This window comes from Ekhidna sp., assembly GCF_039960695.1.
GTDB lineage: Bacteria > Bacteroidota > Bacteroidia > Cytophagales > Cyclobacteriaceae > Ekhidna.
In genome coordinates, this window is the sequence record NZ_JBDVKP010000018.1 from 634025 (window position 1) to 691695 (window position 57671).

A 57671-nucleotide genomic window follows, 5' to 3' on the forward strand; every position below is an offset into this window, starting at 1 on the left:
CTTATTAACAATGCAGGAATTACAAGAGATGCCACACTGAAAAAAATGACTCCAGAGCAGTGGCAGCAGGTCATTGACGTAAACCTTACGGGGGTTTTCAATTGTGGCCAACACATTCAAGCACACATGACTGAAGCAGGATATGGCCGAATAATAAATACGTCATCTGTTGTTGGTATTTATGGAAATTTTGGTCAATCCAACTATGTGGCCACCAAGGCTGGCGTTATTGGGTTGACAAAGGTGTGGGCCAGAGAGCTTGGCAGAAAAGGGATAACTGCGAATGCCGTAGCGCCAGGGTTTATTGCCACCGATATGGTCATGGCTATGCCGGACAATGTCATTGACATGATGAAATCAAAAGTACCAACCGGAACCTTGGGCAAGCCGGAAGACATAGCCAATGCTTACTGCTTTTTATCGTCGGAAGAAGCCGGTTACATCAATGGAGCAACTATTAGTGTGGACGGCGGAATGACTGTATAATATGAGAAACGCCAGGATCATTTCAACTGGGATGTATGTTCCCAAAAACATTATCCCCAATACCTATTTTGATGAAATTTTAGGAGAAAATGTTTCAGAATGGCTGGAAGCCAATGTGCATATTCGAAACCGCCGATGGTGCGATGAGAATGAGTCAACAGCCGATCTCTGTATCGAGGCTGCTAAAGTGAATTTGGAGCGTGCAGGATTAAAACCAGAAGATATTGATTTATTGATCGTATGCACGGACACCCCTGAATACATTTCTCCTTCTACCGCTTCTAAGGTTCAGTACAAAATGGGCATGACCAATGCCGGAACTTTTGACCTTAACTCTGCCTGCGCAGGGTTTGTCATTGGACTGGATACAGCGGTCAAGTATATTAAAGCAGACGACAACTACAATAAAGTAATGGTCATCGGAGCATACGCGATGAGCAAGTATCTGAATAAGCTCGATAAGAAAACATGCAATCTGTTTGCTGATGGAGCAGGAGCGATAATATTGTCATCAACAGAAGATTCAGAAGCCGGCTATCTGGCAAGCGAACTGAGAACCAAAGGAGAATACTGTGACTGGATGGGCATTTATGCAGGAGGTACTTTTCAACCTGTGACTCGAGAGGTGGTCGAAAATAATGATCACCTTCTAAAATTTGTCAAACGATTTCCAAGTGAATTGAATCCTGAAGTATGGTCTGATATGGCTCTTGAGCTAGCAAAAAGATCCGGAACAAAAGTGGAGGCCGTGGATCAATTCATGTTCACCCAGATCAATATTAATAGTATTTGGGCCACTCTTGATAAACTGGGACTGAAGAAAGATAAGGCACACACGGTAATGCACGAATATGGCTATACCGGATCAGCTTGTATTCCGATGGCGTTGGATGAAGCTGTCCAACTTGAGAAAGTGAAAAAAGGAGATTTGATCTATTTCATTGGTTCCGGTGGTGGATTAGCATTTGCCAGTGCGGCATTTAGATTTTAAGTGTAATGAGTGTTCGAAAAGATTGGATAGAGCGATGGGCAGAATATGCTCCCATAAAAGTGGCTGTTTCGGATGCTGAAACAGGAGATAGTCTTACGTATCGACAACTCAATAATCTGTCTAATTACCTGGCAAAACGATTGCAGGCTGAAGGTATCCAGCCTGGTGATCGGGTGGCGGTATTGTCCGAGTTTAGATTGGAATACATTGTACTTTTAGGAGCCGCAATGAAGCTGGGATTTATCATTGTTCCTTTGAACTATCGCCTTTCATCAAGAGAGATTTGCTACATGGCGAACAATTGCAATCCAAAATTGGTGATCTCAGAAGAAAAATTTAGCGCATTATTGGATTCAGATGGATTGGTAAGCAAGCCTTCCATTTACTGGGGAATGGATAATCTTTTATCTGAATTCTCCAAAGTTCTGGGAGAAGAGAAGTTCAATCCGAATGATATTAACGATGACGATCCGATTTTCATTATTTATACTTCTGGTACAACCGGTTTCCCAAAAGGAGCTATCTATTCATACAAAATGGCTTTTTGGAATGCGATAAACACACAAACACGATTGGATATAACCTCTCGGGATCACACTGTTATTTGCATGCCCCCATTTCATACCGGAGGATGGAACGTATTGCTAATGCCATTTCTTCTACAGGGTGGATCATTCACATTACTAAGAAAATTTGAATCTACTACAGTCCTGAATCTATTGGAAGATGAAGAAGCAACCTTATTTATGGGTGTTCCCACCATGCTCAAGATGATGGCTGATGATGAGTCGTTTGGTAAGGTTGGACTTGAATCTGTTCGTTATTTTATTGTTGGAGGAGAGGCTATGCCTCTATACCTGATCGAGTTGTGGGAATCGAAAGGTGTACCTATCAGACAGGGTTTTGGACTCACGGAAGCGGGTCCGAATATTTATTCCCTCCATCACGATGATGCTATGAGGAAAATTGGATCCATTGGCACACCCAATTTTTTTGTGGATGTTAAACTAATGAAACAAGACGGTACAGAAGCGAAAGATGAAGAAGAAGGTGAACTTTGGCTCAATGGCCCAGTGGTTACTCCTGGATACTGGAACAATGAAGAGGCCACTAAAGGAGCTTTTACAGATGGGTGGTTTAGAACAGGAGATATACTGGTTCGGGACGAGGAAGGCTATTACTATGTAAAAGATCGGATCAAAAACATGTTCATTTCAGGCGGAGAAAACGTGTATCCTGCGGAGGTAGAGAAGTTGCTTCAAACTCACCCATCGATCCATGAAGTAGCGGTAATTGGTGTTCCAGATGACCGATGGGGAGAAGTGGGAAAAGCCATTGTAGTGGGGCGGTCAGATACGTTATCTCAGGACGATATACTTGATTTTTGTGCTGGCAAAATAGCTAAATTTAAGGTCCCCAAATACATTGAGTTTGTGGCTGAAATCCACAAAACAGAAAGTGGAAAGATTGACAGAAAGAAGTTGAAATTATTTGTAAACACTTAGCTTATGTCAACATCTTCCCTAAGGTATAATAAGAGTCACTGCAAAATCTATCATGAACAGAATCCAAATTGTATAAGACTGGTCTGGAATGGGTTTTCTAAACCTGAAGAGTTTATGGAGGCCTGTAATTTCGCACTTGATTTATTGGTTGAGAATAAAACCAGAATGGTGATTGCTGATAATCGTAATGCATCAGTGGTAAGCAAAGAAAACCAGGCCTGGCTAGCCCAGGAATGGTATCCAATGGCTTATGCAAAGGGCTTCCGAACATCTGCTGTGATTGTTGGGGACAATGCACTGAACAAAATATCTATAAAAAAAATCGAAGACTCTCGAAGAGGAGGTGAATTTACTACTCAACACTTTGAAAGCCTGGAAGAAGCCAAAGAATGGCTCAAATCTTTATAAACTAGTACGGTCCAATTAACCTAGTTCTGAGTAAAGCGTATATCATCTAAATTTGTAGAAAAAACAGACATCTTTTTCCCGCGAATTAGAAACCTTTGATAAAAGGCGCTGTCTTTACAATGAACGTGAGCACCACACACACCATCCACAAGCACCTGATTGTGCAAAGTCAGCAGGGAGACCAGGCGGCAATGTCGTCTCTATACGGTCTGTATGCCAAGGCTATGTACAATATTTGTCGTAGGATGATGGGTGATGAAGAAGAGGCGAAAGACATACTCCAGGAGTCTTTCATTGATGCTTTTCAGAAACTACCAACGCTGAGAGAGGTCAATACATTTAGTTCCTGGATTAAACGTATAGTAGTGAATAACTGCATCAATGCAATTAGGAAAAAGAAGCTAGATACCTCGCAGTTGGAGGAAGGTTCTGATTTTATTGAAGAAGAGGAAGATGATTTTGAGTACACACAATTTCAGGCTTCTCAGATCATGCAGACGATTGATTTATTGCCTGAAGGATGTAAAGCAGTATTGAATTTGTATTTATTTGAAGGTTATGATCATAAGGAAATTGGTACGATTTTGGGTGTGACAGAATCCGCATCTAAAGCACAATACTGTAAGGCAAAAGCACGAATAAGAAAGATACTAGAAGAAGAAAGGAGTCAGTATGTTGGATAATTTAAAAGACCACATCGATACTAAGCGGGACGAATTTGAGATTTATCCTTTCAATACAGATTCTGGTTGGGAAGAGATTAAGAATAACACAGTCCAGAAGCATCAGAAAAGAGACCCATTGAAGATAACCGGGATAGCGGCATGTTTTGCTTTTATTATTGCTGGATCCATCTTTTTCCTAAATCCTATATCTCAGGCAACTAATGAAATCGCAGAATTAGAGAGATATTATAATGGAGAGATAAGTCAAAAAATAACGTTGGTGAAGAGCCAGCTTAAAGACGATCGTATATTGCAGGATTTGAACACAATGGATCACGCATTTGCTGAGCTAAAGGCTGACTTAAAAGACAATGTGGATAATCAAGAAGTGATAACTGCGATGATGGAAAATTATCAACTTAAGTTGCAGATTTTGGAAGAGATAATAAAAGAGTTAGAAAAGGAGAAGAGTGAAGAAGTGCTTTAACATATTGATTGCCATATTGATTGCGAGCCCACTGATAGCACAGGTTAGGCAGGAACGTGATTTCGAACGTTCATTTGCGGTACCTGAAAACGCAAAAGTTGAAGTTGTTAGTAAATACGGAGAAGTAATAGTTAGAACGTGGAACCTGGATTCAGTTCGATTTGAAGTTGTGGTACGCGCAGAAGGCAAAAACTCATCCGCAGTTTCAAAATCCATGTCTCGTGTGGATGTAAAATTCAGAAAGGTAGGAAGTGTAATATCTGCTGTAACAGAGATCGGTACCAGTGGAGGGATTTTCGGTAATGTTATCAATGAGGTAGGAGGTGCTTTAGGAAGCAACAAACTGAAGGTAGATTATCAAGTGTGGATGCCAAAGGGAGTGATGCTTAGTGTTGAAAACAAATATGGTGATCTATACATGGCCAATCTGGATGGTAGAGTTGATATCGACATTTCTCATGGAGATATAAAAGCAAGTAATCTTACTTCTACATTAAACCTGAAACATAGCTTTGGGAAAGCCTCCTTTGGAAAGTTGAATGACGGCATATTCACTTTGAGAGGTTCTGATATTGCCATTGATGCAGCAAATAATTTGAATATTGAAAGTGGTAGCTCAGAGATTCGTGTTGACAAAATCGGGAGAATTCAACTGAATTCACGAAACGATAAAATTCATCTTTTAGACGCCAATGAGATCATGTGCGAGGGCTCTTTCACCAATCTCACATCAGAGCTTTTGCGAGGATCTGCCAGACTAGATTTTAGCTATGGAGATATCTACCTCAGCCGAATTGTCAAAGACTTTAACAGCATCGACATCACTGGGAAATCTACTGATATTAACCTGATACTAAATCAAGCATCTTATATAAAGACTTACATCAAAGGACCAGTAGATCAAATGATACTTCCAAACAGCATGCTCACCATGCAAAAAGAAATATTTTCGGATGAGGGTAAAATATCCCTTTCTGGTTTTGTTGGAAACACCAACACTCGTCACAGTCAGCTAATAGTAGAAGCTGATGGTGGTGAGCTAATTGTCGCAATAAAAGATACTCCGATTTTCGTAGACAAAGATTAATGCACCGTCACCACCGGAAGCCCATGAAAATATTTATTCCCTTCTTATTTGTGCTGATTTCTTTTACATCAGCAGGCCAGCAATTGTACGAAAAATCCGGAGGTATCCGGCTTGGTCATACGTCAGGGTTGACCTTCAAAAAGTTTATCACAGATGATGAAGCTGTAGAACTAATTCTAAGCGGTAGAAATGACGGCATGCAGTTTACTGCGCAGTATCTTTTTCATCAACCGATGGAATTTTCTTTCAATGATCGTTTTTACTTGCACTATGGTATTGGTGGACATGTTGGCTACGAAAAATTTAATGATTTAGCAAAAACACTTTCCAATGCGGCAGGTGATGCCTTTATCTATGAAGAAAAGAGCTTCTTCACAATGGGAGTAGATGCGAGTCTGGGAATAGAATATCGTTGGTTGGAAGTTCCCGCTACATTCGGTTTTGATATCAAGCCATATTTCAACTTTATAGGCATGAGGCATACCAAAGCCAGATTTTGGGATGCCGCCATTTCATTTAAATATGTTTTCTGATACCATGAAGAAGCTACTTTACTCAATATGTATTCTTTGTTCCATGGTTTCATTTAGTCAGAAATATATAGACACCAATGACCCAAAAGATGAAGAAGTGAAGTCACTGTTGAGCAAAAACAATGATTTAAATGCCTTTGGCGCCTTAGATATTAAGGTGAGTGATCTTATGTCTGAGCGAGGGTTGCTTGTTGGCGCGTATGGCGGTTTCATTATAAATCGAAGGTATTTATTTGGCGTAGCAGGATATGGCCTTGTCACAAACGTCGAATTTGAGGGCCTTGTTCCTGGCCAAACAACTCCAAAGCAACTAAATCTGCAAGGTGGATATGGGGGAATCATGATTGGGGGAACCATTGCTCCCCGCGAACTGATTCATATTAGTATTCCGATAATACTTGGAGCGGGCTCACTTGAAGTTGTCGATAAAGACTTCTTCACGAATAATCCTGCAGACTCAGAATTTACAGTCGAAAATACAGTCTTCTTTATTGCCGAACCTGGATTAGAGGTAGAGTTTAATATCACTAAGTATTTCCGCCTCGGAGCTGGAATGACCTATAGATATATTTCGGGAACGGAACTGGAAAATGTTAAGGATGAAGATATTTCGGGAACAACTGCGATGATTAGCTTCCGGTTCGGAAGGTTTTGATTTGTGATATCTTTGGTGGGTAAACTATCTTAACGAAGTGAAACTCACCAAACTCACCTTTATCATTGTTATTTGTGGTCTATTGCCGGAAACTGTAGCCCAACAAAACGATCTGCAACGAATTTCGGTACTGATTCGAAGTTGTGATTCTCTCTTATATGATCAGCCGCAAAAGAGTTTGGATCTCGCACTAGAAGCCAACGATTTAGCAAACTCTCTTAAAGATGACTCACTCAAAGCATTAAGCTTAAATCGAATCGGGTCGGCACATTGGTCATTGGGGAATCAAATGCAGGCGCTTGAGAAGATTCAGGAATCTCTTCAAATTTCCGAATCAAACAATTTTGTAGGAATCATGGCCAAAAATCTTGGCAATATAGGTAACGTCTATGGTGCTTCGGGACTTGATTTGGATGCCATTGGCTATTACAGGTCGGAGCTGGCGATTCAAAAAACTGAAAAAGACACATTCCGTCTTTTTGCAATTAATAATAACATTGGAAAGGCATTCTTGGATCTCAATTATTTTGATTCTGCTCATCATTACTTGAGATCAGCGTCGCTTTTTCTGGATCCAAAATTTGAACATTTACATTCGATTTATTTTTTCAACCTTGCTGAACTTTCATTCAAAGAAGGGAAAAGCCTATCGGCAGATTCTTTGATAAATCTCACTATGAATAGTGCGCGGCAATTCAATAGTATAAGAGGAATTATTCGAGCAAATCAACTTCGAGCAGAATGGGATCTCTCTATGGAAAATACTGAGAAAGCACTCAAACACGCAGAGCTAGCTTTTAATCTTGCGATGCAAAGTGGTGTGAAGGAATTGATTTATATAACAAGTAAAACGCTTTCTAAATGTTATGGTAAACTAAATAGGTATCAAGAGGCCTTTGAAAAGCAGATTTTGCATGAAAAATATCTTGATAGTGTTCAAAGTATAACTACAGTAAATGAGTTAGAGCTACTTTCCTACTATCAGCGACTTTTTCAAATGCGTGTTTTGGAATCAAAGAACACCGTAAATAAAGAGCTGGCTGAGCAACGCCAATTAATTATTCAGGGATTGGTCGTAGCCCTTTTGATTGCAGCCATTTTAATTGCCATTATCATTATGGTGGTGAGAGAACTTGGAATGCGAAAACGACAACTAGAAAAACTAAATGCTTTTCGATCCAAGATTTTTGCTATCATATCGCATGATCTAAAATCACCCATACAGTCGGTTTCTTCAGTGATAGAGATGTTCAATCAAAAACTAATTAGCAAAGAAGAAATAGAACCCGTTTTACCAGAGGTAAGAGATAAAACTTCCAATCTTATGAACCTTCTTAATAATATTTTCCTCTGGGCAGAAGGCCAAATGGAAGGTGAGCATTTGAGAAAAGAATCGTTTAACCTACACGACGTGATAGTCGATTTGCAAACTGAGTTAGCAGAACGTTTGAAAGACAAAAAAATCACATTGACTTTTGATTCTACAGCGAACTTTAATGTGCATTCAGATCCTGGCATCATACGAATCCTGCTGCGAAATTTAATAGTCAACGCAATTAAATTTTCCAATGAAAACTCTACAGTTGAAGTTAATACTGTAGAAAGTGAAAAACTGAAAGTAATAGAGGTGATTGACGATGGAATAGGCATGACATCTGAGGTAAAGGAGAATATTATAAAAGGAGGTTTGGTGAGTACCGACGGAACCGACGGTGAGAAAGGAAATGGATTAGGACTTGCCTTATGCTTTGATTTTGTCAGAAGTTTAGGCGGAGAAATGGAAGTAGAAAGTGTACTAGGAAAGGGCTCAGTCTTTAGAATTATATTAAAGGATCAAAGCGATCTGCAATAACCATTCTTGGCTTTTCATCTTTATCTCTAAAAGCGATCAAAAAGAATTTCCCGCCATCGCGGAGTTTCCATTTTTTCTTAAGTTCAGAAGCTGAGATGGGATAATTACGTGTAATCACATTAATCACTCCGTCTCGAGCATATTGTTTAATGTTCTTCTTATCTGCCTCGTCTACTACTCTAAAGGTTCGCCCCGGAAATCCTTTTACCGGAACATGCTTGGTATAAAGATGGGTATGTTCTGCAAGTTTATCGATCTCAAAATCGTTAGCGATTTTCTTAAATGAGCCAGCTTTCATAATAGAGCTGTTCGGCTCAAAAAGGTATTTGTCTAAATATTTTAGTTCTATTTTCAACACCTTCTCATCGTCTAAGTAAAATGAATACGGATTGTGACCGCTTCCCAGATTCATACAACGGATTTCGGCGTCTCCCTCAAAATCAAAATCGATTAAAATCAAAAGCTCTTTGCATTCATTTTTGACAGAAACGATATGAATTTCTCTAATAGCTGGGAGAGCTTTGACAATTGATTGAATATCAAGAAGCGGAGAATACTTGACCAAAACTTTAATTGCCTTCCCTTGCAGCAAGGGAAGAAGCTCAACTATGTTGGGTGAGCACTCTTCAATTTTGAAAACTTTGCTTTTGTTTTGATCTCTTCGCGCCGGATCAACAAAAAAAATATGTTTTTCGGATGAGTCCAATTTTGCTAAAAAATCAGACGCTTCCTCTGTTAGAATTTTGGCATTTCTTCCAAGTACTTCAGCATTGTGCGTGAAGATGCTGCAGAGCTTCGGGTCTTTCTCAACATAAGTTGACTGTGCGAAAGAATCACTAAGCGCAAGGAAGTCAACTCCCATGCCGCCTGTTAGGTCAACAAGATGATTTCCAGAAACTAGCAGTTTTTTATATTCACAAGTGACTTTTGAAGAAGCTTGCTCTATGGAAAGGGGGGGAGGCATGATAAGGTCAAAGTTATTTGCCCAATCTTCCAGTTTACCCTTAGCTTTTTGTCTGGATAGAATCTGAGATGCAATGTCTTTTATTCGCTCCTTAAAATTTGTTGGAGGATTTAAAATGAGTCGATTGACATCAGTTTCTACATTTTCTGCTATGAATTGCTTTACGTCTTCTCTCTTTAGAAAATCTATAAGCTCATCCATGCCGATTAATAAACAAGGCTATGCTCGAGCATGTATTCAGCAATCTGAATTGTGTTTGTAGCCGCTCCCTTTCTCAAATTGTCTGAAACCACCCACATATTCAGTGTTTTAGGTTGGGTTTCATCTCTTCTGATTCTACCAACAAATACATCGTCCTTATCATGAGCGTTGAGGGGCATTGGGTATTCATTCTTGGCTGGGTTGTCCACGACAGATACGCCTGAAGCCTTTTCAAGAATGGCATACACTTGCTCTAAAGTATACTCAGTTTCAAATTCTACATTTATTGCTTCAGAATGCCCACCTACTGTAGGGATTCGAACACACGTTGATGTCACCTTTATGGAATCATCACCCATAATTTTTATGGTTTCGTTTACCATCTTCATCTCTTCTTTAGTGTACCCGTTTTCTTGGAACACATCAATATGAGGAAGTGCGTTCATGTCAATTTTGTGTGGATAGACTTTTTTAATGTCCTTCCCATTCCGTTCCCCTTCTAGCTGGTCAACCGCACCTTTACCTGAGCCAGTCACTGACTGGTAAGTTGAGACTACAACTCGCTTGATTTTGAATGCATCGTGAAGTGGTTTTAATGCCACCACCATTTGAATCGTTGAACAGTTTGGATTGGCAATGATTCGATCGTCAATACGCAGGATATTTCCATTTACTTCCGGTACAATTAGTTTTTTACTTGCGTCCATGCGCCACGCAGAAGAGTTATCAATTACAACTGTGCCAGCTTCTGCAAACTTTGGTGCGAACTCAAGTGAAACAGAGCCACCTGCCGAAAACAATGCAATGTCCGGTTTGGCCGCAATAGCATCTTCCATGGAAATGATTGTATAATCTTTCCCGTTATAAGAGATCATTTTTCCTACAGATCGCTCCGAAGCGACTGGTAAAAGTTCATGTATAGGGAAATTTCTCTCAGACATGATTTGGAGCATCTTTTGGCCAACCAGCCCACTAGCTCCTACTACTGCAACCTTCATATTGTACTTAAGTAAGATTCTAATTTATCTAACACAAAACTACTAATTTTATATAGCGTCGAAGGTAAGTAATGGGCTAATTGAAAGCTATTTTAGATCATCGAATAATGACATCACTGCAAACGCTAAATGTGCTAAAACTTTAGTAAGGCATGTTTCAATTCCGCTTAATAGTATCAGAAAGATTAATCGAATCAGAATGGGTAGAGTAAATATTCGCCAAATAAAAGCCTCAATTTTTTACATGTGTTTGTTGGCTAGCATGTCAATCATGGCACAAACTGGAGACTTCATTCTTACTCACCACTCACCAAAGCATTCTGAAATTGATAACATCAATTTTGAGATTAAAGCCGATAAAAATGGGCTTATATGTATTGCGAATCGGTTTGGTGTGTTGAAGTATGATGGTATTGAATGGGATTTTTATCGCACCAACTCCTCCGCACTCTCATTGGCAATCTCGGAGGAGAATATCGTATACGTTGGGTGTTTAGGTGGTTTTGGAAAATTGGATTATATCAATAACTCTTATGAGTATATCTCTATTTTATCCGGCGATACCTTATCTGAACACTTTTTACAAACGTTTTCAACTAAAGATTATGTCTATTTCCTAAGTGATAATAGCATCTATCAACATTCACCTAAGTCTGAAGAGACAATACAGTTGGCTAAAGGTGATTTTTTGAATGGATATCTATATTCCGATACGCTTTATATCAATACCTATGATGACTTGGTACTTACAGCGATCAATGGAAAAATTGATACACTTAGAACCTATACCAATCAGTGGGGATTAGTAAGTGCATCACCAAATGGGAACAATGAATTTGCGGTAGATCTGGAAGGTGGATTGTATCAGAGAAAGCAAGGAGAAATGAAACCACATCATCATTACAATCGCTTGCAGGAAGCGGATGTTGTGATTACTGATTTGGAATGGGTAAACGATTCGCTCGTTGCCTGCTCGACTATTGAATCTGGTGTTTTCTTTTTGCATGTAAATGACTCATCGTATTTTGAAGTAACAGATTATCATTCTGGTCTGCCTGACAATGAAATCCATGATTTGTACGCTGATAATAATCAGGGGGTTTGGGTTGCACACGAGTTTGGACTGACACGAATCGCTCCACTCTTCCCAGCATATAGCTACACCAATTTTCCAGGCTTGGAAGGTAATTTGATTGAGGTTCAGCGCATAAGGGATGATCTATGGATTAATACAAGTCTGGGTGTCTACTACTTTTCACAAGACACCTCGTATCGAAGTAGAGTAATCATTCAAAAGGTTGATAAGAAACAACCAAGTAAATCCACTACTAAGCAGTCAAATGTTCAAGCTAAAGCTCCTGAACCTGAAGAAGAAGAGATACAAGAAGAAGAGGAGGAAACAAAGAAGAAGAAGAGAAAGAAGAAAGGGTTTTTAAATGGACTCTTTAAGAAAAAAGATCGCGCTAATGATACTGGAAAGTCAGGAGAAAAAGAGGGCTCGTTTAAGAAGAAATTCGATTCAAATTCGATTCAAAGTACTTCCGTAGTGAAAGGTAAAACGGATAGATCTCAATATATCAGAAGAGTAGAAAAGGTAGTGACTGGTGTGAGTTATCAATTCCATCACGTGCCAGGAACTGATGGTAAGTTCCGGCAGCTGCTTGAAGCAAAGGATCGAATTCTAGCTACTAGTCATACTGGCATCTATGAGATTACAAGAAATTCAGCTCAATTGGTGATAAATGAGGCTATTCGATATGCATACCTGGTACCAGAGAGCAACCAACTAATTATTAGTACTGAGCGTGGAATTCTAAAGTATTACGAGCTCATAACTGATATATGGACTGAAATATCGGGGCAAGCTTTTGAAGACATAATTCTCAATGTTTATATGGATCATGCCGGTGATATATGGCTTGCAGGCACATCACATATTTATCAAGGGAGTATAACAGATGAAGGCTTTGAAATTGCACACAGCTATGAGATCAATAATAAGTTTTATGACGAATTGAGCATCTGGGAACATTCCAATGTACTTTATTTCATTAATTCTCAAGGATATTTTAAGCTCGACCGTGAGAAGGATCGCATTGTAAAAGACCGGGAGCTGGAGAAAGAACTTGGTAGTCCACATCACCATTTACATAATGAGAAAAGTAGAGTGTGGTTATATAATGGTAAAATTTGGCATCTATTGCTTCCAGATGGCAGTATCAACGCATTTCAATACTTAGGTGTTTTTCCTAATCTTAAATACATCAATTATGATGAGAAACTTGATAGGTATTGGCTGATTACGGATGATAACCAATTGTTGGCCTATTCTGCTCGTCAGATTCCCGAATTGCACAAGTCCTATTCCATTTTCGTAAAAAGATTACTCAGCGTGAATGGCGAAATGAGAGTGAGTAAGAAAATTCAGCTGTCTCATGATCAAAATACACTAAGCGTTGAATTGTTGAAGCCAGATTATGTAGGTCTTTTAAATCCTGAATACCAATATAAACTTGAAGGGTTAAATCCGGAATGGTCTAAATGGACACATGCCAATTTGATTGACTATAGTTATTTACCTCCGGGAGATTACAAGCTTAAAGTCCGCGTACGAGATGCCTTGGATCAAATAGATGAAGCAACTTTGCTGGAATTTACCGTAGAAACACCCTACTGGCAGAAGCCATGGTTCTATGCGGTACAGGCCTTGATTCTTGCCATAATGATAGCTATTTCCTCAAGGTTGAGTGAATCAAACCCCGTCAACCGTTTTGTTAAGCACGGTTTGAGTATTTTAACTTTGGTTATAATCATCCAATTTATGCAGGCACTTATAAGCACCTTTTTAACTTTCGAAAGTACGCCCGTTATGGAGTTCGCATTTGATGTGGGTATAGCAGTGATGGTTTTTCCAATGGAATGGGTGTTAAGAAAGTTGATATTGGATGGTGGACTGAAAGTATCAGGAACAAGAGCTACGACCGAGCTCTAGGAAGTTATCATTATCAAACTCTACCTTTACGATAGACTATAAAGTTGAAATTATGAGAGAGATCTTATGCATGATTTCTTTAGTACTTAGTTTGTCACTAATAGGGCAAATTACTGACGATTTTAGTGATGGAGATTTTACCACAAATCCTGCGTGGAGTGGAACCAGTACTTTTGGAACGGATGATGCGTTTGACATAGTCGAAGCTGACAATCAATTGAGAAGCCAAGATCTTAATTCTGGCTCTGGAACTAGAAGATCGTACCTAAGTACACCCAATTCATTAGATCTTTCTTCTTCATCTGCTGAATGGGCATTTAGAATGAGGATAGCTTTCTCTCAACCCGGGTCAGCATCAACAAACTCCAATAATACTTCCAGGGTTTACTTAATGAGTAATTCTTCTGATCTTAATGGAGATGTTAACGGATACTATGTTGAGCTTCGGTATCCAGATTCTGATGTCAATGAAGTGCGGTTATATCGGCAAGATGCAGGAACCTCCACTGAGCTGACATTATCAGGAACAATTCAACAGTTAACTTCTCAAGCTTTCGTCGATGTAGCAGTAAGCAGATCCGAACTAGGCATTTGGGAAGTTGAGGTAAACTCAACGAGTCAAGGAAATTCCACTGATAATACCTACAATTCGGCCACTCATTTTGGGTTACAAATCAGATATACTGCTAATACACGAGATAATGGATTTTATTTTGATGATTTTGGTGGAACTGTTACCCCAGTTGCTGACACCGATCCCCCCATCATCCAATCAGTAACGGCCATTTCTGAAACAGCAGTAGAAGTTCAGTTTGATGAAGATGTAGACCTTACCACCGCCCAAAACATAGGAAATTATGCATTAGACGGGTCTGTGTCAATAAGTAATGCAGTCCTTGATGGTGCTGATAATTCACTTGTGCATCTCACGACTTCTGCATTAACAAATGGGAGTACATACAATATCACCATAAATAATGTTGAAGATCTAAGTGGAAATATAATTGTTTCGGATAGTCAAGATAGCTTCCAATACCTGGTTTTTGAGGAAGCTGTAGCGTTTGATGTAGTGATCAACGAGTTTATGCCAGACCCTAATCCAGTTGTCACCACACTTCCAGACGCAGAATATATAGAGCTTTACAATCGGTCAAACAAATATTTCAATTTACAAAATTGGACGCTTGATGGGCAATCATTGCCGACGTTCACACTGGCACCGGATGCATATGTGATAGTAGTTGAAGATGATGATGTAGGTTTATTCGGAGCTTTTACAGACGTTATTGTAATAACAACTTTAAGCCTAAACAATACGTCCCTGGATAACATAGTTCTGGTAGACGATAATGCTACAGAGATACATTCCAAATCGTTTGAAGGTTCTACAGGTGGTATCTCAGCGGAGCTTATCAACCCGAATGGACCTGACTACTCAGATAATAATTACGGATTGAGCATAGATCCAGATGGTGGTACACCAGGTGAACCAAATTCCATTTTCGATGATACACCTGATACGACTCCACCCACGATAGGATCAGTTGCTGTTGTTTCTAACACAGAGCTAGCTATTACATTTAGCGAAGTATTAGATCAAACTTCTGCAGAGAATATTGCCAATTATTCCATCGATGGCAGCATCTCGGTTATCTCGGCTACTTTGGATATTTTAGTTAATCAACTGGTCCATTTAGTTGTAGAGCCATTGGTTTCTGGAGAAAATAGAACTTTATCCGTTAATGGAGTGCAGGATTTGTCCGGAAATGTGTCTTCCGACGCTGAACAATTTGAATATATAGAGACAGAAGAGGCACTGATAGGAGATGTTTTAATCAATGAATTTCTGTCCAATCCAGTGAATAACAACGATGACTTCATAGAGCTTTACAACAATTCGAATAAGTTTATCGATATGGTTGGTTGGAACATCAGTGACGAATCGTCGACTTCTGAAGATTTACCGTCATTTATTCTTCGACCGGAAGAGTATTTGATCATTTATGATGAAGATGCTTCCATAGATTATTCCGCATTCGGAAACACTTTATCAATAGCCAGTCTCACTCTCAACAACTCAGATGATCAGATAGAAATTACGAGTGCCTCAGATGTTCAAATCGCTTTTTTAGCGTACGAAGAAGGACAAGATGATGGGATTTCAATGGAATTGATTAATCCAAATGATCCATGCTTGGCTCTAGACAGTTACTTACCTTCAGTTGATATTTCTGGGAGCACACCCGGACGAGTAAATTCTGTATTTAATGACTCACCTGACACCGAGTCCCCAATAGTGCAGTCATATAATTTTAGCACTAACCTCATCATTAACTTTTCAGAAGTCATGGATGCGGTCAGCTTGGCGAGTGGGACTTATTCAATTTCCAATGGAGTTACCATAAATCAAGTGAACGTTGTGGGAGAATTTCCAACTGCTATTGAAATTTCATTTAATCAAACTATCGAAGCTGGTGTACTCTATGACTTTACTCTTTCAAATGTGACCGATTGTGCTGGAAATGAAATACTAGAAACAACTATTCCCTTTGGTGTGGGAAGAGCACCTTCATTTAATGAGTTGATTATCACAGAAATAATGTTTGACCCGGATCCTCAGGTAGAATTACCAAACCGGGAGTTTGTAGAGATTTATAATGCAACAACCGACATTTTATCCATTGCTGGGATCAGTTTTACGGATGCTAGCTCAACTGTGAGCCTTCCAGCTAGCATGTTGAATCCTGGTGAATATTATGTCTTAACTACTACTTCTGCAGCTTCAGAATTTTCGGGCAATGTAATAGGCGTCTCAGGTTTTCCATCGCTAAACAACAGCGGAGAGCAACTCATAATTTCAATGAACGATGAGTTGATATTTTCATTGAAATATGATCCAAGCTGGCATAGTGAGGATAAAGCAAGTGGAGGCTACTCATTAGAAATGCGTGACATTACAAACCCATGCCTGGAAGATGGGAACAATTGGGTAAGCTCTCAGAATATTGGAGGTGGTACACCTGGTATGATTAACTCAGTTTCTGAAGTTATCCCAGACAATTTCGGACCTGAAATCGTTTCTGCAATTGCGATTTCATCGGACTCGATCCTGGTTCTCTTTGATGAGAAGATAGACCCAGAAAGTGTTAACTCAGTGGTCGCAACACTTGATCCATCTGTTGATGTTGAGCAGATATTATTCAATGTGAATAATCCGACGGCAATCTCTATTTCCCTGAGTTCTGATTTGGAGCAAAGTATAGCTTACTCTTTAATCATTACAAATGTGATTGACTGTGTTTCTAACCAAATTCAACCAGGAGAAGCAGTTTTTGCGCTACCTGTTCAAGCTGATGTTGAGGATATTAAATTGAGTGAAGTACTGTTTAATCCACGATCCAATGGCGTGGATTTCGTTGAAGTCTATAATGATTCTGAAAAGTATATAAGTCTAAAAAACTGGAAGTTGGGAAATTTAGATGAAGAGGGAAACGTTGATGATATTGATGTCATTACTACTAATGAGCTAGTAATTGCCCCTAACGAATACCTTGTGTTCACAACTGATAAAAATATCTTGCTGTCCAATTATCCAAAAGGAAGCTCAGTCAATTTTTTTGAAGTGACAACCATTCCTTCTTATCCTAATGATCAAGGCACTGTACTTTTGATTGATCAGTCTGAAACAGTGGTAGAAACCTTTACCTATACAGATGATTACCACTACAATCTGCTAGAAAGTGTAGATGGTGTTTCACTAGAGCGTGTTTCCTTTGAGGAATCGACCAATAATGGGAACAATTGGCGATCTGCAAGTAGTACAGAAGGATTTGCAACACCCGGCTATGCTAATTCTCAATCATTCAAGAATGATACTCCAGTTGGAAGGGTTACTGCTAGTCCAGAGGTCTTCATTCCAGGTAATACAGGTTCAGGACGTGATTTTACGACAATCAATTACCAATTTGATCAACCAGGACAGTTTGCAAACGTTAACATCTACGATCAGACAGGAAGGTTGGTAAAGCATCTTGCACAAGGAGTTTTGCTATCCACAAGTGGATTTTTGCGATGGGACGGGGATACCAACGATGGAAAAACAGCTCGTATGGGTTACCATTTGATCATATTTGAAATATATGATAGTAGCGGAAATTCTGAAATAATTAAGGAAACAGTTGTAGTTGGTAGAGATTTCTAGCTCAGACAAAGCCATTAGGATTTATCCAATTATTTTTTGTGCTTCTTCCTGAGTATTTTCGCTTGATTTTTACGTTGTTAGATTATAAACTTCACCTACTATGAGCGAAAAGACTAGATACTCTGATGAAGAACTCAAAGAATTTGAAGATCTGATTCTTCAAAAGCTTGAAAAAGCAAGAGAAGAGCTCAGCACACTTAAAGGCTCACTTACTCGAGAGTCTGATGATAGCGGCGATAGTTTTTCTTCCGTAAAAACACTTGAAGATGGTGCTGATACTGCAGAAAAAGAACACCTAAGCCAGCTTGCTGGTCGTCAGCAAAAGTTTATCAACAATCTTGAAAATGCTCTTGTACGAATCAAAAACGGAACATATGGCATATGTGTGGATAGCGGAAAGCTAATTTCGAAGGAAAGACTAAGAGCAGTTCCTCATACAACTCAAAGTATTGATGCGAAGCTGAACAGACAATCATAGTGGATTATCTGGCTAATCATATACAAGCCTTAGTTTTTTGTTCGCCAAAACCAATCACTGAGGAAGAAATACAGGATTGCCTGAAGGAGATGTTTGATGCAGATGTTCCCGTTGATGACATAGCCACAGGAATAAATACAATCGAAGAAAAGTTCAGAAGCGATGATTTTGCAATGGAATTGGTAAAATCTGGAGGAGGTTATCAATTCTTAACCAAACCTGTATATCAGGCCAGTATTGGCATTTTGCTGAAGCAACAATCCAAAAAAAGACTTTCAAATTCTGCTTTGGAGACGCTTTCCATTATTGCGTACAAGCAACCTATTACAAAGAGTGAAGCAGAACAAATAAGAGGTGTAAGTTGTGATTACTCGATTCAAAAGTTGTTGGAAAAGGAGCTCGTTGAAATCAAAGGCAAATCTGAAGGTGTAGGTAGGCCAATCTTGTATGGCACAAGCCAAAAATTCATGGATTACTTTGGGATAAACGATTTGAAAGAGCTACCTACACCAAAAGACTTCAATACCGAGGAAAATGCAATTGGTGAGGAGAAAGAATAACGTTAGATGAACTAACCACCTTCATGAAACGACCCAACAAAAAGGAAACGCACAAGCCTGCAGAGGTTCGATTGAATCGCTTCATTGCTAATGCAGGGATTTGCTCTCGAAGGGAGGCAGATAACCTAATCTCTGCTGGTCAAGTTAAGGTCAATGGTAAGGTGATTACCGAGATGGGCTACAAGGTAATAATGACCGACACAGTTGAGTATAAGGGGAAAAAGCTGAAATCTGAAACTCATCAGTATGTATTATTAAATAAGCCAAGAGGCTTTGTTACCACCACTAAAGATCCGCATGCGAAGCGTACTGTGATGGAACTCGTTTCCAAAGCATGTGATGAAAGAATTTATCCTGTAGGAAGATTAGACAAAGAGACCACTGGATTGCTGCTATTTACCAATGATGGTGACACTGCTAAGAAGCTAACACATCCATCACATAAAGTAAAAAAGATCTATCAGGTAGAGTTAGATAAATCAATTACAAAAGATCATTTCGAATCTATTTTGAACGGTGTCACTTTGGAAGACGGACCTGCTACTGTTAATGAGCTTGCGCTTTTAGGCGATGATGGTAAGGTCTTAGGAATAGAAATTCACATTGGCCGCAATAGAATTGTTCGCCGAATATTTGAACACTTAGGTTATACTGTTAAGAAGCTGGACAGAGTCATGTTTGCTTCCTTAACCAAAAAGAACCTGCCGCGGGGCAAATTCCGACACTTAAGTCCAAAAGAAGTAATGGGCATTAAAGGAGTTAAATAGCGGATTTTAGTAGTTAAAAATTTTTCAACAATCAGACCTTTAAAATAGTAAAAATTTATTTTAAGGGTCTTTTTTTATACCTATAATTAATGAAATGTAAACTTTCATCTATTATGATATAAAAACAAAGCCTGCTAAGCATATTTTTTTACAAGTGGTTAATTTAGAAGATGGATTTTAAGCCGCTATTATGAAAGAATTTAGATTTAAGAGAGTTTTGCTTTTTATTTCTGTCATACAACTACCTATTTTGTCTTTTGCTGAAGATGGGGGCGCGATAGATACAGGAAATACGGCATGGATGCTCATGTCCACGGCATTAGTGATGCTGATGACTCCCGCAGGCCTTGCATTATTTTACGGAGGACTCACGCAGAGCAAGAGCGTGTTGAATACAGTAGGAATGAGTTATGTGGCCTATTTAATAGGATCGCTAGTTTGGGTAATCATTGGATACTCATTGGCTTTTTCACCAGGAAACGAATTTATTGGAGGTCTTAATTATTTACTGCTTAATGGTATATCTGTCACAGATATCGTTGATGGCGCCAACATCCCTAAGCTACTTGATGTTGCTTTTCAAGGAACTTTTGCTGCCATAGCTCTGGCTATCGTAAGTGGTTCCGTAATTGAAAGGATAAGATTCTCTACTTGGATGTGGTTTTCGATGCTTTGGATTATTGTTGTCTATGCACCCATTTGTCATTGGGTATGGGGATCAGAAGGATTCCTTCACGGCGATTTAGACTTTGCCGGTGGTACAGTCATTCATATCAATGCGGGCGTCTCCGGACTTATTCTTGCTTTACTTGTAGGAAGACGTGTCAATTTGCATGAGGAGAGAAGGCCTTCATCAATTAAGTTTATGATTTTAGGTTCAGCTCTCTTATGGTTTGGGTGGTTCGGATTCAATGGTGGCAGTGCTTATGGAGCAAACGCATCAGCAGCGAATGCCTTGTTAGTTACAAATGTTGCGGCCTGTGCAGGAGGTATTGTTTGGCTTTTAATTGAAATGTTAATAATTAAAAAGCCAACATTAATTGGGGTTGCTTCGGGAGCAATATCCGGACTTGTGTGTATCACACCTGCAGCAGGATTTGTTGGAGTGCCTGGCGCATTAATTCTTGGTGCTGTTGGGAGTGTGATTGGATACCTCGGAGTTGTGAAACTAAAAGAATACTTTGGGCACGATGATACATTAGATGCTTTTGGAATGCACGGTCTGGTTGGAATTGCCGGAGCATTGCTTACAGGATTACTTGCTAATCCAGCGATTGATCCATTATCAGCAGGGGTATTCTATGGAAATCCTGGGCAGTTTTTTATTCAACTTAAGTCAGTAACTGCGACGATATTATATTCAGGTGTAGGGACTTTCATTGTGTACAAAGTGGCAGCATACTTTACCAAAGGGGGAAGGATTACTGAAGATATGGAACTTGAGGGGATGGACATTGGATATCATGGAGAACAGCATATGGCTATAGAGAAAGAGATGCTATCAGGCTAATTTTGGGACGAAAGAAACTCATGTACAGCTGAAGCTGCTTGACGGCCTTCAGCAATGGCCCAAACTACAAGAGACTGACCCCTTCTCATGTCTCCGGCAGCAAATATTTTTTCTTTGCTGGATTGAAAATTAGACGTTTGTACATTGCCACGTTCATCTAAACCTACATTTAATTGTTCTAGCAATCCTTCTTTCTGTGGGTGAATAAATCCGGCGGCTATAAGCGCCAAGTCAGCAGGGATGATGCGTTCAGAGTTTTCCTTCTCTTTCAGTTTTCCATCTGTAAATATCACATCAACTACTTTTAATCCAGTTAGATTTTTTTTAGTGCCGACAAACTCTTTGGTAAGGATAGCCCAATCACGTTCACAACCTTCCTCATGAGAAGAAGAAGTTCGTAAAATCATCGGCCATTCGGGCCAGGGATTAATTTCAGATCGTTTCAATGGTGGTTTATCCATTATTTCGATTTGAAGTACATTTTTAGCCCCTTGTCTAATGCTGGTACCTACGCAATCTGAGCCTGTATCCCCACCGCCAATTACCACAACCTCTTTGCTATGAGCAGATATTTTATGATCTACCGTCGTTCCTGATACTTCTCTATTTTGCTGAGTGAGAAATTCCATCGCAAAGTGTACACCCTTTAGTTCTCTTCCGGGAATAGTCAAGTCACGAGGAATTGTACTGCCACCACTAAGTAAAACTGCATCATAGTTTTTCAAAAGGTCTTCCCCCGATACATCTACGCCTACATTGGTTCCCGTCTTAAAAATGATTCCTTCTTTTTCAAGAATATCAATACGTCTATCAACTAGCTCTTTGTCTAGTTTGAAATCCGGTATACCAAATCGCAGCAATCCGCCGGCTTTTTCATCACGTTCAAAGACTGTCACTATGTGTCCCTTTTGATTTAATTGATCTGCTGCTGCCAGTCCAGCAGGTCCAGAACCAATGATGGCTACTTTTCTCCCTGTTTCAGCTTCTGGTTTGCGGATAACTTCCCACCCCATTTCAAATGCTTTTTCTGAAATGCTTTTTTCAATATGCTCGATAGTTACAGGAGGGTGATTGATTCCTAGTACGCAAGAACCCTCACAAGGCGCAGGACAAATTCGTCCAGTGAACTCTGGGAAATTATTGGTTGACTTGAGGATTCGATAGGCTTCTTCCCATTCATTTCTATACACTGCATCATTAAAATCCGGAATTTTATTGCCCAATGGGCAAGCTGAGTGACAAAACGGAACACCACAATCCATGCACCTGGAAGCTTGTTGAGAAGTTTTCTCTTCGGAGAATTCCAATTCAAATTCTGCATACTTCTTTATTCGCTCAGTTGTTGACTCATTCATCGGCAACTCTCTTTCGAATTCAATAAATCCTGTTGGCTTTCCCATTTTAATTTTTTTAATAGACCGGTGTCATTGGAATATTAGATTTGGCTTCTTCTCGTACCCCTTTATACTGAATTGGAATTACTTTGACCAAGTGATTGAGATACCGATCCCAATCAAGTAGAATTTCTTGTGCCAGACTACTTGAAGTATGCCTCAAATGATTTACCAATAATGTTTTGATATCTGTTAGGTCATCTCTGTCTAATCGATCAAAAATGATCATTTCCATGTTGCAATTATTAGCTAGTTCTCCAGCTTCATCAAGTACATATGCAATGCCACCACTCATTCCTGCAGCAAAGTTTTTCCCTGTTTTCCCTAGAACTAACACTGTACCTCCGGTCATATACTCACAGCCATGATCACCTACACCTTCTACTACGGCTTTAGCTCCGGAATTACGAACCGCAAAACGCTCACCTGCAATGCCATTAATGTAACATTCGCCGCTTGTTGCTCCATACAATGTCACATTGCCAACTATGGTATTTTCCCTTGCCCTAAACCGTACATTTCTTTGTGGGTGAATAATGATCCTGCCTCCAGAAAGTCCTTTGCCTACATAATCATTGGCGGCTCCTTCCAATATAAATTTTGAACCTTTTGCTAAGAATGCACCAAAACTTTGTCCTGCCGGACCTTTAAATTTGATCTTGAGCAAATCTTTTGAAAGTCCATTTGCTCCATATTTTTTCGAAATATGACTGGAAATAATTGCTCCAACTGATCTATCAGTATTCTTGATCTCATATTCATAGGCAGCTACGAACCCTTGCTTAATTTCCGACTCAACATCTGACCAAATTTTACGATCTAATACATAATCTATTTGAGATTGCTGTCTTCTAGATCTGTAGAAGGTATCATTGGTGCTTTCATGGTGAAGGACTGCGGCAAGATCTATTCCCTTGCTGTCAATCGATTGGTCCTGTTCAAGCAAGTGGCTTTGTCCGACCATTTCATTGATAGTCTTGAAACCTAGTTCAGCCATAATTTCTCTCAATTCTTCTGCAATGAATTTGAACAAATTGATTACATGTTCTGGGTCTCCAGTGAAAAGTTTTCTCAGTTTCTCATCTTGGGTAGCTATGCCAACCGGACATGTATTGAGATGACATTTACGCATCATTATACATCCTTCAGCGATCAGCGCTGCTGTTGAAATACCCCATTCTTCCGCACCTAAAAGTGTAGCAATAGCGATATCTCTTCCCGACAGCATCTTGCCATCTGCTTGCAAAACCACTCGACTTCTTAGTCGATTTTTCACAAGTGTTTGGTGAGCTTCAGAAAGCCCCATTTCCCAGGGTAATCCTGCATGCCTGATTGAACTTAGTGGTGAGGCACCGGTTCCACCGTCAGCGCCTGAAATCAAAATCGCATCGGCAAAACCTTTAGCTACACCTGCCGCGATCGTACCTACTCCAGCTTGTGCTACCAATTTTACATTTATTCTAGCAGCAGGATTAGCATTTTTTAAGTCATAGATAAGTTGTGCGAGATCTTCAATAGAATATATATCGTGATGAGGAGGTGGTGAAATTAGATCAACACCAGGTGTAGACATTCGTACTTTGGCTATCCATTTGTTTACTTTATGTCCAGGCAGTTGCCCTCCTTCTCCAGGCTTTGCACCTTGTGCAATTTTTATCTGTATTTCATCTGCATTGTTGAGGTAATTGGATGTAACACCAAATCGTCCCGAGGCCACTTGTTTGATCCTTGATTTTTCAGAATCACCGTTTTCCTTCGATTCAAATCGAATACTGTCTTCACCCCCTTCACCGCTATTACTTTTACCGCCGATTCGATTCATTGCAATGGCAAGTGTAGTGTGAGCTTCGTGAGAAATAGAACCAAAAGACATAGCTCCGGTAGCAAATCGCTTGAGAATATTTGCTATAGGCTCTACTGATTTGAGCGGAATTGAGCTCCTTTTCTTGAATTTGAGAAGATGCCTGATGTTGAAATATCCTTCTTCTGGTTTACTAATTCGAGAGGCGTACTTCTTGTAAAGGTTATAGTCCTTAAGCTTAGTTGCTTTCTGTAGAAGATGAATAGTTTCCGGATCAATTAGGTGTTTTTCCTGGCCCTTTCTCCAACTATAAATGCCACCATGATCAATTGAGAGGTCTTTATAAGCTTTCTTATTATTAACACGTATACCCTCTTCAAATTGGTTGAAATCATTTCCAGCTATTCTGGAGATTGTCCCTTTAAAGCAAGTGTTAATTACATTATTCGCGAGCCCAATTGCTTCGAAAATTTGAGCACCTTGATAGGACTGAAGCGTCGAAATGCCCATTTTAGACATTGTCTTTAGAAGACCTTTCCCAATGGCTTTCGCATAATTATCAGAGAGTTCATTAAAATCTAACTCATGCTCAGAAGCATATTGCTTGATCTGATTAAAGGAGAGGTAGGGCATAACAGCACTCGCACCATATCCTATCACAGTAGCGAAATGATGAACCTCAACAACGTCAGCGGCATGAACAATTAAGCTTGTTTGCGCACGTACCTTCTTTTCAGTTAGGTAGTGTTGCACTGCACCTATTGAAAATAGTGAAGGAATTGGGCAGTGATCTTGGTCCTGTGCGGCATCACTTAGGATAAGAATCTTAGCTCCATACACAACTGCCTCTTCAGATTCTCTGCAAATTCTTTTTATTCCATCTTCTAAGGATTCATTATCCTTGAAAACACAATTAATGATTTGATGCGAGAAACCTTGATTTTCGAGTTCTAGTACTTTGAGGAATGTATTTGGTCTTAGTATTGGTCGCGTGATGTGAATTTGATGACAATGCTGTGGGTCTTCGGATAGTATATTGGCACCTTCTCCCAATCTTGTGAAAAGTGACATTACCATTCGCTCCCTAATAGGATCGATTGGAGGATTACTTACCTGTGCGAAAAACTGTTTAAGAAAATTTGCCGGATGTTGGGGCTTATTACTGAGTGCTGCAAGCGGAATTTCCAATCCCATACTACCTATGGGCTCTTTGCCTCGCAGGCTCATAGGGAGTAGTATTTGATCAATGGACTCTTGTGTCCATCCATTAGCTTTTTGAAGTTCAGCTATTTTTTTTGCGTCGAGGAATTTAGGGTCAGCAAAAGGACCCGGTAAGGATCGTAATTTGATTCGATGTTTCCTGATCCACTCAAGGTATGGCTTGGATTTAGCAATTTCATTTTTGATTTCTGAGTCAAATTTGACAATTCCATTTGCTAGATCAGCAACGATCATTTTTCCAGGCTGCAGTCTGCCTTTTTCCTTGATCATTTTTTGATCTATTGGAAGTGCACCGGTTTCACTTGAAACAATTAGTCTGCCGTCAAAAGTGATCGAATATCTACACGGCCTCAGCCCGTTTCTATCCAATGTAGCACCAATTACGTCTCCATCAGTGAAGCACAATGCGGCAGGCCCATCCCAAGGTTCCATGATGGATGCGTTGTATTTGTAGAATGCTTTTGTATGTTCATCCATGCTCTTATTATACTGCCATGTTTCTGGAACTAACATCATAAGTGCGTGAGGCAATGATCTACCCCCCATTACCAAGAGTTCTACTAACTCATCAAGATTGGCAGAGTCTGAGAAATGGGGATTACACACCGGAAGTAGCATGCCTATCTCCTCATCGGTGAAAACATCAGACTTGAGCAAAGCAGATTTTCCATTCATTTTATTCACATTGCCTCGAATGGTGTTTATTTCCCCATTATGAGCAATGAACCTGAATGGTTGTGCGAGACTCCATCTTGGGAACGTATTGGTTGAGAATCTAGAATGGATTATTGCAAAGGCAGATTTAAATGCTGGATTTTGTAAATCCAGGTAGTAACTTTTAAGTTGATCAGTTCTTAATTGGCCTTTGTATATAATCTTGTAGCAAGACAATGAGGAGATGTAAAAATCGGAAAACTCAGAGGACAATCGTTTGGTTGCTACTTTATTTAGAATGTAGAGTTTTCTTTCCAATTCACGCTCTGCAAGCTCCTCATGTTTAAGAAAAATCTGTACGATGTTAGGCTCATTATCACGGGCAGTTGGTCCAACGTGTAGGTTGTCTACAGGCACTTGACGTACGTGTATCAATTCGAATCCTTGCTCATCAAGAATAGATTTTAGCTTATCCAGACATTCTTCCCATTTAGGTTTAGGGAGGAAGAGCATACCAACGCCATAAGATTTGGGAGTAAGTCGGGGTGTATAATCTCCTATTTCTTGATCAAAAAGGTCATAAGGAATTTCAGTCATTATACCCGCTCCATCACCTGTTTCTGGTTCAGACCCAACTCCGCCTCTGTGCTCCATGTTTTCCAACATAAGAATTGCATCAGAAACTATTTGGTGGGATCGATCGCAATTGATGTTTGCAACAAAACCAATTCCACAGGCATCGTGTTCTAGTTCTGGCAAATACATCGAATGACTCAGATTTTTCATTATTTCTCAACAATACAAGCTGATGAAATTAATGATATATAATCATATTATTATTGATTTAATAAAAATATTAAATCAATAATAATAATATCATAATTTATATAATCATTATTGAAAATATCATAATTTAAATATCGGAATGCTTGTTGAATTATGAAATTTTCAAAATGACAGTAAAGGGATTGCGATATCTTTTGTTTCTGTCATGAAATTAGTGACATTGATGTCTACTATTTTATTGCATTGGTGATATAGCTAATAATTGAATCATTAGCTATTATTTTATAATGTCCAAGTCCTTTTACATGTATAAATGAAGCATGAGGCCAAGCTGTTTCCAGTTCTTCACCTTTAGAAAATGGTACGAGCTGGTCATCTTCACAATAGAATAGATGTGTATTGATAGATTTTAAGTGGTTAGTCTTTATTCTAAGGTCAAAATAGTCAATCGGCTGATGATACTTTTCCTTAACCAATCCACACATTGCATTGTACACAGCTTCATTGCACCCAACCTCGTTCACCATATCAGCGAAAAAGTACCTAACATATGGAGGAGCAGAAATTACAAATAGGTTTTTTGGATGAAGAGCTTCACCAAGTTCACTTAACACAATGCTAACTGCAAGACCACCAATCGAATGAGCTACAATTGCCTCGTAAGGTCCATTCTTAGCAATGTGTTGTTTGATAATATCTCTGAATTCAGGTAGCGCTGTTTGTTTCCCATGAGACAGCCCATGTGCACGCATATCTATTGCTTCGACTTGATATCCTTGCATTACAAGTGAGGTGATCATTCTTCTAAAATCAGCAGCTTTGGATCTCCAACCATGGCAGAGTAATACTTTTGGACCCGATTCTCCCCAACGATGCCACTTGATTATATCCCCTCGGTAACTAGTCTGGAAGGTCTCTGATTGTTTTAAGATTTGTTTCTGGGGTTCGGAAAAACGTACGCGACCTGGTATAGTAAAGTAATGCCAGATGATTTCGGCTGATTTTTTTGGAGAAGCATGTTGAAGAACACCTAAACCTTTTTTTATTAATTCAACTTTCCAGTTTGATTTTGCAGGTCGCTCTTTAGGTCTGCTTATGTCTTCTCCTTTAACTTCAATTAGTGTCGCCATAATAATAATATACCGATTGGTATTTTAGTGATTAAATTTTTTTATGTTGAAATCCCATCAATTTGTCTATTGACAAATCTTTTAACAAAAAAGAAGGATCTACTATCACCTTCTATTCTTGACAGTGATATGACTCCTTCTATTGTTGAATAAAAAAAATTAGCAAATTCTTCAGCATCCACGTCCCGCTTAATTTGACCCTCTAGAATACCTCTGTTAACCATTTTCATAATGGAATCTTTTAGAAGTGCAATTGATCGAATCACTCTAGATCTCAAAAAAGGCAAGCTATCATCAGCTTCGATAGATGAATTTAATACAGGACAGCCACCAGGAATCGGTGGCTTTTTGATATATTCTTGGTAAAATTCGACAATCGCTTTTAATTTTTCTGGTGCAGTATGAACTTTCTTTACACGTTTTCTAATTTCTGAAGTGACAATTTCAACACCAAGTTCAAATGCAGCCGTAGCTACTTCATCTTTATTTTTAAAATTTCCATAAATAGCTCCTTTAGTAATACCCGTAGCTGCAGTAATATCCGAGATAGATGCCGCAGCATACCCTTTCGTATTGAATATTGGTAATGCTTTATCTATGATTAGTTGTTTAGTAAGTTCCGGGTTTCGAGCCATAATACAAATATACCGATTGGTATATTAAAACGGAAACTAATTTATAAGGTTCGAAAATTAGTATGCATGCATACTAAAAAGCTGGAATTGATTTAACTTAGAGATTCAAGAATTACTTAGTTGAATCGAATCTATTTTGCAATTATTTTAAAATCTAAAAAGAGTTCTACCAGTTGAGTGATAGTTTTATCTTTAATTCATCGTGCTGAGAGGATCGATCGGGGAGCTGCAGGAGCAACGTCCCGCTCACACACTCTTGGATTTAGTATTTGGAGATATAAAAAAAGCCACTCTAGAAAGAGTGGCTTGCAAAAAAGTGGTGCTGAGTGGGTTCGAACCACCGACTCACGGATTTTCAGTCCGATGCTCTACCAACTGAGCTACAGCACCAAATTTTGGGTTGGCAAAAGTAGGTATTTCTTTGAAAAGGCAAAATTTAAATTGAAGTTCGTGTCAGGAATTTTTTAAAGTATTATGGAATATATCCCTCAAATCGTTTTCGTACTCATCGCTGGATTCTTCGGATTCCTCATTTATCAAAGAATTTCGCAGATTTCTAAGAATATCAATCTAGGAAAAGACATTGATCTTTCAGGTAATAAAAGTGAACGCCTGAAGACCATGATTTTAGTTGCGTTTGGACAAAAGAAGATGTTTAAACGCCCGATACCTGCATTGCTTCACCTGCTTATTTATGTTGGGTTTGTGCTCATCAATATTGAAGTTCTGGAAATTGTGATTGACGGGATATTCGGAACACATCGAGTGGCTGCACCAATTTTGGAAGGCCTGTATGCGATAATGATAAATTTTTTCGAATTCCTCGCAGTTGGTGTCATTTTTTCCTGCGTAGTATTTATGATTAGAAGGAATGTGCTCAGAATAAATAGATTCAAAAAAATTGAAATGGTAGGATGGCCATCACTTGACGCAAATCTTATTCTAATTATAGAAACTTTGCTTATGATAGCGATCCTTGCCATGAATGGTGCTGATCAAATTCTGCAGCAACGTGGTGTTGACCATTACACTATCACAAACTCATTCTTTTTTAGTTCTGCGATGTTTAGTTGGATGGATCAGTTTGGAGATGGAACACTTATAATGATTGAACGAATAGCTTGGTGGTTTCATATTATTGGAATCTTCGCATTTGCACTCTATGTGACCTATTCTAAGCACCTTCATATTTTTCTAGCCTTCCCTAATACTTACTACAGCAGACTTGAGCCAAAAGGTAAAATGAACAACATGAATGAAATCACCAACGAGGTGAAGATCATGCTTGGCATGCCTTTAGAAGGAGAAGCAACACCTCCACCGGAAGGAATGCGATTTGGTGCAAAGGATGTGAATGATCTTACTTGGAAGAACCTCATGGATGCGTATTCATGTACAGAGTGTGGTCGCTGTACATCTGAATGTCCCGCCAATCTCACGGGTAAGAAACTGTCCCCACGGAAAATAATGATGGATACTCGGGATCGCCTTGAAGATGTAGGAAAGAATGGTTTAGATGATGGCAAATCCTTACTTGGTGATTATATCACAAAAGAAGAAATTAATGCTTGCACCAATTGCAACGCCTGTGTCGAGGCATGCCCGGTAAATATCAATCCTTTGGATATAATCTTACAAACCCGTAGATATGTAGCAATGGAGGAGTCTGCTGCACCCGACTCGTGGAATGCCATGTTTCAGAATGTAGAAACAAATTTTGCGCCATGGAAATTCGGTGTACAAGACAGATTCAATTGGTCAAATGAATTAAAAGAAGGAAAATGAGCGAAATACAAATACCAACCGTAGCAGATTTAATAGCCAAAGGAGAAAAACCTGATGTCCTTTTTTGGGTAGGATGCGCAGGATCATATGACGATCGATACAAAAATGTAACAAAGGCATTTGTAAAGATTTTGAATAAAGTTGGGGTAAAGTTTGCAGTATTAGGACCTGAAGAGACGTGTACGGGTGATCCAGCGCGAAGAGCAGGGAATGAATTTCTTTTTCAGATGCAGGCGATGGCTAACATTCAAGTGTTAAATGGTTACGAAATCCAAAAGATTGTAACGGCGTGTCCACACTGCTTCAATACACTGAGAAATGAATATCCGGAACTTGGAGGAAATTACGATGTTGTTCATCATTCCCAGTTTTTACAGGAATTAATAAATGAGGGAAAAGTTGAACTAAAAGGAGGAGGAGAATTTAAAGGACGCAAAATCACTTATCATGATTCCTGTTTCTTAGGAAGAGCCAACAATGTTTATTCTGCGCCTAGAGCAGTTCTAGAAGCGTTGGATGTAGAATTAGTCGAGATGAAACGATGTAAAACGAAGGGATTATGTTGTGGGGCTGGAGGTGCTCAGATGTTTAAAGATGCTGAGCCAGGCAATAAAGAAATTAACATTGAACGTACGGAAGAAGCTTTGGAAACGAAAGCAGATACCATAGCGGTAGCATGTCCATTTTGCATGACCATGATGACTGATGGTGTGAAGAGCAAGGAAAAAGAAGATTCTGTAGCAGTGAAAGACTTGGCGGAACTCATTGCCGAATCAGAAGGTTTGGATTGATATGCTTATTCCATTTGAAGAAATGCCGAACAATGCTCGCTTGTGGATATACCAAGCAGAGCGAAAATTATCTAAAGAGCAAGTTCAGATTGTTGAAACGAAAACTGAAGAGTTTTTAACTCAATGGAGAGCACATGGTCAAGATTTGAAATCTTCATTTCAAGTTGAGTATGATCAATTTTTGGTTATCACAGTCGATGAATCTTTTAGTCAGGCAAGCGGGTGCAGCATAGACGCTTCAGTCCATCTCATAAAAGCACTAGAATCAGCTCTCAATATTTCATTTATGACCACAAGTCAGGTTGCATTTCTTCAAAATGATAAGATAAATCTTTATCCATTTAACCAGCTAAAGGCTCAGGCAAGGGAAAAAGTGATTACACCTGATACGCTGGTTTTTGACAATACAGTTCAGAATATTGCTGAATTTAAGTCCAGGTGGTTACAAGAAAGCAGCGCCACATGGTTAAATCGATATTTCCAATAGGGCTTTTAGTTCGCTTCTTGTTTCAGGTTTAACTAATTTCGGACAAATCATCCGAGCAAAATTTTCGTTATTTCTGTATGCGAGTTACTCAATATCTGTTTTTAGTCCTTTTCCTTTTTAGTTGTTCACTAGAAAAAAGCATGAATAATGCTGAATTTGACGCAGTAATATCCAAGCTGGGCGATTCTCCCGTAAAAAATTCGCCGGAAGAAAATATGATGGTGGGAGACGCTTATCGAAAGTCCAACCGATTGATTGAATCCATTCCATTTTACGAAGCTGCCATCAAAGAAGGAGCACCTGATGAAGCTGCAAATCTTTATCTGGCCCAAGGCTTGAAAGTAGAACAGCGATACGAAGAAGCTCAAAAAGTTTTAGATAATTACGTCCCACGTGCACGTGATCAGAAGATTAAGGCACTTGCAGAAAAAGAAATTCATAACCTCCGAAAGATTGACGATTTGAAAGAAAATCAGAGTTATTATCGTGTCAAAAACTTGGATGATATAAACACCGAAAGAGCTGAATACTCACCAGTATTTAGCGGTAATTTCCTGTACTTTACGTCTAATCGCGATGTGGCTAAGATTTACAGAGCCACAGGGACACCTTTTACAGATATTTACCGAGTAGCCTCAAAAGGAGCAAATGTTAACTTAAGCACATTGAGTGCACTCGATCCAATGATAAATCATATAGATACCAACGAAGGTTCCGTGGCTATTTCACCAGATGGCACATCAATGATTTTTGCGAAAGGAAATGACGGAAAAGCAAAAGGATACAGTGAGGTAAATCTATTTTTTACAAGATATAGGAACGGTAAGTGGTCTGAACCTGTACCTCTTTCCATAAATGTAGCAGATGCTTGGGATTCAACACCAGCTTTTTCCCCTGATGGTACCACGCTCTATTTTTCCTCAACCAGACCAGGAGGGCACGGTGGAGCAGACCTTTATCAAGCCAAAGTAAATCGTAGAGGCAGATGGGTGGATGTGAGAAATCTGGGTCCAGAAATAAATAGTGCCGGAGACGATGTATTTCCATACGTAAGTGAGGACGGCAGCTTGTACTTTTCTTCAGATGGACATGCAGGATTTGGGAAGCTCGATATTTTTAGAGCTGTCAGAGAAGGTGGGCATGTTAGGATTGAAAATCTAGGCAAACCAATGAATTCTTCTGCGGATGATTTTGGACTTTACCAATTCAATCTCACCAAAGGTTTTTTCACATCTAACAGAAAAGGAGGAAAGGGAGACGATGATATCTACACATTCGTCAATGATGATCCAGATCTGAAAGTAGTTAATTACTTTCTGACAGGCACTACTGTTACTACCGATGATGCTGATGAAGAAATTGTTTTACCAAACACTAAAGTTTCTTTGACAACCGATAATGGAGAAGTGCTGGATGAAGCCTTTACCAATGCAGACGGCAAATTCAATTTTAGAGTTTATCCGGAAGAGCATTATGATTTGATTGGAGAGAAAACAGACTACTTCACGGTTCGAAAAGATTTTACCACTATAGGCAAGACAGTGGATAAAACCACACTAAAGGAGTTTATCACAAATGTGACTTTTGAAACCAAAATCATGATGGATCCTATCGTGTTGGAGAAAGCTGTTGTATTAGAGAATATATATTATGATTTAGACAAATTCGATATTCGTCCAGACGCCGCATTAGTTCTAGATAGTCTGGTGCAAATAATGAATGACAATCCGGAGATTTACATTGAACTTGGTTCTCATACAGATGATCGTGCCGACGATAATTACAACTTAAGACTCTCCTTGCAAAGAGCTCAGTCGGCAGTTAGCTACATCATTAACAAAGGAGTCGAAGCTAAACGAATCACAGCGAAAGGCTACGGCGAAACTCAGCTGATTATCAAGAAGGCTAAAACGGAGGAGGAGCATCAAAGAAACAGGAGAACAGAATTTAAAGTACTCAGGTACAATCCGCGTGATCGAAACGATGATCTTCCGCCAGACGAACCAGTTGATGAATACGACCGATTCTTTAAGGATTCGGGCGATGGAAACGGATAAAACCTTTTCTTTGCAAAAAAAAATATCGCATGACAGATAGGTATGCCCAGCGAGGAGTTTCAGCTGATAAAGAGGATGTACATTCAGCCATCAAGAACATTGACAAAGGCTTATTTCCAAAAGCATTTTGCAAGATAGTTGAGGACATATCTGGAGATCCTGAATATTGCACCATTATGCATGCAGATGGTGCTGGAACAAAATCATCGCTGGCTTATCTATATTGGAAAGAGACTGGTGATATCAGTGTTTGGAAGGGCATTGCGCAAGATGCTATCATCATGAATGTAGATGATTTATTGTGTGTTGGATCCACTGACAACATCTTACTTTCATCAACTATTGGGAGAAATAAGAACCTTATTCCTGGAGAGGTGATTTCTGAAATCATTAATGGGACAGAGGAAATACTCCAAATGCTACGCGACAATGGTATTAATATAAAGTCTACCGGTGGGGAAACAGCTGACGTTGGTGATTTGGTAAAAACCATCATTGTAGATAGTACTGTTACGGCAAGAATGAAGCAAGCTGATGTTATCAATAATGAAAATATAAGAGCGGGAGATCTTATTGTTGGAATTGCATCATATGGTCAGGCCACATACGAAAAAGAGTATAATGGTGGCATGGGTAGCAATGGGCTAACATCTGCTCGGCACGATGTTTTTGATAAGGAATATGCAGAAAAGTATCCAGAATCATTTGATCAGGGAGTTCCTCGAGATTTGGTTTATAGTGGATCTAAGAAGCTAACCGATGCAGTGAAAGGCGCTCCAATAGATGCAGGTAAGCTTGTATTATCTCCTACCAGAACTTATGGCCCGATCATTAAATCGATTTTGAGAGAATTGCGATCGGAAATTCACGGAATGGTACACTGTTCTGGTGGTGCACAAACCAAAATATTACACTTCGTCGATAATGTGCGTGTGATAAAAGATAACATGCTCCCAATTCCTCCATTATTCCAAATGATTCATGAAGAAAGTGGAACAGATTGGAAAGAGATGTATAAAGTTTTTAATATGGGACACCGTATGGAAATCTATGTTGATGAAGAGTCAGCAGATGAAATTGTGGAGATTGCACGATCATTCAATGTGGGAGCTCAGGTCATTGGTAGGGTAGAACCCTCTGATCAAAAAGAATTGATTATTCAGTCAGAACATGGTCTGTTTCAGTACTGATGAATTTAATTCATTCTGATGATTAATTCTCTGAGATATATTACGATTTAATCTTCTAACTTTTATGTTTTCTTTAGACAAAAAAGAGGAAATGAAGGAATGGTATGTAACACTGGAAGATCAGAAAATTGAGCTCATACCCATCACATCTGATCACATCAAAGAAATGCGAAACCTGAGTTCAGATTCAGATATATGGACGTGGTATACTGAGGACTTAACAAATCCTGACGCATTGGAAAAATGGATGACTCAAAGGCACTTAGAGACAAAGAAAGGTGCCAAAATGACCTATTCAGTGCGTCTTAAATCTACTAATGAAATTATAGGTGCCACCAGCTATGGAAACATAGACTGGGAAGAGAAAGGAATCGAAATTGGGTGGACATGGCTTGGTAGGAAACACATAGGATCTGGGATAAACAAGCACATGAAGTTTTTAATGTTAAGACATGCCTTTGAAACGATGGACATTGAGCGTCTAGAGTTGCGAACTGACGAAAAAAACCTCCGTTCTAGAAGAGCTATGGAAAAAATTGGAGCTACGCACGATGGCACACTGAGAAATCACCGCTCTACACAAGGAGGTCGCAGAAGAAATACAGTAGTTTACAGTATTCTTAAATCGGAATGGCTAGAAGTAAAAAATACAATTTTTAAAGTTTTTTGATGGAAGTAATTCTTATCCTTTTATCTGTGCTTCTAATAGCTGGCGGCATCATTTTCTCTATCCTGCCTCCGCTTCCAGGACCTGTTCTATCTTACCTAGCAATGATTCTGACACATTCAGTTTCGAATGATACTGAGTTCAGCACTACATCATTTGTAGTTTGGGGTATTATAGGAATCATTATTACAGTTGCTGATTATGCGCTGCCAGTTGCAGCTACCAAGAGGTTTGGCGGGACTAAGGCAGGAGTTATTGGTGGTATGATTGGAATGTTGGCTGGCGTATTGCTTCCAATACCATTCGGAATCGTACTCGGTCCTCTGGCAGGAGCAATAGTTGGAGATTTATATGGAGGAAATCGAATTAGATCTGCATTCAAGTCAGGATTTGGTTCATTTTTAGGATTTCTGCTAGCTACATCTCTTAAGCTTCTCTATTCTGTCATTCTTGGTGGTGTCATTGCATGGAAAGTAGGGGGATTCACAGCTAATGCAATTATCGAAATGTTCTAAATCAATAGCATACTGACTAATCCAGCAAGTATTACAATATCAATGTATACTTTTATTGATTTGAAATCCCTCATTTTGTCCGCATTGGCTAGTTGATATGCCATCCAGAATACGAAGAGTAGCATAGCAAAGAAAAAGTACCTAACATGCCAATTAGGTATGGATAATAAGTAGAAAGTCAGCATGGCAACTCCAGCAACTCCAGCCAGGTAAATCGCGAGTTTAGCACCCCTAATTCCCCAAACGATCGGAATGGATAGAATGCCAAACTGTACCTCACCTTTTGCACTGATAATATCTTTGACACTCTCCCTAATGAAAATAATAACACAACCGAATAGTGCATAAGCAACTACCAGAAGGTTAAACTCACGGAAGTAGACCATTACCAGCAGCAATGTTAGGCACGCCAGGAAGGCGATCGTAAGTGTGCCTAGAAGCAACCACCTTCTTATGACCACACTGTATGTCCAAAGTGCACCAGCGGAAAAAACATGAATAGCGCCAATGGAAGGGTCTATTAGGAAGCCAATTGCTATACCGGAAAATGTCAAAACGATATGAGAGACTAAAGCCAACCTCCTTCTAAAGGTTGTTCCTACGATAACCTTTGTTGGACGATTGACCATATCAATTTTTTGATCAAAGTAATCATTGATAATATAACCGGCGGCCCCAATCATTCCAGTGCTTAAAATGAATAGTAAAAAATTGGGTTTTACTAGAATGCTTATAGGCTTATCTAATAAATAGTATGCAGTAATAAATTGAGTAAGCCCAATAATAAACAAATTGGGGATTCGACTGGCAGTCAAAAAACCGACGGTATTCTTAGAAAGAAAGTTCACTTGTTGTCACGAATACTATCAGAAATGAGCTTATACAAATTTCTCAATTTTTCATCTTTCAACATTTCAAGATGCGAACTTATGGTTTCATCATCTTCGCGTATTGCCGGCCCTGTCTGGGATTGAGATGGATTTAATTCTATGGCTTTTCTCAAGGTCTCTTCTACCAAAGGTTGAATGTCTTGGAAAGTCATATCTAACTCTGATAGTAAACTTTCTGACAAATGGAACATGTGATTACTAAAGTTGCAGGCAAAAACGGCAGCAAGATGAAGCTTAGATCGATTAGCAGAAGTTAATAATCTCACATCATTACTAAAGCTCCTTACAAATGTGAAGATATCTCTTTCACCTTCATCCGAGCCTTCAACGAAAATTGGAAAAGTTGTAAAGTCAATTTCTTTGGTTCTACTAAATGTCTGAAGAGGATACATTACACCATGCTTTGGATGTTTTGCTAGATCCGCAACAGGATTAGCGCCAGAAGTATGCAGGACGATTGCCTCAGATGTCTCGATCTGGTCAGACATTTCTTTTACAATATCATCAGGAACACTTAGAATTATAAATTCAAACGAACCCGGATCAAACTGATCGATTGAAAGAACAAATTCTTCCGAAGGGTTTCTGGAAAATATGGTTACCTCATGACGTTTTGAGGAAATGCGATTGGCCAAATGATAGCCAACATTTCCATACCCAATGATTGCTACCTTGCTCATTTAGTAAAAATAGAAGATAAAAGCTCAAAAAGGGAATTTATACTTCTACCCCCTTGTCCCGCATTTTTACAAATTCAACGTATCTGCGGCGGATTGCTACTAAAAATCCAAACATAAGAAGTATAGTGCCCAGCCATAATAAGTTAATCCAAGGTTTTTTTACAGCCTCCATAATAATCCAATCCTTCTGAGTTGTTTGATACGCCAGTATTACTGCACCTTCATTAGGAATGATGTTCTGAATGGATATCCTGAAAGCCAAATCATTTACTTGATCATCTATCCGCCCTACATACTCCTGATTTCGAATCACGAAAACAGGCTCAGCGCTATAGTTTAAATATTCACCTTGAACATTGATGACCGCCTTTACTGCCACATCTCCAGATGATAACGGGGTACCATCAATTTCAGAGATTGGTTCCATTCGTTCCAAAGTGGCTACATAATCATTGATAAAAAATTGATCACCAATTGTCACTTTAATTTCTTCAGGATCACTCCAATCGGGTTCTTGATCCGGGTCAGGGAATGTGCGTACATGTGTGTACATATCGGCACTTAGCTTTCGCTTAATATCAGGCGAATAGACAATCATGTCCATTGCTTTATTTATTTGCACTCTTGGGAAGAGCGTAAACTGTTTACCTGCTTCAGAATGATATTCAACTTCGAAATAGCTGTTTTCAGGGCTAATCAAAGTCAGCGTATCCGATGATTCTAGCATCACCACCTTTAAAGGGTCAATAGTAGGGATCAGTTTGTTTTGATCAACATATCCTTTCTCACGTGTTTCTTTTCTTACGCCTCGATAGATCATCGAGTATTCCTTCATTTGCCTGGGCTCATTGATGAATAGTAGTAGATTATCCCGATTAACTTCCTCAGGGAATTCATTGCTCCAAACCATAGAAGTATAGTTTGTAGATAGGATAGAAGAGTAACCACTGGAGAACAAAATCCCTATTAACATTAGTGCGACGCCAATATGTGCAATGGACCCACCAGATAGTTTAATGTTGGATCTAGCAACGCCTGCTAGAATCTTTGCATTCGCACTTATAGAATATGTGCAGGTAACAAGAAGTATGATGTAATAGGGCTCTGTTATTTTACCAATTAAGATAATCGCTCCAGAAATTATCAATGAAATCAAAAACGGAGTTCTCAACTCTTCCCGAAGCTTCTTACCATCCATCTTTTTCCACCAGAAAAATTGTCCGGTGCCTGAAAGAATAGCTAGAAAAACTGAAAGAATGAGTTGTGGTAGCGAGTAAGCGTCATAAATGTCTGTGGGCGGAGCCAGATTTAAGTCAAATCCAAAAAGTCCAGCTACTTGGTTGTAGACTGGCATTGAGGTGTAGAGCAAAACCTGGAAAGCCATCAAACAAAGAATGGCGGATCCCATAAAAATCCAGAACTCGCGTGAATAGGTTGAAGTTTCTTCTTTTGTTGCAGGAATATCCTTCCATCTTTTGGCAATAAAAAAAATGGATAGCAGAACAAAGACCAGAAGGTAAATGAGTAATTGCCCTGAGAGTCCTAGATCTGTAAATGAATGAACAGATGAATTTCCTAGAATTCCACTTCGTGTAAGGAACGTAGCATAAAGTATAAGTATGAAGGAAGTTACCACCAAGATCATGGAGAGCTTCAAAGCCGAACCACTTTTTTTATAGGCAATCATCACATGAATTGCGGCCACCAAAACCAACCATGGAACGTAAATAGCATTTTCAACAGGGTCCCAATTCCAATACCCTCCAAAGTTAAGAGTCTCGTACGCCCAATACGCACCCATCAATATTCCAACGCCGAGAATCATGGCTGAGAATTGTGCCCAAGGTAAGGCCGGCCGAATCCATTCTTTATTTTTCCCTATGATCAAGCCTCCGATACAGTAAGCAAAAGGGACCACCGTAGTAGCAAAACCTAAGAATAGCGTAGGCGGATGAATAACCATCCAATAGTTCTGAAGCAATGGATTTAACCCATTACCGTCCTCAGGAATAAAATTTGGATTGCTTTTGAAAATAGGTGCATCAATCACCTCTCTCAATAACATGAAAGGAGAACTGCCAAGCTTCAAATCAAAAAAGACTACTCCAAGAATCATCGAAGTAAGGAATATCTGAGTGAGTGTCATGACAAGCATAACCGGCGCCTTCCAAAACTTATTTGTATTTATTAGAATGACCCCAAGAACGGCATTCCAAAAAATCCACAAAAGAAAAGAGCCTTCTTGACCTTCCCAAAAACAAGAAATTTGATAATGGACTGGTAGAATTTTGGAGCTGTGACTGAATACGTAATGATACTCGAAATAGTGATTGGTAATGAGATAGAATAAAGTTCCAATTATTCCTAGCACAGCAATGGCATGAATATAGAAAACCTTAGTTCCAAAGGCGGTCCACTCTGGGTCTTGATTTCTAGCTCTAAAATATGCGTATGCAGATAGAATACTTGTAACGAACGCGGTAATTACAAGTGCATGGCCTAGCTGTCCCTCAAAATAATGTATCATATGCTGGCTTTGATTTAGCCGAAGATTTAACTAGTAAATTCAGGCTCTTCCTGGTATTTAGAAGGACACTTGAGTAATATTTTTTCAGCAACGAACTTATCTCCTTGATAAGCTCCTACAATAACTACCTGCTCAGATCTTGTAAAGTCAGTTGGTATAGGTTCTGCAAATAAAACCTTCTGCTTTAGTCCATTTTCATCTATCATTTCAAATTTGAACGATAGTTTGTCTGGGCTTTCTTCAATTCCAACCACTTCACCAGAGGCTGTCTTAGGAAGCTCGCCAACCACATGTATACTTTTCTTAAATCCTTTTTCAGAAAGCTCACGCGCTTCATCAAAGTTCACGTAAGTACTCGCATCACCTGTCATTGAAATGATCATCGTAATAGCGATGGCAATGATTACAATAGCGCCTATATATTTCTTTTTCATTTCTCCTTTATTTCTTTTTCTAACCGCTTAGCACGCTTATCCAATTTGAACATTAGAAAGAAAAAACCACCAAGGATCACAAGGATAATTGCGATCACTACATAGATCTTCCCTTCACCTCTAAAGTCATCTGCCATTTCAACCTGTGCTTGTGCAAATTGAGTTCCAATGAGCATCACAATTCCTAAAATATATTTAAGCATCTTCCAATTTTTGTTTTACAAGTGAGAGTCTAATAGCGATAGTTGTCATCCAATATCCCAGAAGTGTCCATCCAATAACAGCAAAGTAAAATACCTTTCTTAGGTTGCTATCTAAGTCATATGCGTTGAAACCAGGATTGCCACCATTTCCTGGATGAAGACTGTCTGACATTCTCGGCAGTATGAATAATAGCGGAATCATAAGAAAAAAAGCAAAAATGTTAAATACTGCTGAAATTCGGTTTCTCTGCTGTTGATCCTGAATCGAGCTTCTTAGGACGAAATAGGCTAGGTAGATTAATAAAGAAATGGCAGAAGCATTTTGTTTAGGGTCATTACTCCAAGGCTCTCCCCAAGTATAATTAGCCCAAATCATTCCTGTCATTATTCCAAGCAGGCCAAAGGCAATACCCATATTGGCCAATTGCACACTATAAATATCAGATTTATTATCTCCCGTCCTCAAATACTTGATGGCATGAATCACAGATCCCAGGAAAAGTAAGATCATCCCAAACCACATAGGAACATGGAAATGAAGAACACGAATGGTTTCATTAAGAATTGGAAGCTCTGGCACAGGAAGGAATAATCCACCAATCACAGTATAACTCAAGAGAGCAACGCACAACCATTTCCACCAATCAGTTTTTAGTAAATAACCCATTATGATTTCCAGGTAAAAGGGAACAATACGAATGTGAGCGCAATGATAATCACATCGACGGATAAGAGCGCGGTTAGGTTACCTTGAATCTGCACTAATATGTAGCTGTCAAGGATTTTAAAGCTATTGCTAATGGAGAGTATTAAAACTGGGATGATCACTGGAAAGCCTAAAACGGCCATCATAATTGAACGATTACTGGATCTAAAAGCAATGGAAGACACCATAGTAAACGCCGCACTTAGACCAATGCACCCTAATATCATGTTGAGGATGAAGAGACCATAGTTAATAATCGGATTGCCAAGAAGAACAGAATAGATAACCAATGAAATTAATGCGATGCAAAAAAGGTAGGTAAATGAATAAATAAGCTTAGCTAAAATTATTTCTGTCGGCTTACATAGGAAGAAATAATAGTGAGAACGTCTCTCTTCTTGAATAAAGCTCTTTGAAATAGCATTGATAGATGTAAATAATAGAATAATCCAGAAAAGCGCATTCCAAACTTCAATAGAAACGAAACCTTTAAATGCCATGTATGTAGCAAAAATGGTAGATGCCAGATAAAGCAAAATACCAGTTATGGGATTTTGCTGTCTCCAATCAACGATTAAGTCTTTTTTTATAAGTTGAAGGACGCTATTCACAGGATGCAAAGGTAAATTCAAACGACCTTTTACCTTGCATATACTTCACATTCCATTTAGCATTGCATAAAATTTCAAGGTTTGAATAGAATATAATCATTTTCATCAAGAGAAAAATACCAATCAATAGCCTAAATAAATAAGCGGATGAAGAAAATTCTTGTAACAGGCGGGGCAGGATTTATAGGGTCAAACTTGATAGAATCACTTTTAGATAGAAATTATCAAGTTGTTTGCTTAGACAATTTAGCAACTGGGTCAATTAAGAATATTGAAGAATTTGTTGGCGCAAGGAACTTTGAGTTTATAGAAGGTGACATTTTAGATTATCAACTTTTGTCGAACTTGGCTAAGCATGCATATGCAATTTCACATCAAGCAGCCTTGGGATCTGTACCAAGATCAATAAAAGATCCACTAACTTCTAATCAAGTTAATATCACTGGCACTTTAAATGTATTTAAAGCTGCTGTAGACAACAAAGTACAGCGGGTCGTGTATGCTGCTTCTTCTTCTACCTATGGAGACTCTCATGAATTACCAAAGAAAGAGGATAATATAGGAAAGCCTCTATCTCCATATGCTGTCACAAAATTTGTAAATGAATTGTATGCTGATGTTTTTCAAAGAGTATATGGTCTTAATACAATTGGCTTGAGGTATTTTAATGTTTTTGGGCCTAAACAAGACCCTAATGGTTCATATGCTGCAGTGATTCCACTATTTATCAAGGCTATCGTTTCTGGAAAAAGCCCAATTATTAATGGTGATGGAAATCATAGTAGAGATTTTACCTTTGTTGCCAATGCTGTTCAAGCCAACATTAAATCATTAGAAGCACCTATTAATTGTTATAACAATGTTTACAACATCGCGTGTGGTCATAGAACTACATTAAATGAGGTTATTGATTTTATTAATGATATCGAAGGAACAAAAATAGAGGCTCGGTATCAAGATGAAAGGGAGGGAGATATTAAGCATAGCTTAGCTGACATTTCTAAGGCAAAGAACGATATAGGCTACAATCCAGAATTTGATGTAAAGCAAGGGTTGAATTTAGCAATGGATTGGTATAAAAATAATAGTTAGAATAGAATAATACATTCTCATGGTACAAGATTCAGTAATATTAATAACAGGTGGGGCGGGCTTCATTGGCTCTCATGTAGTCCGGAGGTTTATTAAAAGTGATAAATATAAAATCATCAATCTTGACAATCTAACCTATGCTGGAAACTTAGAAAATCTCAGGGATGTAGAAAATGAACCAAATTATGAATTTATAAAAGGAGACATTTGCGATTTTAAATTCTTACAGAAGATTTTCTCTGAAAATGAGTTTGTCGGCGTAATTCATTTAGCAGCTGAATCGCATGTTGACAGATCTATTTCCAATCCAATGGAATTTATTCAAACCAACGTGGTAGGAACCGTAAATCTTTTAAATGCAGCAAAGGAAGCTTGGGAAGGTAAAAATGATCGTAGGTTTTATCATGTATCAACAGATGAGGTCTATGGATCACTGGGAGATGAAGGCTTCTTTACAGAGGAGACTCCATATGATCCTAAGTCACCCTACTCAGCTTCTAAGGCCTCTTCAGATCACTTTGTTAGGGCATACGGAAATACTTATGATTTACCATTTGTTATTTCCAACTGTTCCAACAATTATGGCCCCAACCATTTCCCAGAGAAACTGATCCCATTAATGATTCATAATATTAAAAATAGGAAGCCACTACCAGTTTATGGTAAAGGGGAGAATATAAGAGATTGGTTATATGTGGAAGATCATGCCGGAGCGATTGAATTAATTTTTGAGAAAGGGAAAATCGGCGAGACCTATAATATTGGTGGCTTTAACGAATGGAAGAACATTGATTTGATCCATCTTCTATGTGATATAATGGATAAGAAGCTAGGAAACCGACAAGGAACCTCAAGTCGACTAATCACCTTTGTAAAAGATCGTGCCGGACATGATTTAAGATATGCAATAGATGCTACAAAGCTTAATGAAGAACTGGGATGGGAACCATCTTTGCAATTCAAAGAGGGATTAGAAAAAACAGTCGATTGGTATTTTAATAACGAAAAATGGCTTGATGATGTGACGTCTGGAGACTACCTTAAATACTACGATGAACATTACAAAAATAGATAGTATATGAAAGGAATAATATTAGCGGGAGGTTCAGGAACAAGACTACACCCATTGACTTACGCTATGAGTAAGCAAATATTACCGGTGTATGATAAACCAATGATTTATTATCCGCTATCCACATTAATGCTTTCTGGAATTAATGAAGTTCTCATAATAAGTACACCAAGAGACTTGCCAATTTTTAAAGATTTATTAGGTGATGGGACGGCCTTAGGGTGCTCATTTTCATATGCGGTTCAAGATGAACCAAAGGGTTTAGCAGAGGCATTTATAATAGGAGCCGATTTTATTGGAGATGACAATGTCGCACTTATTCTTGGAGATAATATTTTCTATGCATCCGGTTTATCGAAAAAGCTTCAAGCATGTGTAGATCCAGATGGAGGAGTCGTGTTTGCATACCACGTAAATGATCCTGAGAGATATGGCGTTGTGGAGTTTGATAAAAATCAGAAAGCAATTTCTATTGAAGAGAAGCCAGTTAAACCAAAGTCTAGCTATGCAGTTCCTGGGCTATACTATTACGATAATGATGTTGTTGAAATAGCAAAAAATGTACAGCCAAGCGCAAGGGGAGAACTTGAAATTACAGATATCAACAACTTCTATCTTAAGAAAAATAAGCTAAATGTTCAGGTTTTTGATAGAGGAACAGCATGGTTAGATACAGGCACTTTTGCGTCATTGATGCAAGCAGGAAACTTTGTGCAGGTTATAGAAGAACGTCAAGGACTCAAAGTAGGGTGCATTGAAGAAATCGCATACAAAATGAATTTCATTTCAAAAGCCCAGCTAGAAAAACTTGCTGATCTGCTAAAGAAAAGTGGATATGGTGCATACCTCCTTGATATAATTAAAAATGAAAATTGAAAAGACTAATTTGAAAGATTGCTTGATTGTCGAGCCAGATATCTTTGAAGACGAAAGAGGATACTTCTATGAGGGGTTCAATTCTGAAAAGTTCAGAAAATCAACAGGAATTGATTTTTTAGTAAAACAAATTAATCAATCAAGATCCTCAAAAGGAGTTTTAAGAGGTCTACACTTTCAGACAAAAGAAAAGTCGCAAGCCAAGCTAGTTACGTGTCTCGAAGGTGAACTACTTGATGTGGCCGTTGATTTAAGATCAGATTCAATGACCTTTGGCCAGTATTGTATTGTGAGATTATCTGCTCACAATAAGAAGCAATTATACATACCCAGAGGAATGGCTCATGGATTTCTTGTGCTGAGTGAGCATGCTAAACTCATGTATCTGGTTGATGAATTGTACTCTAAAGAGCACGATTCTGGAATTATTTACAACGACCCTGAAATAAATATAAGCTGGGGAGTTTCGGAAGATGAAATAATCTTGTCAGAAAAAGATCAGAATTTACCATCCTTTAAACAAACAAAACTTGATTTTTAAGATGTCAAAGAAGAAAGTACTTATTACTGGAGGAGCTGGATTCTTAGGATCACACCTTTGCGACAGATTTATAAAAGAAGGATATCACGTGGTAGCAATGGATAATTTGCTAACTGGAGATATTGGGAATATTGCTCATTTAATGGGAAATAAGGATTTCGAGTTCCAACACCACGATGTTTCAAAGTATGTTCATGTTTCAGGTGATCTTAAATACATTCTTCACTTTGCATCTCCAGCAAGCCCAATAGATTATTTAAAAATGCCTATTCAGACAATGAAAGTCGGTTCACTTGGAACACTTAATTGTCTAGGTCTTGCAAAAGAGAAAGGAGCAAGGATGCTAATTGCATCAACATCTGAGGTATATGGAGATCCATTAGTTCATCCTCAGAATGAAGAGTATTGGGGTAACGTGAATCCTGTAGGACCAAGAGGGGTTTATGATGAAGCGAAGAGATTTCAGGAAGCCCTTACAATGGCATATCATACATTTCACGGGTTAGAAACCAGAATTGTTAGAATATTCAATACGTTTGGCCCAAGAATGCGATTGGATGACGGCAGAGTTTTACCAGCGTTCATTTCACAAGCTTTACGCGGAGAAAACCTCACAGCATTTGGAGACGGCTCTCAAACTCGTTCATTTACTTATGTTGACGATTTAGTTGAAGGAATCTTTAGACTGCTCAATAGTGAATACGCTCAACCTGTTAATATTGGAAATCCAGAAGAAATTACTATTAATGAATTTGGAGAAGAGATCATACGCCTAACGGGTAGCAAGTCAAAAATTATTTATAAAGACTTACCCAAGGATGATCCTAAACAGAGAAAGCCAGATATCACATTGGCCAAAAAAGTTTTAGACTGGGAACCGAAATTTACTCGCGCGCAGGGGTTAGAGCCAACCCTCGAATATTTTCAGAAAAAGGTTTTAGGCTAAGTACTTCTATTTTTGCCCACTAAATTATTGGAATGGATTTTAAAGTAGGAATTGTTGGATTAGGCTATGTTGGGCTTCCACTTGCAGTTGAAAGTGGCAAGTTATATCCAACCATAGGTTTTGATATCAATTCTATAAGAATTGATGAACTAAAGTCTCGAATAGATAGAACATTAGAGGTCACAAAAACTGACCTTGAAGCCTCAATATTGTTGGAATATTCAAAAGACGCAAAGGATTTGTCACAGTGTAATTTTTACATTGTAACAGTTCCTACTCCAATTGATGAATATAAAAATCCAGATCTAAGGCCAATTATTTCAGCTTCTCAAATGGTAGGATCTCTACTTAAATCAGGTGATATTGTTGTATACGAGTCTACAGTTTTTCCAGGCTGTACCGAGGAAGTTTGCGTCCCCATTCTAGAGAAAGAAAGCGGTTTAAAGTTTAATGAGAATTTCTTCTGCGGATATTCGCCTGAAAGAATAAATCCAGGAGATAAAGAGCATCGTATTAACAATATTTTAAAAATAACCAGCGGGAGCAACCAGAAAACCAGTAAAAAAGTTGATGCTTTTTATAACTCATTTATAAAAGCGGGGACTCACCTTGCGTCATCAATTAAGGTTGCTGAAGCAGCTAAAGTGATTGAAAATTCACAGAGGGATATCAATATTGCTTTTGTTAATGAATTGGCTATCATATTTGATAAACTTGAGATTGATACCCATGAAGTTTTAGAAGCTGCTGGAACAAAATGGAACTTTCTGCCATTTAAGCCAGGTCTGGTAGGAGGACATTGTATTGGAGTAGACCCTTTTTATCTCACTCAAAAGGCTGAGTCCGTTGGCCATCATCCTCAAGTAATTCTGTCTGGCAGAAAAATAAACGACCAGATGGGGCAATACGTAGCTCAAAAGGTCATTAAACTTTTGGGATCGAAAAGAAAACTTAGTGCAGAATCAAAAGTTTTGATTCTGGGGTTCACTTTTAAGGAAAATTGTCCGGATACCCGCAACACTCGAGTCATTGATATTTATGAAGAACTCATCACCTACGGCGTAAAAGTCTCGGTCTACGATCCAAGTGCCGAGGTATTTCAAGTAAAGGAAGAATACGGAATTGCACTTGAAAAAAGTATTGACTCCAACTACGATGCGATTATACTGGCAGTCGCTCATTCAGGCTTTTTAAAATTGGATTGGAACGAGATAAGAAATTCAACACCGATCATATATGATGTGAAAGGCATACTACCTAAAAATTTGATCGATGGAAGATTATAAGAAAAATATTATTCCTCATTCATACAAAATTACTCAGTCTGATAGAGTAGAAAGAAATGGCTTCCTACCTAAACTTGTATGGTTCACGGGACTCTCGGGCTCTGGAAAATCGACTTTGGCTAGTGGGCTAGAAGATTATTTTTTCAAAAAAGGAACCAATACATACATTCTTGATGGTGATAATATTCGTAGCGGTTTAAATTGCGATCTAGACTTCAGCGATGAAAGCAGGAAAGAAAATATTCGAAGAATAGCGGAAGTATCTAAACTTTTTATTGACGCAGGCGTGCTGGTTTTTACAGCTTTTATTTCTCCATTTAAAGAAGATAGATATTCGGCAAGAAAATTGGTGGGAGAAGAAAACTTCATTGAAGTATATGTGGATTGTCCATTGGAAGTATGCGAAAAAAGAGATGTAAAGGGACTTTATAAAAAAGCCCGAGAAGGGAAAATAAAATATTTTACAGGCATTACATCTCCTTTTGAGGCGCCGGAAAATCCCGATATTCAAATCTCTACAGCCATCAATCCAATTACAGATTGTCTACAAAAATTGATTGAAGAAATAGAACCTAAAATAAGCATATGAAGAACTATAATCTAACTCATCTAAAAGAGTTGGAAGCCGAATCCATATATATATTGAGGGAAGTGGCAGCGCAGTTTCAGAAGCCAGCTATCCTTTTTTCTGGAGGTAAAGACTCTATTTGTATTACACATTTAGCAAGGAAAGCCTTTCATCCAGCAAAGATTCCATTTCCGTTAGTCCATATTGATACTGGACATAATTTTCCTGAAACCATTGAGTTTAGAGATAATCTGGTCAAGAAATTAGAAGCCAAGTTGATTGTCGGATCTGTTCAAAAATCGATTGATGATGGAAGAGCCGCTGAGGAAAAAGGGAAGAATGCGAGCCGAAATTCGATTCAAACTATTACTCTTTTAGAAACAATTGAAGATTACGGTTTTGATGCATGTATAGGTGGAGCAAGAAGGGATGAAGAAAAGGCCAGAGCTAAAGAAAGATTTTTTTCGCATAGAGATGAGTTTGGCCAATGGGATCCCAAAAATCAACGCCCAGAATTGTGGAACATATTCAATGGAAAACAAAATTTTGGAGAACACTTTAGAGTGTTTCCGTTGAGCAACTGGACAGAAATGGATGTGTGGCAATACATTTTAGCTGAAAAAATTGACATTCCTTCTCTTTATTTTGCCCATCAACGAGATGTTATTTGGAGAAACAGTACATGGTTACCTATTTCTGATTTTATCCAGATTGATGATAAAGAAGAAGTTGTCAATAAAAAGCTAAGGTTTCGGACACTAGGTGATATTACGATTACTGGAGGTATTGAATCGGAAGCTGATAACTTAGAAAAAATTGTTGAAGAGGTTGCTGCGGCCAGGCATACTGAGCGAGGAAATAGAGCCGATGATAAGCGCTCTGAGACAGCAATGGAAGATCGAAAAAAAGAAGGATATTTTTAATCAATAATCAATAAAGAAGATGGATGGATACTTGGACATGGAACTACTAAGGTTCACAACAGCAGGAAGTGTAGATGACGGGAAAAGTACATTGATTGGTCGATTACTTTACGATTCTAAATCAATATTTGAAGATCAACTTGATCAAGTAAAAGAAACAAGTGAGAGAAGAGGTGCGTCAGAAGTGGATCTAGCTCTGTTAACCGATGGACTAAAGGATGAAAGGGAGCAAGGAATCACGATTGATGTCGCCTATAGATATTTTGCTACTCCAAAAAGAAAGTTTATTATAGCAGATACCCCGGGACACATTCAGTATACCCGAAATATGGTCACAGGGGCATCTACCGCAAACATTGCTCTTATATTAATAGATGCAAGAAAGGGAGTAATTGAGCAAACTTGTCGGCATTCAATTATTGCATCACTCCTTCAAATACCACATATAATTGTATGTGTAAATAAGATGGATCTGGTTGACTACAAGCAAGAGAAATTCGATGAAATAAAAGGAGACTTTGAAAATTTTGCTTCAAAATTAGATGTTAAGGATGTTCAATTTATACCGATTAGTGCACTGAAAGGAGATAATGTTGTCAATCGTAGCGAGAATATGAAATGGTTTGAAGGATCAACACTATTATACACGCTAGAGAATACCCACATTGGAAGCGATCATAATCACATTGACTGTCGCTTCCCGGTTCAAACAGTTATCAGACCGCAAACAGACCAATATCACGACTATCGAGGATATGCTGGGAGAATCGCTGGAGGAGTGTTCAAGCCAGGCGACGAAGTGACTGTTCTGCCTTCCGGGTTTTCATCTAAGGTTAAAACCATAGACACATTCGATGGCTCTGTAGAAGAAGCATTTGCACCAATGTCAGTGACGATTACTTTGGAAGATGATATTGATATTAGCCGAGGTGATATGATTGTCCGTCAAAACAACCAACCAGAATCGCAGCAGGATGTAGATGTGATGCTTTGCTGGTTAAATAATAAAGGACCACAGCCAAGAACAAAATATACAATTCGTCACACCACTGCAGAAGCAAAAGCAATGATTAAGGAAATTCGCTATAAGCTGGATATTAACTCCTTACATAGGAATGAAGAGGATAAAAATATTACAGCAAATGATATTTGTCGTGCGCAGATTCGGACAACTAAACCTCTGTTCATAGATTCGTATAAAAAAAATAGAAATACAGGAAGCATTATTTTGGTTGATGAGGCCACTAACGAAACGGTAGCCGCCGGAATGATAATATGATAGTTGATTTAAGCAATCTTCTCGAAATTGCCAAGAAAGCAGCACGTATAGCTGGGGAAGAAATATTGAAAATATACGATTCCGGAGATTTTTCTGTTGAGTCTAAAGCAGATAATTCACCATTGACTTTAGCTGATAAAGCGGCGCACAAAGCAATTGTAAATGTTCTTAAAAAAACTAATATTCCAATTTTAAGTGAGGAAGGGAGAGATATTTCTTTTGATGAGCGCTCAAAATGGAATTATTTCTGGATGGTGGATCCATTAGATGGGACAAAAGAATTCATTAAGAAAAATGGTGAGTTTACAGTGAATATAGCTTTGATTCACGCTGGGAAGGCCGTTTTGGGGGTCGTATACCCACCTGTTTTAGGAGATTTATATTGGGCAGCGGAAAAAAGCGGTGCCTTTAAAGATCAAAACGGAGTAGTCGAACAATTAAATACTTCTAAAAAGAAATTAACTGATTCAGGAGTAAAAGTTGTGGCGTCAAGATCTCACATGAGCGAAGAAACCGAGAGATATATAAGTAAATTCACTGAAGCAGATATTGTCTCTAAAGGAAGCTCGCTCAAATTCTTACTTATTGCTTCGGGGAAAGCTGATGTATATCCACGCTTTGCTCCGACAATGGAATGGGATACTGCAGCAGCGCATGCTATCGTGTCAGAAGCTGGAGGAAGTGTTGTACTTCAAGATGGTATCACATCATTAACTTACAATAAAGAGAACTTATTAAATCCATACTTTATAGCTTTGCCCTCTTAATTTGGAATCAACCAATTTGCATGAAACTTTTAAAGTATAGTTTGATCTTGATAGCACTATTGTGTGGTCTTCAAGCTCTTTCACAGGACCTTAATAATTTATCCCCGAGCGATTTGAATTCAGTGAACATCGATCAGTTGACTGATGAACAAGTGCAGCGTTTTCTTGATCGAGCAAAAGAAAGCGGCCTTACACTTGAACAACTTGAGCTGGTGGCAAAGCAGCGTGGAATGTCCAATACTCAAATTGCTAAACTTAGAAATAGGATAAGACAGCTACAAGTCGAAGCAAATAATGAAGCTACGATTGTTACACAATCAGATCGTTTAAGAGAATCTGCAGAAGAAGATGATGAATATTCCTTTTTTACATTTTTAAACAATCCAGATTCCGTGAAATCCAACCGATTGAAAATCTTTGGGATGGATATTTTTAAATCAGCTGATATGTCTTTTGAGCCATCTCTAAATGTAGCTACCCCTAGGAATTATATTTTAGGAGCCGGGGACGAAATAATAGTTGATATTTATGGAGCCTCAGAAATAACATACCAAGAAGTTATAAGCCCAGATGGTACAATTTTGATTAGTGGGATAGGACCAATCGCTCTTAGTGGTATCAGTGTTAAAGAGGCAAAAAATAGAATCTTCAATAAACTATCTCTTATATATTCGGGGCTAAAAGGCAGAAATCCAAATACTTTTATACAAGTCTCTTTGGGACAAGTTCGCTCAATAAAAGTAAACGTGGTAGGTAATGTTGTTCAGCCGGGCAGCTATGAATTATCATCATTCTCTACAGCATTTAATGCACTCTATTATGCTGGTGGTCCAACTAAAAATGGTTCTCTTAGAGAAGTTGAGATAATTCGTCAAGGCAAAAAAATAGCAATACTTGATGTCTATAAATACTTATACGAGGGAGAAGATGATGAAAATCCACAACTATTAGATCAAGATGTTCTAATCGTGAAACCCTACATCAATAGAGTTAAATTGGCTGGAAATGTAAAGCAACCAGCTATTTATGAGCTTAAAGAAAACGAAACTATTGATTATTTATTCAGTTTTTCAGGAGGGTTTAGCAATAATGCATTTAAGGAGTTTATAACAATTGATCGGGTTGGGGAAAAGGAAAAAAAAGTGGCAACAATTGACAAATCCAACTTTTCACTGGAGAAAATAATGGATGGTGATTCTATCTACGTCACAAAAATACTGGAAACATATTCAAACAGAATAAAAATTAGCGGAGCAGTAAATAGACCAGGATACTATCAATTGACGCCAGAGATAACTCTTGCTAAGCTAATCGAAAAAGCCAATGGATTGAGAGAGGATGCTTACCTTCAAAGGGGGAACATAATCCGATTATCTCAAACCCTTACATTAAAAAATATATCTTTTAATGTGAGTGAAATCGTCAATGGAAATCAAGATATAATTCTAAGTCCGGATGACATTATTCAAATCTCTTCCATTTTTGATTTATCAGAAGAACGACTGATTACAATAAGAGGTCAGGTCAGAAATCCTGGTGAATTCCCTTATATAGACTCAATGACAGTTGAAGATCTAATCACTATTTCAGGGGGATTAAAAGAGGATGCTAGCACTACAACAGTAGAAGTCGCAAGACGATTAGCTTCAGACCAGGACTTATCCAAATCTTCGGAAATATTTACTTTCCGAATTAATCGAGATTTGGCTATCAATGATGATGCATCAAACTTTATTCTTAGACCTTTTGATTTGGTTTTAATAAAATCTACACCATATGTCAGGCAACATAAAGTGGTCAGAATAGAAGGAGAAGTGAATTTTCCTGGATATTATGCTTTGCAAACGAATGAAGATAAAATTTCGGATTTAATAAATAGAGCAGGAGGTTTAACTAAGTATGGATACCCCGAAGGAGCAGGATTAATAAGAAGAACCGAATACTATCGAACCGAATTTGATAAAGCTGAGTTAGGAGCATTAATTGATGCTAAAAGAAAAGAATTAGAGAAAAAGTTTATTGTTGAGAACCCCAACAGTTCGGAGAACTATAAACTAGTTGAGCAGCAACTAGTTGAGTACGAAAAAGAATTAACAGAGGCATTTAAGATTAAGGAGTCAACGGACGAACTAGAAGCAAGAATCTTTCGAGCACAAGAGCTGAGGAGACTACTTGTAAGAGACTCTGTGTCAGGATCAAATGAACTCATTGAACGGCAAGCAATAGGAATAGAACTAGATAAAATCCTTCAACAACCTAAATCTAGATACGATTTAATATTAAGAGATGGAGACCTGATAAGTGTGCCCAAACAACTACAAACAGTTAGAGTGCAAGGAGAAGTTCTTTATCCAAATACGGTAAGCTACCAAGATGGAATATCCTTTAAAAAATATGTCTCCGCATCCGGTGGTTTTTCTTCTAAAGCGAAGGTTAGTAAATCTTATATTGTTTATGCAAATGGAGCAGCAAAACGTACCAAAAATTTTCTTTTCTTGAAGAAATTCCCAAAGGTAAAACCTGGAGCTGATGTAATTATTCCTCAAAAAGAAAAACGCAGGAAACTCAGTGTTCAGGAAATTCTAGGGATAAGTTCTTCATTAGCTACGATAGCATTAATAATTGACCGATTAATTCAATAAAATGAGTAGAGAAATATCAGGTGGAGAAAAAATTAGTGTGATTGATTTAGCAGCTCATCTCTGGTCAAAGAAGTGGTTTCTAGTAAAAGTAATTATTGCTTTCTGTTTATCAGGACTTTTTATAGGATTCACTTCAAAAGCAGAGTATACGACATATAGCAAACTCATGCCCGAGAGTCAAGATGGATTTAGCCCTGAATTAGGAGGACTTGGAGGATTAGCAGGTTTAGCTGGCATAAACTTAAAAAATCAAGGGGGTGGTTCATTGACACCAGAAATATATCCTGAGATAGTAAAGAGTACTCCATTTATTGATGATTTGATTAATTCGCCAATCTATTTTGAAAATATTGATTCTGTAATTTCAAGTTATGAATATTTCAAAGAGCTTGATAAGCCTTCGATTTTAGGAATGATTGCTGATTATACATTTGGCCTACCGGGCAAAATAAATATACTGTTCCAATCTGCAAAAGAAGATGAAATGTCTAAGACTAATCAGCTGATTCGCTTTTCAAAAGATGATTGGAAAATTTATGAAAAGTACGCTGAAAGACTATCAGTAACTGTGGATCCAGAAACAGGAAATATAACTATTAGTTCTAAAATGCCTGATGCTATGGCAGCAGCTATGACTGTAGAAATGCTCGTAACTAAACTTACCACGCAAATAATACAATACAAGACTGAAAAATCACAATTGAATTTGAAATTTATTAAGAATAGCTTCGAAGAAGCTAAAATTGAATACGAAACTAAACAAAGAGAACTAGCATTATTTTCTGATCGTAATAAAAATATTACAAGTTCTACCGCGAGTATTGAATTCGAAAGATTACAAAATCAGGTAAACATTTCTTTTGAAGTTTATAAAGGTCTTGCGACACAATTAGAGCAAGCTAAAATAAAAGTAAAAGAAGAAACACCGGCATTTACAATCTTAGAGCCTACGAAGGTTCCGGTTGAAAAAAGTAATATGCGAAAGCTTTATGTAATTATCATTTCGATAATTGCAGGAATAGCTATTGGGGCTATTTATGTCATTTTTAAAGCACCTTTTTTAAGCCTAATTAAAGAAATTACCAACAAATAGTATTAGTATGTTCGAAAATTCTACAATCCTGATAACTGGAGGTACAGGTTCACTGGGTAAAGCCTTGACCAAATTCATACTGAAAAATCATTCCGAAATAAGAAAACTCATCATCTATTCTAGGGATGAACAAAAGCAATTTCAAATGGCACAAGAGTTCCAATCTGCTGATTTTCCTAATTTAAGGTTCTTAATTGGTGATGTTAGAGACAGGGAACGATTAACAAGAGCATTTAAGGGGGTGGACTACATTATCCATGCTGCTGCAATGAAGCATGTTCCAATTGCCGAATACAATCCAGACGAATGTATCAAGACGAATGTTGGAGGTGCTCAAAACGTAATTCATGCCGCTTTAGAAACAGGGGTTAGCAGAGTAGTAGCATTGTCTACAGATAAGGCATGTGCACCAATTAATTTATACGGAGCTACAAAGCTAACTTCAGATAAATTATTTGTTGCAGCTAATAATATTAAGGGAGATAATCCAATTAAATTATCCGTTGTTCGATATGGTAATGTGATGGGATCAAACGGATCTGTAATTCCATTTTTCATTAAAAAAAGAGATTCAGGAGAATTGCCAATTACTGATAATCAAATGACAAGGTTCAATATATCATTGGATGGTGGAGTAGAAATGGTAATGCATGCACTAAAACACGCCTGGGGTGGGGAATTATTTGTCCCAAAAATCCCATCATATAAAATTTTAGACATTGCGGAGGCAATTGGGCCAAATTGTGAAAAACCTGTGGTTGGGATTAGACCTGGTGAAAAAGTACATGAAGAAATGATTACAGCTTCAGATTCTTTTTATACTTATGATTTAGGCAAATACTTCGCAATTTTACCAGCTACTCATAAGTGGAAGTTAGACGATTTTATTAAAGAATTTAGTGCCAAGAAAGTCCCTGAAGGATTCACCTATAATTCTGGTGAAAATACTGAATGGGAAACGGTTGAATCGCTAAGGGAATTAATAAAACAACATGTTGATTCTAGCTTTGAGATATGAGTTTTGATGTTATTCCATACGGTAAGCAAGACATTCAGCCAGAAGATGTCGATGCAGTAGTCTCGACTTTGAAGTCAAATTACTTAACCCAAGGTCCTCAAATTGCCGAATTTGAAAATGCATTTTCAAAGTATGTCAGTTCAAAATATGCCATTGCGGTTGCAAACGGAACTGCCGCCCTTCATCTATGTGCACTTTCGTTAGGAGTAAATGAAAGTAGTAAAGTAATTACTAGCCCCATAACTTTTGCTGCTTCAGCAAACTGCATTCGCTACTGCGGAGGTGAAGTTGAATTTGTAGACATAGACCCCAAAAGTTGTTTGCTGGATATCAATAAAGTAAGAGAACTTCTTGAAAGCCATCCTGCTGGCACATATTCAGGTATAATCCCAATTGATTTTTCAGGTAGAGCTGTCGATTTGGAAGCATTCAGGAAACTAGCCGATGAGCACAATTTATGGATAATTGAAGATGCATGTCACGCGCCAGGAGGATATTTTTTAGATAGTTCTGGGACAAAACAGAACTGTGGTAATGGTCAGTATGCAGATTTAGCAATATTTTCATTTCATCCAGTAAAACATATTGCGGCTGGAGAAGGAGGTATGATTACCACCAATAATGAAGATTTGTATTATCGATTATTAAAGTTAAGAACACACGGAATAACAAAAGACTCCAAAGACTTTCAGAACGATAAATCAACAGTACTAGGTCAAAATACTGACGAAAACGAATGGCCCGAATGGTATATGGAAATGCAAGAGTTGGGATATAATTATAGGTTAACTGATATTCAAGCAGCTTTAGGAAAAAGTCAGTTAAAACGGGCAGAATCTGGACTAAAAAGGAGACAAGATATTGCTAAAGAATATTTCAAAGCCTTCGAAAATGCAAAGTTTGTTATAAGTCAATCTGGCTCACTTGAAGGGCATGCCTATCATTTATATGTGGTGGAGGTTGAAGATAGATTAGGTCTTTATAAATTCCTTAGGGAGAAAAATATTTATGCCCAGATACATTATTTCCCTACCCACCTGATGCCGTATTATAAACAATTTGGT

At 38.4% G+C, this 57671-nt stretch carries 50 protein-coding genes and 1 tRNA gene (2 of these 51 running past the window's edge); 37 read left to right on the plus strand and 14 right to left on the minus strand.

What is annotated here, in order from left to right; all coding sequences use genetic code 11:
- From ABJG98_RS12945 to ABJG98_RS12990, 10 genes are all read left to right on the plus strand, one after another.
- Positions 1-486, plus strand: partial view of a beta-ketoacyl-ACP reductase gene (locus tag ABJG98_RS12945; protein ID WP_348279944.1) — the 3' portion only. Its footprint begins 243 nt before the window's first position; the window shows 486 of its 729 coding nt (coding positions 244-729); the start codon falls outside the window, past its left edge; it ends in the stop codon at positions 484-486.
- Between the two features lies 1 nt (position 487).
- Positions 488-1477, plus strand: a complete 990-nt coding sequence (locus ABJG98_RS12950; RefSeq protein ID WP_348279945.1) for a ketoacyl-ACP synthase III — start codon at positions 488-490, stop codon at positions 1475-1477.
- 5 nt (positions 1478-1482) lie between these two features.
- The gene (gene menE / locus ABJG98_RS12955) at positions 1483-2982 is read left to right on the plus strand and encodes an o-succinylbenzoate--CoA ligase (protein WP_348279946.1); all 1500 of its coding nucleotides are present in this window, start codon (positions 1483-1485) and stop codon (positions 2980-2982) included.
- Positions 2983-2985: 3 nt separating this feature from the next.
- Positions 2986-3390, plus strand: a complete 405-nt coding sequence (locus ABJG98_RS12960; protein WP_348279947.1) for a hypothetical protein — start codon at positions 2986-2988, stop codon at positions 3388-3390.
- 125 nt (positions 3391-3515) lie between these two features.
- Positions 3516-4073: an RNA polymerase sigma factor gene (locus ABJG98_RS12965; RefSeq protein WP_348279948.1), complete on the plus strand. Its 558-nt coding sequence runs from the start codon at positions 3516-3518 to the stop codon at positions 4071-4073.
- Entirely contained in the window at positions 4063-4542 is a 480-nt protein-coding gene (locus ABJG98_RS12970) for a hypothetical protein (protein WP_348279949.1), read from the plus strand. Before ABJG98_RS12965 ends, ABJG98_RS12970 begins: the two co-directional genes overlap by 11 nt.
- Entirely contained in the window at positions 4526-5629 is a 1104-nt protein-coding gene (locus ABJG98_RS12975; protein ID WP_348279950.1) for a hypothetical protein, read from the plus strand. The genes ABJG98_RS12970 and ABJG98_RS12975 overlap by 17 nt, the downstream gene beginning before the upstream one ends.
- Positions 5630-5652: 23 nt before the next feature.
- A complete protein-coding gene (locus ABJG98_RS12980; RefSeq protein ID WP_348279951.1) occupies positions 5653-6162 on the plus strand; it encodes a hypothetical protein in 510 nt (169 codons plus the stop codon).
- Positions 6163-6166: 4 nt separating this feature from the next.
- Positions 6167-6817, plus strand: coding sequence for a hypothetical protein (locus tag ABJG98_RS12985; protein ID WP_348279952.1), 651 nt, complete (start codon positions 6167-6169; stop codon positions 6815-6817).
- A gap of 37 nt (positions 6818-6854) precedes the next feature.
- Positions 6855-8669 carry a HAMP domain-containing sensor histidine kinase gene (locus ABJG98_RS12990; RefSeq protein ID WP_348279953.1) on the plus strand — a complete coding sequence of 605 codons (1815 nt, stop codon included), beginning with the start codon at positions 6855-6857 and terminating at the stop codon, positions 8667-8669.
- On the opposite strand, the gene ABJG98_RS12995 is transcribed toward ABJG98_RS12990, so the two are convergent.
- Both ABJG98_RS12995 and ABJG98_RS13000 read right to left on the minus strand, forming a co-directional pair.
- Positions 8638-9834 (minus strand): hypothetical protein, encoded by a 1197-nt coding sequence (locus ABJG98_RS12995; RefSeq protein ID WP_348279954.1) that lies wholly within the window; start codon positions 9832-9834, stop codon positions 8638-8640. The two genes, ABJG98_RS12990 and ABJG98_RS12995, sit on opposite strands and share 32 nt — an antisense overlap.
- Before the next feature lie 5 nt (positions 9835-9839).
- Positions 9840-10832 carry an aspartate-semialdehyde dehydrogenase gene (locus ABJG98_RS13000; RefSeq protein ID WP_348279955.1) on the minus strand — a complete coding sequence of 331 codons (993 nt, stop codon included), beginning with the start codon at positions 10830-10832 and terminating at the stop codon, positions 9840-9842.
- Positions 10833-11031: 199 nt separating this feature from the next.
- Here ABJG98_RS13000 and ABJG98_RS13005 point away from each other — a divergent pair, with 199 nt between their 5' ends.
- The 6 genes from ABJG98_RS13005 to ABJG98_RS13030 all read left to right on the plus strand — a co-directional run bounded on the left by ABJG98_RS13005 (position 11032) and on the right by ABJG98_RS13030 (position 21340).
- Positions 11032-13824 (plus strand): triple tyrosine motif-containing protein, encoded by a 2793-nt coding sequence (locus ABJG98_RS13005; RefSeq protein ID WP_348279956.1) that lies wholly within the window; start codon positions 11032-11034, stop codon positions 13822-13824.
- A 52-nt stretch (positions 13825-13876) separates the two neighbouring features.
- Entirely contained in the window at positions 13877-18025 is a 4149-nt protein-coding gene (locus tag ABJG98_RS13010) for a lamin tail domain-containing protein (protein ID WP_348279957.1), read from the plus strand.
- 100 nt (positions 18026-18125) lie between these two features.
- Entirely contained in the window at positions 18126-18503 is a 378-nt protein-coding gene (locus tag ABJG98_RS13015; protein WP_348279958.1) for a TraR/DksA C4-type zinc finger protein, read from the plus strand.
- Positions 18503-19063, plus strand: coding sequence for an SMC-Scp complex subunit ScpB (scpB, locus tag ABJG98_RS13020; protein ID WP_348279959.1), 561 nt, complete (start codon positions 18503-18505; stop codon positions 19061-19063). Before ABJG98_RS13015 ends, scpB begins: the two co-directional genes overlap by 1 nt.
- 23 nt (positions 19064-19086) lie before the next feature.
- Positions 19087-19830 carry a pseudouridine synthase gene (locus ABJG98_RS13025; protein ID WP_348279960.1) on the plus strand — a complete coding sequence of 248 codons (744 nt, stop codon included), beginning with the start codon at positions 19087-19089 and terminating at the stop codon, positions 19828-19830.
- A gap of 190 nt (positions 19831-20020) precedes the next feature.
- The gene (locus tag ABJG98_RS13030) at positions 20021-21340 is read left to right on the plus strand and encodes an ammonium transporter (protein ID WP_348279961.1); all 1320 of its coding nucleotides are present in this window, start codon (positions 20021-20023) and stop codon (positions 21338-21340) included.
- Here the strand turns inward: ABJG98_RS13030 and ABJG98_RS13035 are convergent.
- The 5 genes from ABJG98_RS13035 to ABJG98_RS13055 form a co-directional block, all read right to left on the minus strand.
- On the minus strand, positions 21337-22740 hold the full coding sequence (locus ABJG98_RS13035; protein WP_348279962.1) for a glutamate synthase subunit beta: 1404 nt from the start codon (positions 22738-22740) through the stop codon (positions 21337-21339). The two genes, ABJG98_RS13030 and ABJG98_RS13035, sit on opposite strands and share 4 nt — an antisense overlap.
- Positions 22741-22750: 10 nt before the next feature.
- The gene (gene gltB, locus ABJG98_RS13040) at positions 22751-27196 is read right to left on the minus strand and encodes a glutamate synthase large subunit (protein WP_348279963.1); all 4446 of its coding nucleotides are present in this window, start codon (positions 27194-27196) and stop codon (positions 22751-22753) included.
- 230 nt (positions 27197-27426) lie between these two features.
- Positions 27427-28326 carry an alpha/beta hydrolase gene (locus tag ABJG98_RS13045; protein WP_348279964.1) on the minus strand — a complete coding sequence of 300 codons (900 nt, stop codon included), beginning with the start codon at positions 28324-28326 and terminating at the stop codon, positions 27427-27429.
- A 41-nt stretch (positions 28327-28367) separates the two neighbouring features.
- Complete coding sequence (locus ABJG98_RS13050; RefSeq protein WP_348279965.1) at positions 28368-28961, minus strand: TetR/AcrR family transcriptional regulator; 594 nt, start codon at positions 28959-28961, stop codon at positions 28368-28370.
- Positions 28962-29278: 317 nt separating this feature from the next.
- Positions 29279-29351 (minus strand) — tRNA-Phe (locus ABJG98_RS13055).
- Between the two features lie 84 nt (positions 29352-29435).
- On the opposite strand from ABJG98_RS13055, the gene ABJG98_RS13060 reads away from it, so the two are divergent.
- The 7 genes from ABJG98_RS13060 (at position 29436) to ABJG98_RS13090 (ending at position 36453) form a co-directional block, all read left to right on the plus strand.
- Positions 29436-30746, plus strand: coding sequence for a (Fe-S)-binding protein (locus tag ABJG98_RS13060; RefSeq protein WP_348279966.1), 1311 nt, complete (start codon positions 29436-29438; stop codon positions 30744-30746).
- A complete protein-coding gene (locus tag ABJG98_RS13065) occupies positions 30743-31537 on the plus strand; it encodes a (Fe-S)-binding protein (RefSeq protein WP_348279967.1) in 795 nt (264 codons plus the stop codon). Before ABJG98_RS13060 ends, ABJG98_RS13065 begins: the two co-directional genes overlap by 4 nt.
- A gap of 1 nt (position 31538) precedes the next feature.
- The gene (locus tag ABJG98_RS13070) at positions 31539-32024 is read left to right on the plus strand and encodes a hypothetical protein (protein ID WP_348279968.1); all 486 of its coding nucleotides are present in this window, start codon (positions 31539-31541) and stop codon (positions 32022-32024) included.
- A gap of 140 nt (positions 32025-32164) precedes the next feature.
- Positions 32165-34081 (plus strand): OmpA family protein, encoded by a 1917-nt coding sequence (locus ABJG98_RS13075; protein WP_348279969.1) that lies wholly within the window; start codon positions 32165-32167, stop codon positions 34079-34081.
- 29 nt (positions 34082-34110) lie between these two features.
- Positions 34111-35271, plus strand: coding sequence for an AIR synthase related protein (locus tag ABJG98_RS13080; protein ID WP_348279970.1), 1161 nt, complete (start codon positions 34111-34113; stop codon positions 35269-35271).
- 64 nt (positions 35272-35335) lie between these two features.
- Positions 35336-35941 carry a GNAT family protein gene (locus tag ABJG98_RS13085; protein WP_348279971.1) on the plus strand — a complete coding sequence of 202 codons (606 nt, stop codon included), beginning with the start codon at positions 35336-35338 and terminating at the stop codon, positions 35939-35941.
- Positions 35941-36453: a DUF456 domain-containing protein gene (locus ABJG98_RS13090; RefSeq protein WP_348279972.1), complete on the plus strand. Its 513-nt coding sequence runs from the start codon at positions 35941-35943 to the stop codon at positions 36451-36453. Before ABJG98_RS13085 ends, ABJG98_RS13090 begins: the two co-directional genes overlap by 1 nt.
- Here ABJG98_RS13090 and ABJG98_RS13095 read toward each other — a convergent pair.
- From ABJG98_RS13095 to ABJG98_RS13125, 7 genes are read right to left on the minus strand one after another with little or no spacing between them, the layout of a single operon-like run.
- A complete protein-coding gene (locus ABJG98_RS13095) occupies positions 36450-37301 on the minus strand; it encodes a geranylgeranylglycerol-phosphate geranylgeranyltransferase (RefSeq protein ID WP_348279973.1) in 852 nt (283 codons plus the stop codon). The genes ABJG98_RS13090 and ABJG98_RS13095 overlap by 4 nt on opposite strands.
- Positions 37298-38023, minus strand: coding sequence for a DUF2520 domain-containing protein (locus tag ABJG98_RS13100; RefSeq protein ID WP_348279974.1), 726 nt, complete (start codon positions 38021-38023; stop codon positions 37298-37300). Before ABJG98_RS13100 ends, ABJG98_RS13095 begins: the two co-directional genes overlap by 4 nt.
- A gap of 37 nt (positions 38024-38060) precedes the next feature.
- Positions 38061-40550, minus strand: a complete 2490-nt coding sequence (ccsA, locus tag ABJG98_RS13105) for a cytochrome c biogenesis protein CcsA (protein ID WP_348279975.1) — start codon at positions 40548-40550, stop codon at positions 38061-38063.
- 26 nt (positions 40551-40576) lie between these two features.
- Positions 40577-40984, minus strand: a complete 408-nt coding sequence (locus tag ABJG98_RS13110; RefSeq protein WP_348279976.1) for a cytochrome c maturation protein CcmE — start codon at positions 40982-40984, stop codon at positions 40577-40579.
- Positions 40981-41187, minus strand: a complete 207-nt coding sequence (locus tag ABJG98_RS13115; RefSeq protein ID WP_348279977.1) for a CcmD family protein — start codon at positions 41185-41187, stop codon at positions 40981-40983. Before ABJG98_RS13115 ends, ABJG98_RS13110 begins: the two co-directional genes overlap by 4 nt.
- Positions 41180-41854: a cytochrome c biogenesis protein CcsA gene (ccsA, locus tag ABJG98_RS13120; protein ID WP_348279978.1), complete on the minus strand. Its 675-nt coding sequence runs from the start codon at positions 41852-41854 to the stop codon at positions 41180-41182. The genes ABJG98_RS13115 and ccsA (ABJG98_RS13120) overlap by 8 nt, the downstream gene beginning before the upstream one ends.
- Positions 41854-42504 (minus strand): heme exporter protein CcmB, encoded by a 651-nt coding sequence (locus ABJG98_RS13125; protein WP_348279979.1) that lies wholly within the window; start codon positions 42502-42504, stop codon positions 41854-41856. Before ABJG98_RS13125 ends, ccsA (ABJG98_RS13120) begins: the two co-directional genes overlap by 1 nt.
- 147 nt (positions 42505-42651) lie before the next feature.
- Here ABJG98_RS13125 and ABJG98_RS13130 point away from each other — a divergent pair, with 147 nt between their 5' ends.
- The 14 genes in view from ABJG98_RS13130 to pseC are tightly spaced (at most 32 nt apart) and all read left to right on the plus strand, a layout consistent with a single transcriptional unit that may run on beyond the window.
- Entirely contained in the window at positions 42652-43596 is a 945-nt protein-coding gene (locus ABJG98_RS13130) for an SDR family oxidoreductase (protein WP_348279980.1), read from the plus strand.
- 19 nt (positions 43597-43615) lie between these two features.
- Entirely contained in the window at positions 43616-44671 is a 1056-nt protein-coding gene (rfbB, locus tag ABJG98_RS13135; RefSeq protein WP_348279981.1) for a dTDP-glucose 4,6-dehydratase, read from the plus strand.
- 3 nt (positions 44672-44674) lie between these two features.
- A complete protein-coding gene (gene rfbA / locus ABJG98_RS13140; RefSeq protein WP_348279982.1) occupies positions 44675-45544 on the plus strand; it encodes a glucose-1-phosphate thymidylyltransferase RfbA in 870 nt (289 codons plus the stop codon).
- On the plus strand, positions 45534-46085 hold the full coding sequence (gene rfbC, locus ABJG98_RS13145; protein ID WP_348279983.1) for a dTDP-4-dehydrorhamnose 3,5-epimerase: 552 nt from the start codon (positions 45534-45536) through the stop codon (positions 46083-46085). Before rfbA ends, rfbC begins: the two co-directional genes overlap by 11 nt.
- A 1-nt stretch (position 46086) precedes the next feature.
- A complete protein-coding gene (locus tag ABJG98_RS13150; protein WP_348279984.1) occupies positions 46087-47031 on the plus strand; it encodes a UDP-glucuronic acid decarboxylase family protein in 945 nt (314 codons plus the stop codon).
- A 32-nt stretch (positions 47032-47063) separates the two neighbouring features.
- On the plus strand, positions 47064-48317 hold the full coding sequence (locus tag ABJG98_RS13155; protein WP_348279985.1) for a nucleotide sugar dehydrogenase: 1254 nt from the start codon (positions 47064-47066) through the stop codon (positions 48315-48317).
- Positions 48304-48906 carry an adenylyl-sulfate kinase gene (gene cysC, locus ABJG98_RS13160; RefSeq protein ID WP_348279986.1) on the plus strand — a complete coding sequence of 201 codons (603 nt, stop codon included), beginning with the start codon at positions 48304-48306 and terminating at the stop codon, positions 48904-48906. The genes ABJG98_RS13155 and cysC overlap by 14 nt, the downstream gene beginning before the upstream one ends.
- Complete coding sequence (gene cysD, locus ABJG98_RS13165) at positions 48903-49808, plus strand: sulfate adenylyltransferase subunit CysD (protein WP_348279987.1); 906 nt, start codon at positions 48903-48905, stop codon at positions 49806-49808. The genes cysC and cysD overlap by 4 nt, the downstream gene beginning before the upstream one ends.
- 19 nt (positions 49809-49827) lie before the next feature.
- Positions 49828-51087, plus strand: a complete 1260-nt coding sequence (cysN, locus tag ABJG98_RS13170) for a sulfate adenylyltransferase subunit CysN (protein WP_348279988.1) — start codon at positions 49828-49830, stop codon at positions 51085-51087.
- Positions 51084-51854: a 3'(2'),5'-bisphosphate nucleotidase CysQ gene (cysQ, locus tag ABJG98_RS13175; RefSeq protein ID WP_348279989.1), complete on the plus strand. Its 771-nt coding sequence runs from the start codon at positions 51084-51086 to the stop codon at positions 51852-51854. Before cysN ends, cysQ begins: the two co-directional genes overlap by 4 nt.
- Positions 51855-51874: 20 nt before the next feature.
- Entirely contained in the window at positions 51875-54496 is a 2622-nt protein-coding gene (locus tag ABJG98_RS13180) for an SLBB domain-containing protein (protein WP_348279990.1), read from the plus strand.
- 1 nt (position 54497) lies between these two features.
- Positions 54498-55589, plus strand: a complete 1092-nt coding sequence (locus ABJG98_RS13185; protein WP_348279991.1) for a Wzz/FepE/Etk N-terminal domain-containing protein — start codon at positions 54498-54500, stop codon at positions 55587-55589.
- Positions 55590-55596: 7 nt separating this feature from the next.
- Positions 55597-56607, plus strand: a complete 1011-nt coding sequence (gene pseB / locus ABJG98_RS13190) for a UDP-N-acetylglucosamine 4,6-dehydratase (inverting) (protein WP_348279992.1) — start codon at positions 55597-55599, stop codon at positions 56605-56607.
- Positions 56604-57671: the 5' portion of a UDP-4-amino-4,6-dideoxy-N-acetyl-beta-L-altrosamine transaminase gene (gene pseC, locus ABJG98_RS13195; protein WP_348279993.1), read on the plus strand. Its footprint extends 129 nt past the window's final position; 1068 of the gene's 1197 nt are visible here — the first part of the coding sequence; its start codon is at positions 56604-56606; the stop codon falls past the right edge of the window. The genes pseB and pseC overlap by 4 nt, the downstream gene beginning before the upstream one ends.

What these genes read in the sequence shown, in the direction of transcription:
- ABJG98_RS12950 (WP_348279945.1), top strand. Translation starts at nt 488, where the DNA reads ATGAGAAACGCCAGGATCATTTCAACTGGGATGTATGTTCCCAAAAAC.
- menE (WP_348279946.1), top strand. Translation starts at nt 1,483, where the DNA reads ATGAGTGTTCGAAAAGATTGGATAGAGCGATGGGCAGAATATGCTCCC.
- ABJG98_RS12960 (WP_348279947.1), top strand. Translation starts at nt 2,986, where the DNA reads ATGTCAACATCTTCCCTAAGGTATAATAAGAGTCACTGCAAAATCTAT.
- ABJG98_RS12970 (WP_348279949.1), top strand. Translation starts at nt 4,063, where the DNA reads ATGTTGGATAATTTAAAAGACCACATCGATACTAAGCGGGACGAATTT.
- ABJG98_RS12980 (WP_348279951.1), top strand. Translation starts at nt 5,653, where the DNA reads ATGAAAATATTTATTCCCTTCTTATTTGTGCTGATTTCTTTTACATCA.
- ABJG98_RS12985 (WP_348279952.1), top strand. Translation starts at nt 6,167, where the DNA reads ATGAAGAAGCTACTTTACTCAATATGTATTCTTTGTTCCATGGTTTCA.
- ABJG98_RS12995 (WP_348279954.1), bottom strand. Translation starts at nt 9,834, where the DNA reads ATGGATGAGCTTATAGATTTTCTAAAGAGAGAAGACGTAAAGCAATTC.
- ABJG98_RS13000 (WP_348279955.1), bottom strand. Translation starts at nt 10,832, where the DNA reads ATGAAGGTTGCAGTAGTAGGAGCTAGTGGGCTGGTTGGCCAAAAGATG.
- ABJG98_RS13005 (WP_348279956.1), top strand. Translation starts at nt 11,032, where the DNA reads ATGGGTAGAGTAAATATTCGCCAAATAAAAGCCTCAATTTTTTACATG.
- ABJG98_RS13010 (WP_348279957.1), top strand. Translation starts at nt 13,877, where the DNA reads ATGAGAGAGATCTTATGCATGATTTCTTTAGTACTTAGTTTGTCACTA.
- ABJG98_RS13015 (WP_348279958.1), top strand. Translation starts at nt 18,126, where the DNA reads ATGAGCGAAAAGACTAGATACTCTGATGAAGAACTCAAAGAATTTGAA.
- ABJG98_RS13025 (WP_348279960.1), top strand. Translation starts at nt 19,087, where the DNA reads ATGAAACGACCCAACAAAAAGGAAACGCACAAGCCTGCAGAGGTTCGA.
- ABJG98_RS13030 (WP_348279961.1), top strand. Translation starts at nt 20,021, where the DNA reads ATGAAAGAATTTAGATTTAAGAGAGTTTTGCTTTTTATTTCTGTCATA.
- ABJG98_RS13035 (WP_348279962.1), bottom strand. Translation starts at nt 22,740, where the DNA reads ATGGGAAAGCCAACAGGATTTATTGAATTCGAAAGAGAGTTGCCGATG.
- gltB (WP_348279963.1), bottom strand. Translation starts at nt 27,196, where the DNA reads ATGAAAAATCTGAGTCATTCGATGTATTTGCCAGAACTAGAACACGAT.
- ABJG98_RS13045 (WP_348279964.1), bottom strand. Translation starts at nt 28,326, where the DNA reads ATGGCGACACTAATTGAAGTTAAAGGAGAAGACATAAGCAGACCTAAA.
- ABJG98_RS13050 (WP_348279965.1), bottom strand. Translation starts at nt 28,961, where the DNA reads ATGGCTCGAAACCCGGAACTTACTAAACAACTAATCATAGATAAAGCA.
- ABJG98_RS13060 (WP_348279966.1), top strand. Translation starts at nt 29,436, where the DNA reads ATGGAATATATCCCTCAAATCGTTTTCGTACTCATCGCTGGATTCTTC.
- ABJG98_RS13065 (WP_348279967.1), top strand. Translation starts at nt 30,743, where the DNA reads ATGAGCGAAATACAAATACCAACCGTAGCAGATTTAATAGCCAAAGGA.
- ABJG98_RS13070 (WP_348279968.1), top strand. Translation starts at nt 31,539, where the DNA reads ATGCTTATTCCATTTGAAGAAATGCCGAACAATGCTCGCTTGTGGATA.
- ABJG98_RS13075 (WP_348279969.1), top strand. Translation starts at nt 32,165, where the DNA reads ATGAATAATGCTGAATTTGACGCAGTAATATCCAAGCTGGGCGATTCT.
- ABJG98_RS13080 (WP_348279970.1), top strand. Translation starts at nt 34,111, where the DNA reads ATGACAGATAGGTATGCCCAGCGAGGAGTTTCAGCTGATAAAGAGGAT.
- ABJG98_RS13085 (WP_348279971.1), top strand. Translation starts at nt 35,336, where the DNA reads ATGTTTTCTTTAGACAAAAAAGAGGAAATGAAGGAATGGTATGTAACA.
- ABJG98_RS13090 (WP_348279972.1), top strand. Translation starts at nt 35,941, where the DNA reads ATGGAAGTAATTCTTATCCTTTTATCTGTGCTTCTAATAGCTGGCGGC.
- ABJG98_RS13100 (WP_348279974.1), bottom strand. Translation starts at nt 38,023, where the DNA reads ATGAGCAAGGTAGCAATCATTGGGTATGGAAATGTTGGCTATCATTTG.
- ccsA (WP_348279975.1), bottom strand. Translation starts at nt 40,550, where the DNA reads ATGATACATTATTTTGAGGGACAGCTAGGCCATGCACTTGTAATTACC.
- ABJG98_RS13110 (WP_348279976.1), bottom strand. Translation starts at nt 40,984, where the DNA reads ATGAAAAAGAAATATATAGGCGCTATTGTAATCATTGCCATCGCTATT.
- ABJG98_RS13115 (WP_348279977.1), bottom strand. Translation starts at nt 41,187, where the DNA reads ATGCTTAAATATATTTTAGGAATTGTGATGCTCATTGGAACTCAATTT.
- ccsA (WP_348279978.1), bottom strand. Translation starts at nt 41,854, where the DNA reads ATGGGTTATTTACTAAAAACTGATTGGTGGAAATGGTTGTGCGTTGCT.
- ABJG98_RS13130 (WP_348279980.1), top strand. Translation starts at nt 42,652, where the DNA reads ATGAAGAAAATTCTTGTAACAGGCGGGGCAGGATTTATAGGGTCAAAC.
- rfbB (WP_348279981.1), top strand. Translation starts at nt 43,616, where the DNA reads ATGGTACAAGATTCAGTAATATTAATAACAGGTGGGGCGGGCTTCATT.
- rfbA (WP_348279982.1), top strand. Translation starts at nt 44,675, where the DNA reads ATGAAAGGAATAATATTAGCGGGAGGTTCAGGAACAAGACTACACCCA.
- rfbC (WP_348279983.1), top strand. Translation starts at nt 45,534, where the DNA reads ATGAAAATTGAAAAGACTAATTTGAAAGATTGCTTGATTGTCGAGCCA.
- ABJG98_RS13150 (WP_348279984.1), top strand. Translation starts at nt 46,087, where the DNA reads ATGTCAAAGAAGAAAGTACTTATTACTGGAGGAGCTGGATTCTTAGGA.
- ABJG98_RS13155 (WP_348279985.1), top strand. Translation starts at nt 47,064, where the DNA reads ATGGATTTTAAAGTAGGAATTGTTGGATTAGGCTATGTTGGGCTTCCA.
- cysC (WP_348279986.1), top strand. Translation starts at nt 48,304, where the DNA reads ATGGAAGATTATAAGAAAAATATTATTCCTCATTCATACAAAATTACT.
- cysD (WP_348279987.1), top strand. Translation starts at nt 48,903, where the DNA reads ATGAAGAACTATAATCTAACTCATCTAAAAGAGTTGGAAGCCGAATCC.
- cysN (WP_348279988.1), top strand. Translation starts at nt 49,828, where the DNA reads ATGGATGGATACTTGGACATGGAACTACTAAGGTTCACAACAGCAGGA.
- cysQ (WP_348279989.1), top strand. Translation starts at nt 51,084, where the DNA reads ATGATAGTTGATTTAAGCAATCTTCTCGAAATTGCCAAGAAAGCAGCA.
- ABJG98_RS13180 (WP_348279990.1), top strand. Translation starts at nt 51,875, where the DNA reads ATGAAACTTTTAAAGTATAGTTTGATCTTGATAGCACTATTGTGTGGT.
- ABJG98_RS13185 (WP_348279991.1), top strand. Translation starts at nt 54,498, where the DNA reads ATGAGTAGAGAAATATCAGGTGGAGAAAAAATTAGTGTGATTGATTTA.
- pseB (WP_348279992.1), top strand. Translation starts at nt 55,597, where the DNA reads ATGTTCGAAAATTCTACAATCCTGATAACTGGAGGTACAGGTTCACTG.